General features: G+C 68.2%; 55 protein-coding genes, 1 pseudogene and 1 riboswitch (2 of these 57 running past the window's edge). Of the genes and pseudogenes, 24 read left to right on the forward strand and 32 right to left on the reverse strand.

Going from position 1 to position 55,622, the window contains the following annotated elements; translation table 11 throughout:
- The 3 genes in view from ACIA75_RS22390 to ACIA75_RS22400 are tightly spaced (each overlapping or abutting the next) and all read left to right on the forward strand, a layout consistent with a single transcriptional unit that may run on beyond the window.
- Nucleotides 1-995: the 3' portion of a C-terminal binding protein gene (locus ACIA75_RS22390; protein WP_397106982.1), read on the forward strand. Its footprint begins 25 nt before the window's first position; 995 of the gene's 1,020 nt are visible here — the last part of the coding sequence; its start codon lies off the left edge, out of view; its stop codon occupies nucleotides 993-995.
- Nucleotides 992-1,621 carry a bifunctional 4-hydroxy-2-oxoglutarate aldolase/2-dehydro-3-deoxy-phosphogluconate aldolase gene (locus ACIA75_RS22395; protein WP_397106984.1) on the forward strand — a complete coding sequence of 210 codons (630 nt, stop codon included), beginning with the start codon at nucleotides 992-994 and terminating at the stop codon, nucleotides 1,619-1,621. The genes ACIA75_RS22390 and ACIA75_RS22395 overlap by 4 nt, the downstream gene beginning before the upstream one ends.
- A complete protein-coding gene (locus tag ACIA75_RS22400; RefSeq protein WP_397106986.1) occupies nucleotides 1,618-2,655 on the forward strand; it encodes a sugar kinase in 1,038 nt (345 codons plus the stop codon). Before ACIA75_RS22395 ends, ACIA75_RS22400 begins: the two co-directional genes overlap by 4 nt.
- A 112-nt stretch (nucleotides 2,656-2,767) precedes the next feature.
- On the opposite strand, the gene ACIA75_RS22405 is transcribed toward ACIA75_RS22400, so the two are convergent.
- On the reverse strand, nucleotides 2,768-3,166 hold the full coding sequence (locus ACIA75_RS22405) for a VOC family protein (protein WP_397106988.1): 399 nt from the start codon (nucleotides 3,164-3,166) through the stop codon (nucleotides 2,768-2,770).
- A 108-nt stretch (nucleotides 3,167-3,274) separates the two neighbouring features.
- Here ACIA75_RS22405 and ACIA75_RS22410 point away from each other — a divergent pair, with 108 nt between their 5' ends.
- Together ACIA75_RS22410 and ACIA75_RS22415 are read left to right on the forward strand one after the other, a co-directional pair.
- On the forward strand, nucleotides 3,275-4,267 hold the full coding sequence (locus ACIA75_RS22410; RefSeq protein ID WP_397106990.1) for a helix-turn-helix transcriptional regulator: 993 nt from the start codon (nucleotides 3,275-3,277) through the stop codon (nucleotides 4,265-4,267).
- A 128-nt stretch (nucleotides 4,268-4,395) separates the two neighbouring features.
- Nucleotides 4,396-5,085 carry a YitT family protein gene (locus tag ACIA75_RS22415; protein WP_397106992.1) on the forward strand — a complete coding sequence of 230 codons (690 nt, stop codon included), beginning with the start codon at nucleotides 4,396-4,398 and terminating at the stop codon, nucleotides 5,083-5,085.
- A 25-nt stretch (nucleotides 5,086-5,110) separates the two neighbouring features.
- Here the strand turns inward: ACIA75_RS22415 and ACIA75_RS22420 are convergent, their stop codons facing one another.
- The 3 genes from ACIA75_RS22420 to ACIA75_RS22430 all read right to left on the reverse strand — a co-directional run bounded on the left by ACIA75_RS22420 (nucleotide 5,111) and on the right by ACIA75_RS22430 (nucleotide 7,260).
- Entirely contained in the window at nucleotides 5,111-5,599 is a 489-nt protein-coding gene (locus ACIA75_RS22420; RefSeq protein WP_397106994.1) for an SRPBCC domain-containing protein, read from the reverse strand.
- Nucleotides 5,600-5,710: 111 nt separating this feature from the next.
- Complete coding sequence (locus ACIA75_RS22425) at nucleotides 5,711-6,928, reverse strand: RNA polymerase sigma factor (RefSeq protein WP_397106996.1); 1,218 nt, start codon at nucleotides 6,926-6,928, stop codon at nucleotides 5,711-5,713.
- The gene (locus tag ACIA75_RS22430; RefSeq protein WP_397106998.1) at nucleotides 6,925-7,260 is read right to left on the reverse strand and encodes a YciI family protein; all 336 of its coding nucleotides are present in this window, start codon (nucleotides 7,258-7,260) and stop codon (nucleotides 6,925-6,927) included. The genes ACIA75_RS22425 and ACIA75_RS22430 overlap by 4 nt, the downstream gene beginning before the upstream one ends.
- Before the next feature lie 202 nt (nucleotides 7,261-7,462).
- Here ACIA75_RS22430 and ACIA75_RS22435 point away from each other — a divergent pair, with 202 nt between their 5' ends.
- From ACIA75_RS22435 to ACIA75_RS22455, 5 genes are read left to right on the forward strand one after another with little or no spacing between them, the layout of a single operon-like run.
- Nucleotides 7,463-8,179, forward strand: coding sequence for an MBL fold metallo-hydrolase (locus tag ACIA75_RS22435; protein ID WP_397107000.1), 717 nt, complete (start codon nucleotides 7,463-7,465; stop codon nucleotides 8,177-8,179).
- Between the two features lie 44 nt (nucleotides 8,180-8,223).
- Nucleotides 8,224-9,480 carry a flavin-dependent oxidoreductase gene (locus ACIA75_RS22440; RefSeq protein WP_397107002.1) on the forward strand — a complete coding sequence of 419 codons (1,257 nt, stop codon included), beginning with the start codon at nucleotides 8,224-8,226 and terminating at the stop codon, nucleotides 9,478-9,480.
- Nucleotides 9,477-9,938, forward strand: a complete 462-nt coding sequence (locus ACIA75_RS22445) for a MarR family winged helix-turn-helix transcriptional regulator (RefSeq protein WP_397107004.1) — start codon at nucleotides 9,477-9,479, stop codon at nucleotides 9,936-9,938. The genes ACIA75_RS22440 and ACIA75_RS22445 overlap by 4 nt, the downstream gene beginning before the upstream one ends.
- Nucleotides 9,935-11,620, forward strand: a complete 1,686-nt coding sequence (locus tag ACIA75_RS22450) for a CocE/NonD family hydrolase (RefSeq protein ID WP_397107006.1) — start codon at nucleotides 9,935-9,937, stop codon at nucleotides 11,618-11,620. Before ACIA75_RS22445 ends, ACIA75_RS22450 begins: the two co-directional genes overlap by 4 nt.
- A complete protein-coding gene (locus ACIA75_RS22455) occupies nucleotides 11,617-12,081 on the forward strand; it encodes a DUF3237 domain-containing protein (protein ID WP_397107008.1) in 465 nt (154 codons plus the stop codon). Before ACIA75_RS22450 ends, ACIA75_RS22455 begins: the two co-directional genes overlap by 4 nt.
- Nucleotides 12,082-12,179: 98 nt before the next feature.
- On the opposite strand, the gene ACIA75_RS22460 is transcribed toward ACIA75_RS22455, so the two are convergent.
- From ACIA75_RS22460 to ACIA75_RS22470, 3 genes are all read right to left on the reverse strand, one after another.
- The gene (locus ACIA75_RS22460) at nucleotides 12,180-12,824 is read right to left on the reverse strand and encodes an endonuclease (RefSeq protein WP_397107010.1); all 645 of its coding nucleotides are present in this window, start codon (nucleotides 12,822-12,824) and stop codon (nucleotides 12,180-12,182) included.
- A 138-nt stretch (nucleotides 12,825-12,962) separates the two neighbouring features.
- Entirely contained in the window at nucleotides 12,963-13,925 is a 963-nt protein-coding gene (locus ACIA75_RS22465) for an acyl-ACP desaturase (RefSeq protein WP_397107012.1), read from the reverse strand.
- A gap of 10 nt (nucleotides 13,926-13,935) precedes the next feature.
- Nucleotides 13,936-14,529 (reverse strand): helix-turn-helix domain-containing protein, encoded by a 594-nt coding sequence (locus ACIA75_RS22470; RefSeq protein WP_397107014.1) that lies wholly within the window; start codon nucleotides 14,527-14,529, stop codon nucleotides 13,936-13,938.
- A gap of 222 nt (nucleotides 14,530-14,751) precedes the next feature.
- On the opposite strand from ACIA75_RS22470, the gene ACIA75_RS22475 reads away from it, so the two are divergent.
- The gene (locus tag ACIA75_RS22475; RefSeq protein ID WP_397107016.1) at nucleotides 14,752-14,949 is read left to right on the forward strand and encodes a hypothetical protein; all 198 of its coding nucleotides are present in this window, start codon (nucleotides 14,752-14,754) and stop codon (nucleotides 14,947-14,949) included.
- A 307-nt stretch (nucleotides 14,950-15,256) separates the two neighbouring features.
- Nucleotides 15,257-15,757 (forward strand): SSI family serine proteinase inhibitor, encoded by a 501-nt coding sequence (locus ACIA75_RS22480; RefSeq protein WP_397107018.1) that lies wholly within the window; start codon nucleotides 15,257-15,259, stop codon nucleotides 15,755-15,757.
- 34 nt (nucleotides 15,758-15,791) lie between these two features.
- Here the strand turns inward: ACIA75_RS22480 and ACIA75_RS22485 are convergent, their stop codons facing one another.
- The gene (locus ACIA75_RS22485; RefSeq protein ID WP_397107020.1) at nucleotides 15,792-16,442 is read right to left on the reverse strand and encodes a TetR/AcrR family transcriptional regulator; all 651 of its coding nucleotides are present in this window, start codon (nucleotides 16,440-16,442) and stop codon (nucleotides 15,792-15,794) included.
- 245 nt (nucleotides 16,443-16,687) lie between these two features.
- Here ACIA75_RS22485 and ACIA75_RS22490 point away from each other — a divergent pair, with 245 nt between their 5' ends.
- Entirely contained in the window at nucleotides 16,688-18,019 is a 1,332-nt protein-coding gene (locus tag ACIA75_RS22490; protein WP_397107022.1) for a PucR family transcriptional regulator, read from the forward strand.
- A 33-nt stretch (nucleotides 18,020-18,052) separates the two neighbouring features.
- Nucleotides 18,053-18,838: a PucR family transcriptional regulator gene (locus ACIA75_RS22495; protein ID WP_397107024.1), complete on the forward strand. Its 786-nt coding sequence runs from the start codon at nucleotides 18,053-18,055 to the stop codon at nucleotides 18,836-18,838.
- Nucleotides 18,839-18,872: 34 nt separating this feature from the next.
- Here ACIA75_RS22495 and tatC read toward each other — a convergent pair whose 3' ends face one another.
- The 10 genes from tatC to ACIA75_RS22545 all read right to left on the reverse strand — a co-directional run bounded on the left by tatC (nucleotide 18,873) and on the right by ACIA75_RS22545 (nucleotide 30,994).
- The gene (gene tatC, locus ACIA75_RS22500) at nucleotides 18,873-19,760 is read right to left on the reverse strand and encodes a twin-arginine translocase subunit TatC (protein ID WP_397107026.1); all 888 of its coding nucleotides are present in this window, start codon (nucleotides 19,758-19,760) and stop codon (nucleotides 18,873-18,875) included.
- Between the two features lie 110 nt (nucleotides 19,761-19,870).
- Nucleotides 19,871-20,134, reverse strand: coding sequence for a Sec-independent protein translocase subunit TatA (gene tatA / locus ACIA75_RS22505; RefSeq protein WP_397107028.1), 264 nt, complete (start codon nucleotides 20,132-20,134; stop codon nucleotides 19,871-19,873).
- An 88-nt stretch (nucleotides 20,135-20,222) separates the two neighbouring features.
- Nucleotides 20,223-22,007, reverse strand: coding sequence for an FAD-dependent oxidoreductase (locus ACIA75_RS22510; RefSeq protein WP_397107030.1), 1,785 nt, complete (start codon nucleotides 22,005-22,007; stop codon nucleotides 20,223-20,225).
- Nucleotides 22,008-22,585: 578 nt separating this feature from the next.
- A complete protein-coding gene (locus tag ACIA75_RS22515) occupies nucleotides 22,586-22,834 on the reverse strand; it encodes a hypothetical protein (RefSeq protein WP_397107032.1) in 249 nt (82 codons plus the stop codon).
- 259 nt (nucleotides 22,835-23,093) lie between these two features.
- Nucleotides 23,094-23,963, reverse strand: coding sequence for a lytic transglycosylase domain-containing protein (locus tag ACIA75_RS22520; RefSeq protein WP_397107034.1), 870 nt, complete (start codon nucleotides 23,961-23,963; stop codon nucleotides 23,094-23,096).
- A 137-nt stretch (nucleotides 23,964-24,100) separates the two neighbouring features.
- On the reverse strand, nucleotides 24,101-25,306 hold the full coding sequence (locus tag ACIA75_RS22525) for an oxygenase MpaB family protein (RefSeq protein ID WP_397107036.1): 1,206 nt from the start codon (nucleotides 25,304-25,306) through the stop codon (nucleotides 24,101-24,103).
- A gap of 83 nt (nucleotides 25,307-25,389) precedes the next feature.
- Entirely contained in the window at nucleotides 25,390-26,400 is a 1,011-nt protein-coding gene (locus ACIA75_RS22530) for an alpha/beta hydrolase (RefSeq protein WP_397107992.1), read from the reverse strand.
- A gap of 180 nt (nucleotides 26,401-26,580) precedes the next feature.
- The gene (locus ACIA75_RS22535; protein WP_397107037.1) at nucleotides 26,581-28,149 is read right to left on the reverse strand and encodes a glycosyltransferase family 39 protein; all 1,569 of its coding nucleotides are present in this window, start codon (nucleotides 28,147-28,149) and stop codon (nucleotides 26,581-26,583) included.
- Nucleotides 28,149-29,576: an MFS transporter gene (locus ACIA75_RS22540; RefSeq protein ID WP_397107039.1), complete on the reverse strand. Its 1,428-nt coding sequence runs from the start codon at nucleotides 29,574-29,576 to the stop codon at nucleotides 28,149-28,151. The genes ACIA75_RS22535 and ACIA75_RS22540 overlap by 1 nt, the downstream gene beginning before the upstream one ends.
- Nucleotides 29,573-30,994: a condensation domain-containing protein gene (locus ACIA75_RS22545; RefSeq protein WP_397107041.1), complete on the reverse strand. Its 1,422-nt coding sequence runs from the start codon at nucleotides 30,992-30,994 to the stop codon at nucleotides 29,573-29,575. Before ACIA75_RS22545 ends, ACIA75_RS22540 begins: the two co-directional genes overlap by 4 nt.
- Before the next feature lie 377 nt (nucleotides 30,995-31,371).
- On the opposite strand from ACIA75_RS22545, the gene tatB reads away from it, so the two are divergent.
- From tatB to ACIA75_RS22565, 4 genes are read left to right on the forward strand one after another with little or no spacing between them, the layout of a single operon-like run.
- Complete coding sequence (gene tatB, locus ACIA75_RS22550) at nucleotides 31,372-31,827, forward strand: Sec-independent protein translocase protein TatB (RefSeq protein WP_397107043.1); 456 nt, start codon at nucleotides 31,372-31,374, stop codon at nucleotides 31,825-31,827.
- Nucleotides 31,828-31,883: 56 nt separating this feature from the next.
- The gene (locus ACIA75_RS22555; RefSeq protein ID WP_397107045.1) at nucleotides 31,884-32,786 is read left to right on the forward strand and encodes a PucR family transcriptional regulator; all 903 of its coding nucleotides are present in this window, start codon (nucleotides 31,884-31,886) and stop codon (nucleotides 32,784-32,786) included.
- A gap of 47 nt (nucleotides 32,787-32,833) precedes the next feature.
- Nucleotides 32,834-34,087, forward strand: a complete 1,254-nt coding sequence (locus ACIA75_RS22560; protein ID WP_397107047.1) for a PucR family transcriptional regulator — start codon at nucleotides 32,834-32,836, stop codon at nucleotides 34,085-34,087.
- Nucleotides 34,088-34,118: 31 nt separating this feature from the next.
- Nucleotides 34,119-35,111, forward strand: a complete 993-nt coding sequence (locus ACIA75_RS22565; protein ID WP_397107049.1) for a MaoC family dehydratase N-terminal domain-containing protein — start codon at nucleotides 34,119-34,121, stop codon at nucleotides 35,109-35,111.
- 39 nt (nucleotides 35,112-35,150) lie between these two features.
- On the opposite strand, the gene ACIA75_RS22570 is transcribed toward ACIA75_RS22565, so the two are convergent.
- Nucleotides 35,151-35,795, reverse strand: coding sequence for a TetR/AcrR family transcriptional regulator (locus ACIA75_RS22570; RefSeq protein WP_397107051.1), 645 nt, complete (start codon nucleotides 35,793-35,795; stop codon nucleotides 35,151-35,153).
- A gap of 325 nt (nucleotides 35,796-36,120) precedes the next feature.
- Here ACIA75_RS22570 and ACIA75_RS22575 point away from each other — a divergent pair, with 325 nt between their 5' ends.
- Entirely contained in the window at nucleotides 36,121-37,314 is a 1,194-nt protein-coding gene (locus tag ACIA75_RS22575; RefSeq protein WP_397107053.1) for an oxygenase MpaB family protein, read from the forward strand.
- 254 nt (nucleotides 37,315-37,568) lie between these two features.
- Entirely contained in the window at nucleotides 37,569-38,219 is a 651-nt protein-coding gene (locus tag ACIA75_RS22580; RefSeq protein WP_397107055.1) for a hypothetical protein, read from the forward strand.
- A 241-nt stretch (nucleotides 38,220-38,460) separates the two neighbouring features.
- Here the strand turns inward: ACIA75_RS22580 and ACIA75_RS22585 are convergent, their stop codons facing one another.
- From ACIA75_RS22585 to ACIA75_RS22600, 4 genes are all read right to left on the reverse strand, one after another.
- On the reverse strand, nucleotides 38,461-39,114 hold the full coding sequence (locus ACIA75_RS22585; protein WP_397107057.1) for a TetR/AcrR family transcriptional regulator: 654 nt from the start codon (nucleotides 39,112-39,114) through the stop codon (nucleotides 38,461-38,463).
- Nucleotides 39,101-40,618 carry a flavin-containing monooxygenase gene (locus tag ACIA75_RS22590; protein ID WP_397107059.1) on the reverse strand — a complete coding sequence of 506 codons (1,518 nt, stop codon included), beginning with the start codon at nucleotides 40,616-40,618 and terminating at the stop codon, nucleotides 39,101-39,103. The genes ACIA75_RS22585 and ACIA75_RS22590 overlap by 14 nt, the downstream gene beginning before the upstream one ends.
- Nucleotides 40,619-40,796: 178 nt before the next feature.
- A complete protein-coding gene (locus ACIA75_RS22595; protein ID WP_397107061.1) occupies nucleotides 40,797-41,093 on the reverse strand; it encodes a 2Fe-2S iron-sulfur cluster-binding protein in 297 nt (98 codons plus the stop codon).
- On the reverse strand, nucleotides 41,090-42,475 hold the full coding sequence (locus ACIA75_RS22600) for an oxygenase MpaB family protein (RefSeq protein ID WP_397107063.1): 1,386 nt from the start codon (nucleotides 42,473-42,475) through the stop codon (nucleotides 41,090-41,092). Before ACIA75_RS22600 ends, ACIA75_RS22595 begins: the two co-directional genes overlap by 4 nt.
- Nucleotides 42,476-42,582: 107 nt before the next feature.
- Between ACIA75_RS22600 and ACIA75_RS22605 the strand changes: the two genes are divergently transcribed.
- From ACIA75_RS22605 to ACIA75_RS22620, 4 genes and pseudogenes are all read left to right on the forward strand, one after another.
- Nucleotides 42,583-43,143, forward strand: coding sequence for a TetR/AcrR family transcriptional regulator (locus ACIA75_RS22605; RefSeq protein ID WP_397107065.1), 561 nt, complete (start codon nucleotides 42,583-42,585; stop codon nucleotides 43,141-43,143).
- Nucleotides 43,144-43,547: 404 nt separating this feature from the next.
- Nucleotides 43,548-43,661: riboswitch (SAM riboswitch) on the forward strand.
- A 46-nt stretch (nucleotides 43,662-43,707) separates the two neighbouring features.
- Nucleotides 43,708-44,523 (forward strand): annotated as a pseudogene (locus ACIA75_RS22610) (aminotransferase class V-fold PLP-dependent enzyme); the annotation flags it as partial.
- A gap of 314 nt (nucleotides 44,524-44,837) precedes the next feature.
- Nucleotides 44,838-45,545: an SDR family oxidoreductase gene (locus ACIA75_RS22615; protein ID WP_397107067.1), complete on the forward strand. Its 708-nt coding sequence runs from the start codon at nucleotides 44,838-44,840 to the stop codon at nucleotides 45,543-45,545.
- Between the two features lie 293 nt (nucleotides 45,546-45,838).
- Nucleotides 45,839-46,804, forward strand: coding sequence for an ADP-ribosylglycohydrolase family protein (locus ACIA75_RS22620; RefSeq protein ID WP_397107069.1), 966 nt, complete (start codon nucleotides 45,839-45,841; stop codon nucleotides 46,802-46,804).
- A gap of 90 nt (nucleotides 46,805-46,894) precedes the next feature.
- Here the strand turns inward: ACIA75_RS22620 and ACIA75_RS22625 are convergent, their stop codons facing one another.
- The 9 genes from ACIA75_RS22625 to ACIA75_RS22665 all read right to left on the reverse strand — a co-directional run.
- Nucleotides 46,895-47,515 (reverse strand): DNA-binding response regulator, encoded by a 621-nt coding sequence (locus ACIA75_RS22625; protein WP_397107071.1) that lies wholly within the window; start codon nucleotides 47,513-47,515, stop codon nucleotides 46,895-46,897.
- Nucleotides 47,512-48,711, reverse strand: a complete 1,200-nt coding sequence (locus ACIA75_RS22630; RefSeq protein WP_397107073.1) for a sensor histidine kinase — start codon at nucleotides 48,709-48,711, stop codon at nucleotides 47,512-47,514. The genes ACIA75_RS22625 and ACIA75_RS22630 overlap by 4 nt, the downstream gene beginning before the upstream one ends.
- Complete coding sequence (locus ACIA75_RS22635) at nucleotides 48,651-49,466, reverse strand: ABC transporter permease (RefSeq protein ID WP_397107075.1); 816 nt, start codon at nucleotides 49,464-49,466, stop codon at nucleotides 48,651-48,653. The genes ACIA75_RS22630 and ACIA75_RS22635 overlap by 61 nt, the downstream gene beginning before the upstream one ends.
- Entirely contained in the window at nucleotides 49,463-50,512 is a 1,050-nt protein-coding gene (locus tag ACIA75_RS22640) for an ABC transporter ATP-binding protein (protein WP_397107077.1), read from the reverse strand. Before ACIA75_RS22640 ends, ACIA75_RS22635 begins: the two co-directional genes overlap by 4 nt.
- A 124-nt stretch (nucleotides 50,513-50,636) precedes the next feature.
- Nucleotides 50,637-51,503, reverse strand: coding sequence for a universal stress protein (locus tag ACIA75_RS22645; RefSeq protein WP_397107079.1), 867 nt, complete (start codon nucleotides 51,501-51,503; stop codon nucleotides 50,637-50,639).
- Between the two features lie 261 nt (nucleotides 51,504-51,764).
- Nucleotides 51,765-53,990 carry a catalase/peroxidase HPI gene (gene katG / locus ACIA75_RS22650; protein WP_397107081.1) on the reverse strand — a complete coding sequence of 742 codons (2,226 nt, stop codon included), beginning with the start codon at nucleotides 53,988-53,990 and terminating at the stop codon, nucleotides 51,765-51,767.
- 31 nt (nucleotides 53,991-54,021) lie between these two features.
- Nucleotides 54,022-54,444: a Fur family transcriptional regulator gene (locus tag ACIA75_RS22655; RefSeq protein ID WP_397107994.1), complete on the reverse strand. Its 423-nt coding sequence runs from the start codon at nucleotides 54,442-54,444 to the stop codon at nucleotides 54,022-54,024.
- A 136-nt stretch (nucleotides 54,445-54,580) separates the two neighbouring features.
- On the reverse strand, nucleotides 54,581-55,255 hold the full coding sequence (locus ACIA75_RS22660) for a 3-oxoacid CoA-transferase subunit B (protein ID WP_397107083.1): 675 nt from the start codon (nucleotides 55,253-55,255) through the stop codon (nucleotides 54,581-54,583).
- Nucleotides 55,252-55,622, reverse strand: the 3' end of a protein-coding gene (locus ACIA75_RS22665; protein ID WP_397107085.1) for a CoA transferase subunit A. It continues 397 nt past the right edge of the window; only the last 371 of its 768 coding nucleotides appear in the window; the start codon falls outside the window, past its right edge; it ends in the stop codon at nucleotides 55,252-55,254. Before ACIA75_RS22665 ends, ACIA75_RS22660 begins: the two co-directional genes overlap by 4 nt.

Consider the following 55,622-nt stretch of genomic DNA (forward strand, 5'->3'; position numbering starts at 1 on the left):
CGATCCTGATCGCCGACTACGACTTCGGCGATGTGGACATCGAACGCGCAATCGTCGAAGGCGCCGGACTGCGGCTGCTCGCCGCCCAGTGCAAGAGCGAGGACGAGGTGATCGAGGCGGGACGAGAGGCCGACGGCATCCTCACCCAGTACGCACAGGTCGGATCGCGCGCCATCGCGGCGTTGCCCCGCTGCCGGGTGATCGCCCGCTACGGCACCGGCGTGGACATCGTCGATGTCGACGCCGCGACCCGGCACGGCGTCCAGGTCACGAACGCACCGAACGACTGGTGCGCCGAAGAGGTCGCCGATCATGCCATCGCGCTCTGGCTCGCGGCCGCCCGCAAGATCTGCCGCTACGATCGGGCGACACGGCAGGGCGAATGGCACTGGCAGACCGGGAAGCCCATCCACCGATTGCGGGGCCAGGTGCTGGGTCTGCTGTCGTTCGGCGCGATCGCACGGCTCATCGCCGAACGCGCGCAAGCGTTCGGTGTCGAGGTCTGGGCATTCGACCCGTTCCTCGACCAGTCCGAGATCCGGGAATCCGGGGTCCGGCCGGTGTCTTTCGACGATCTGGTGGAAGGTGCCGACTATGTAGTGATCCAAACGCCGCTCACCCCGCAGACACACCACACCTTCGACCGTGCGACGCTGCGCCGGATGAAGCCGAACGCCATCTTGATCAACACCGCGCGCGGACCCATCGTGGAGGACGCCGCGCTTGCACAGGCACTCACCGAAGGCTGGATCGCCGGCGCGGCATTGGACGACCTCGAGGAGGAGCCGGCGAAACAGCGGGGGTGGCGCCCGGTCAATCCGCTCTTCGAACTGCCCGACGTCATCGTCACACCGCATGCCGCCTACTACTCCGTGGAATCCGTCCGAACGGTACGGACCATCGCCGCCGAAGAGGCCGTGCGGGTGCTGACCGGGCAGCCGCCCCGGTTCCCGGTCAACCAGCTCCCGCCGAACGCCGGTGCCGGCCGGCGATGACTACCGAAATCGGTTCCGTGCTGCGGGGTTCCCGGATCCTGCCGGTGCTGACCGTGCCCGACCCGGACACGACCCACCGCCTGACCGAGGCACTCGCGGCGGGCGGCGCCCGGTGCGCCGAAGTCACCTTCCGCACCCCGGGCGCGGAACGGGTACTCGCGACGATGGTGGCGCACGGCGGTCTCACAGTCGGCGCGGGCACGGTACTCACCCGGGATCAGGCGGAACGGGCTGTGGCCACCGGAGCCCGGTTCGTCGTCTCGCCCGGCTACGACGAGGACGTCGTGGCACGGTGCCGGGAGCTGGGTGTGCCCGTGGTGCCGGGCATAGCCACCGCCACCGAGTTGATGCGCGCCCTGCGGGCCGGTTGCCACACCGTCAAGCTCTTTCCCGCCGAACCACTCGGCGGATTGCGAATGCTGCGGGCACTCGCGGCGCCCTTCCCGCAGGCCCGTTTCATTCCGACCGGCGGGATCGAGAACTCCCACCTGGATTCCTACCTCGCCGACCCCGCGGTCCTTGCTGTCGGCGGCAGCTGGATGGCGACCGCAACGCATCTGGAGCGCGGCGACTACGCCGAAATCCGCCGGTTGACAGCAGAGTCCCTCGATCGGAGCACACCGTGACCGATGTCGTGGCCCTGGGCGAAGTGATGTTGCGCTTCGACCCGGGCGAGGGCCGCATCCACACCGCCCGCACCTTCCAGGTCTGGGAGGGCGGCGGTGAGTACAACGTCGTACGAGGCCTGCGCCGCTGCTTCGGACTGCGAACCGCCATCGTCACCGCCCTCGCCGACAACGCCGTCGGCCGGCTGGTCGAAGACCTGATGCTCCAGGGAGGAGTCGACACCTCGCTGATCCGCTGGGTGCCGGACGACGGCATCGGCCGCACCGCCCGCAACGGCCTGAACTTCGTCGAACGCGGCTACGGCCCCCGCGGCGCGCTCGGCGTCAGCGACCGCGCGCACACAGCTGTCGGTCAGCTGCGCCCGGGCGATGTCGACTGGGACGCCGTCTTCGCCGCGGGCCGGCGCTGGTTCCACACCGGGGGCATCTTCGCAGGCCTGTCCGAAACCACCCTCGATGTCGCCGAGGAGGCCATGGCCGCCGCCCGCCGCCACGGCCTCACCGTCTCCTACGACCCCAACTACCGGCCCAGCATCTGGGCGGACAGGGGCGGCCCGGACCGGGCCCGCGAGGTCGACCTGCGACTGGCCCGTCACGCCGACGTCGTCGTGGGTGCCCTGGGGCTGGCCGGCCCACGCCCAGGTGGCCCGCGTCGCGGCGCCGACGAGATACCGGACGCGCTGCTGGAGGCCGCGGACCGCGTCCCCAACGTGTCGATCGTCGCGACGACGCTGCGCGAGGTCTCCGCGGCCGATGTCAACGACTGGTCCTCGGCCGCCTGGTCCGCCGAGACCGGATTCGTCACCGGCCCCCGGATGCGCGGCCTGCATGTCCTGGACCGCGTCGGCTCCGGCGACGGCTTCGCCGCCGGACTGATCCACGGGCTGCTCACCGGCACCTCCCTCGAACGCGCCCTCGCCTACGGCACAGCCCACGGAGCGCTTGTCATGACAACACCAGGAGATGCGTCCATGGCCTCCCTCGCCGAGGTCGAAGCACTCATCGCGAACGGATCAGTACACGTCACACGCTGACCGCGATACGATCACCGCTTCCCAGAACTCGTGGCAGAACCTCGGACCGTTCGTCGTCGGCTTGCCTTCCGCGGCTCTGCGCGTTACTGCCCGGCTGCCCGATGAGCGGATGTCAGCCGGCGAATTTTGCGACCGCCTGCGCGGTGACCGGGGTGAAGAGGTTGATCAGGTTGCCGTCGGGATCGCGGAACAGCAAGGACCGGTTTCCCCACGGCATCGTGGTGGGCTCGTTGACGAAATCCTCGACCGTGTCGCGCAACCGCTGGTAGTCGGCGTCGACGTCGGAGACGAGGAATTCGATGATCGCGGTGTGGTTGTCGGCCGGGCGCGCGCTGCCTGCCGCGAACAGCGCTACGGTGCGGGTGCTGCCGATGGCGAGCGTGCCGGCCGGTGTCACAATTTCGGCGAAATCCGGTGTAGCCCAGGCGGCGTCGACACCGGTGACGTGCTGATAGAAGTCGGCCATCCGCTGAACGTCATCGGTGATCAGACGGGTCGAGACGAGTTTCATGGTGTGTGCTCCTGCTCCTGTCGATGCGGCGGTGGTTACGCCGGCACCCGCGACCCTAGAGTCGATACCGGACAGTTTCCGCCCGGTATAATTGGGAGAATTTCGGCCATGACGCGCCCCACCGCCCGAGTGCTGGCCCTGCTGGAGCTGTTGCAGACCGGCGGCACCCGTACTGTCGGCGAACTCGCCGGACGGCTCGGCGTCGATGAACGCACTGTCAGGCGCTACGTCGCCCATCTCACCGACCTGGACGTCCCGGTCCGGTCGGTGCGGGGCCGCTACGGCGGGTACCGGCTCGCCCCCGGGTACCGGATGCCGCCGCTGATGCTGACCGACGACGAGGCGGTGGCCGTGGCATTCGGGCTTCTCACCAGCCGCGGCGCCGGCTGGTCGTCGACGGCTGTGCACGCCGCCGATACCGCGGCAGCCAAACTCCGCCGCGTCCTGCCCGCGCGCCTGGCGGCCCGGCTCGACGCACTGATCGGCACCGCCGAATTCACCGCCGACGCGCGCCCCGGTACCCCCGTCGACACCGCCGTCCTCCTCCGGATCGCCGACGCCACCCGCGAGCACCGACCGGTCGCGATCGCCTACACCGACCGCGACGGGCGTCCCAGCGAACGGACTGTGCACCCGTACGGACTCGTCGCCCACTCCGGCCGGTGGTACCTGACGGGGCTGGACAGCCGCAGTGACGAGATACGCCGGTTCCGGCTGGACCGCATCACCGCGGTGACCACACAGCCCGGAACCTTCACTCCGCCTGCCGGATTCGAGCCGGCCGCCGACCTGCTGTCCGCACTTGCCACCGCGTCCTACCGGCACGACGTGTCGGTCCGAGTTCAGGGCACGCCCGCCCAGGTCCGTTCCCTGCTCCCCGCGACGATCGCGACGGTGCACGAGATCGACTCACCGCCCGACTCCGGTTCCTGGGTCCGAGTCCGCATCCAGGCCGAAGAACTCGACTGGATCCCTCCGGTGCTCGCCGGCCTGGATCGCCCGTTCGTCATCGAGCACCCCGACGCCCTCAACGACGCTGTGCGCGCCCTGGCCCACCGGCTCACCGCGGCCGCGGACGGCCGGTACCGAAGCCGCGAGTAGGCCCTCTGCGAGGTAGGGCAGATAGTGCCGATCCGACGAGTGAAGACAGTGCGATGGCATCCGTGACAGGGTCCAGTTATGTTCCGGTGGCCCTGTACCGAAGGTCCACTCCCCGGCATGCTCATCCCATGACCAGACGTCTCATCGCACTGTTCACGGGCCTCTGGCTGTACGGGTTCTCGATGGCCGTGATGATCCGCGCCGCAGTGGGTTTGGGACCGTGGAATGTTTTTCATCAGGGTGTGACGCGGATCGTGCCGATGAGCTTCGGCACGGTCACCATACTGACCGGCGCGGTCGTCATGCTGGCCTGGATTCCGCTGCGGCAACGGCCCGGTTTCGGCACCCTGAGCAATATCCTCCTTGTGGGGGTTTCGGTGGATGTGAGTTTGTGGCTGCTGCCGGAGTGGCAGTCGTTACCCGTGCGGCTCGGCGCCATGGTGCTCGCCGTGGCGCTCAACGCACTGGCCGGGGTGCTGTACATCGGCGCGGGACTCGGGCCGGGCCCACGCGACGGGTTGATGACCGGACTGGTGGAGCGCACCGGATTGTCTGTCCGCCTGATACGGACCACGATCGAGGTCGCCGTGCTGGCGACCGGCTGGCTGCTCGGTGGCAGTGTGGGTCTCGGCACGGTGGTCTACGCCGTCGCCATCGGACCACTGATGCAGCTGATGATCCCGTTCGTCTCGCAATGGCTGCCGGGGTTCGACGCCATGACGAAAAGGGTGGAGGGACCGGCCGCCGACCCACGAGCCGCTGGACCGGCCCCGGCGGACGTCGGCTGTGGCGGCGGGCCGGCCCGGCCCGGTCCCTGAGTTGCCGCGGCACCGGGCGCACCGATCAGTACTTCGGCATCGGCTGTCCGGTGCCGGTCTCGATCAGCTCCCGCAGGCTTGTCTCGATGTAGAACTTCCAGCCGAGGGAACAGGCCTCGAAGCATTCGGATGCTGCGGCGGTCAGACCCTGATGGGTGAAGTGGAGGGTTGCACCTTCCGGAGTGGCGGTGATGTCGAAGACCACCTCGGTATCGGTCCACTCGTGCTGGTCGGCGACGAAGGTGAGGTACGAATCCACGACGTGCCAGACAACCCGCTCTCCCGGCACGACCTCGGTGAGACGGAATCGGCTGAACTGGATGCCCTTCTTCTCCCGGGCCGTCTCACCCGCATATTTGATGTCGTCGGTGAAGATGAACTCGTCGTGCAACGCGGCCGTGGCGCCGATGATATTTTCGCTCCACCAACTGCGCACGTCGGTGACGGCTGCGAAGACTTCGTCGGGTGTGTGGTCGACGCTGAGGGTGGCGGTCAGCTGATCGGTGTGCGACATTTTCTTGCCTCTCTTTTCGGTGGTGTTGCCCCACCGACGAAGCAGGCTGCACGAGATCGACATCGGCCCGTTCTTTTTCTCCGCATATTTTCGACGGATAGGAACGACCGGTCAGAGGCTGCGCAGGCGACCGGTCAGGTAGCGGCGTTCGGCCTCGGTCGGCGCCAGTGTCAGTGCTTGTTCGTACGCTGCCGCGGCTTCGACCGGGCGGCCGGCCCGGCGCAGCAGGTCGGCACGGGTGGCGGGCAGCAGGTAGTACCCCGCGAGCCGGCCGGATTCGGCGAGCTCATCGACACGGGCCAGCCCGGCCGGGATACCGTCGGCCATGGCGATCGCCACCGCGTGATTGAGGTCGACCACCGGTGAGGGCGCCAACCGTGCGAGTTCCGCGTACAGGATCGCGATCTGCGGCCAGTCCGTGGCCGCCGCGTCGGGCGCGGTGGCGTGGCATGCGGCGATCGCGGCCTGCACCTGATAGGGCCCGGCGCGGTGGACGGCCAGCGCGTCGTCGAGCGTCGCCACTCCTTCGGCGATCAGCGCACTGTTCCACCGGGAGCGGTCCTGGTTCTCCAGCGTGACCAGCACGCCGCCTTCGGTCCGAGATGCCCGGCGGGCCTCCAGCAAGAGCATCAGCGCCAGGAGGCCGCGTGGTTCCGGTTCGGCCGGCATCAGTCGGACCAGGACCCGGGAGAGGCGGATTCCCTCAGCGGTCAGCGCCCGCTGACCGTCCGGCTCGTCGTAGCCCTCGTTGAAGATCAGGTAGAGCACGGCGAGCACCGCGGACAATCGTTTCGGCAGATGATCGGCCGGTGGGACCCGGTACGGGATCCCCGCCTCGATGATCTTGCGTTTGGCCCGCACCAGACGTTGCGCCATCGTGGATTCGGCCGTCAGGAACGCTTTCGCAATCTCCGCGGTGCTCAGACCCGTCAACGTACGCAGCGTGAGGGCGACCCGGGCCGGGAACGGCAGCGCGGGATGACAGCACGTGAAGATCAGCCGCAGTCTGTCGTCGGGTATTTCTTCTGCGGCAGGCTCCTCCGCCGCCCGAGCCAGGACGGCGAGTTGACGCATCTTCGCCGCTCCGGCGGTATCGCGACGCAGCCGGTCGGTGGCACGGTGACGGGCTGTCGTCGTGAGCCAGGCCCCCGGCCGGCTCGGGACACCGTCCCGCGGCCAGGTCGCCAGCGCGGCGGCGAACGACTCCTGCGCGCAGTCCTCGGCCAGGTCCCAATCCCCGGTCAGGCCGATGAGGGTGGCGACCACCTGGCCCCACTCGTCCCGGTACGCCGCCTCGACCGCGGCACGAACCGTGTCCGGCGCGGTCATTCCCACACGGGGCGGACCTCGACGCAGCCCCACCGGGCGTAGGGATGGCCCGCGGCGATCTCGATCGCTTCATCCAGATCGGCGCAGTCGATGATGTCGATACCGCCGACGAAGTCCTTGGTCTCCGCGAACGGGCCGTCGGAGACCAGCGTTTCGCCGTCACGGACGCGGACGGTTGTCGCATCCGCCACGGGGCGTAGCCGCGCCCCGCCGAGTGCGGCTCCCCGGCGTTCCACATCCGCCGTCCACGCCTGATGTGCCGGGTCTGCCGCAATTTCCTCGTTGGTCGGCGAAACTGTCTCGTCATCGCAGATCAGCAGGACATATTTCATGGGCCCAATATGCCCGACCCGCCGATACCGATCAACGACGCGCCCGGCCCACCCGGGTTACCGAAGTGCTGCGGAGGTACGCCCGGCCTCGCACCTCGCGGCATTTTCCTGGCGGATCAGCAGTAGTAAACTGACCATTCGGTGTTCGAGACCGCGCGGAGTGCGCCGACAACCGGGGGATCCAAACGACCAGGGGTTTCCCATGGACATTCGAACCGACGAGATCGCCGACGGTATCTACCGTTTCTCCACCTTCGTCCCCGATGTGGGGCCCACCGGCTTCACGTTCAATCAGTTCTTCATCGATGCCGAGGAACCCCTGCTGTTCCATACCGGGATGCGGGCCCTGTTTCCCGCGGTGTCCGCGGCGGTTGCCCGGATCAGGCCCGTCGAGCAGCTGCGGTGGATCACCTTCGGTCATGTGGAAGCCGATGAATGCGGGGCGATGAACCTGTTCCTCGGCGCCGCGCCGGACGCGCAGATCGCGCACGGCGAGATCGGCTGTCTGGTGTCGATCGACGATCTGGCCGACCGGATGCCGCGGCGGCTGGCCGACGGCGAAGTGATGGATCTGGGCAACCGCCGCGTCCAGCATTTCGATACACCGCACGCACCGCACAACTGGGAAGCGCGGGTCCTGTACGAACAGAGCACCGGGGTGCTGTTCTGCGGCGATTTGATGACCCAGCTCGGCGACGGTCCGGCGCTGACCGATACCGATCTCGTCGAGCCCGCGGCCGTCGCCGAGGAGGTGTTCCACGCGACCTCGCTCGGCCCGGCGGTCCCTGCGACGCTGCGGCGGCTGGCGGAACTCGAGCCGGCGACGCTGGCCGTGATGCACGGGTCCGGTTACACCGGCGACTGCGCGCAGGCGCTGCACGATCTCGCGACCGTCTACGACAACCTGCTACCGCAGTGACCCCTTGTTGACGGGGAATAGTTTTGTTGCAAAACTAACCCGCCATGGGAATTGTGATCGTCGGTGCGGGGGTCGGGGGGCTCACCGCGGCGTTGAGTCTGCACGCGGCCGGGTTCCGGGATATCACGGTGTACGAGCGGGTCGGCACGCTGCGGCCGCTGGGCGTCGGCATCAATCTGCTCCCCCACGCCGTCCGTGAGCTGACCGAACTGGGCCTCGGCGAGCGGATGGCCGCCCTGGGGGTGGCGCCGGGCACCCTCGCCTACTACAACCGGCACGGGCAGGAGATCTGGTCCGAGCCACGCGGTCTCGCGGCCGGCTACCAGTGGCCGCAGCTGTCGGTACACCGGGGCGGCCTGCAGATGGAATTGCTCGCCGCCGTCCGGGAGCGGCTCGGCGCGGACGCCGTGCGCACCGGGCACCGGCTCGTCGCCGCCGAACCGTCCGGTGTCGCCCGCTTCCAGACGGCGGCCGGCGAGGTGACGGTGCACGCGGAACTCATCGTCGGCGCCGACGGTATCCATTCGGCACTGCGCCGCCGGCACCGGCCGGACGAGGGCGCGCCCGTGTGGAACGGTTTGACGCTGTGGCGAGGTACCTCCCGGGCGCCCGGATTCCTCGACGGCCGCACGATGATCATGGCCGGTGACGCGCAGCAGAAGTTCGTCGCCTATCCGATCGGCGACGCGATCAACTTCATCGCCGAACGCCGGACCGACGGGCCCGGAGCGGGCGATGCCGATTGGAACCGGGCGATCGACCCGGCACCGATCGTCGAACTGTTCCGGGACTGGCAGTTCCCGTGGCTCGACGTGCCCGGGCTCCTCTCCGCCGCCGACGAAATCCTCGAATACCCCATGGTGGACCGGGATCCGATCGATCAGTGGACCTACGGGCGGACCACCCTGCTCGGCGACGCCGCGCATCCGATGTACCCGAACGGCTCCAACGGCGCCTCCCAGGCCATCCTCGACGCGCGCACCCTCGCCTACCATCTGGCCACCGCGCGCTCCACCGACGAGGCGCTCGCGGCCTACGAGAACGACCGCCGGCCGGCCACCACCGCGCTGGTGCTCAGCAACCGGCGCCAAGGCCCCGAACAGGTCATGGTCCTCGCCCACGAACGGGCGCCGGAGGGGTTCGCGCATATCCACGACGTCGTCTCGCCGACGGAACTCACCGAGATCGCCACGGGGTACAAGAAAGCCGCCGGGTTCCACCCCGATGCGCTGAATACGCGGCCCTCGCTGTCGCCACCGGCCGCCACCCGCTCCTTGGACCCGCTGGAAGCCGCTTCGTGACGGACCTGGACGCGGCGCGGCTGGCCTCGGTGATCTCCCCGTTGCGCCGGACCCTGCTCGCCGCCGCCCGGGCCGCCGAACACCTGCCGGAGATCCCGGACGCGCAGATCGAGATCATCCGGGCACTGCCGGCGGGCACCGTCGCCGGATCCGGCGAACTGGCCCGGCAACTCGGCCTGAGCCGCTCCACCGTCAGCAATCTGCTCACCACCATGGAAGCGGGCGGGCTGATCGAACGCAGCACCCGGTCCGGCGACCGCCGCCGGATCGAAATCCGAACCACCGCGCGGGCCCACGACCTCTTCGACCGTTTCGACCTGGCCAGCAGCGCCCTCGTCACCGACGCCGCCGCCACACTCAGCAGCACGGACCGCGCCGCGCTGGCTGCCGCTCTTCCCGCACTCGAACGCCTGCGGGAGGCCCTCCAGCGACTTCGCACCACCGAGGAAATCGTATGAACATGCTCCGTCAGCGCCTCTCCCGATGGATACAGGCGCGGGTCCTCCAGGGAGTCGTTCCCGGCCCGCACGATATCGCGATCCGCAAGAATCTGCGGGTCTCGATGGACGACGGGATCGAGCTCCTCGCCGACCTGATCACACCGCTCGGCGAGACCGATCCGCGGCTGCCGGCCATCGTCATCCGCGGCCCGTACGGCAGAAGCGGCCCGGTGGCCAATCAGGCGCGCGCGCTGGCCCGGGAAGGGTTCCCGGTGCTGTTCCAGAGCTGTCGCGGAACCTGGGGGTCCGGCGGTGTGTTCACCCCGCAGATCGATGAGCAACGCGACGGGATCGCCACCCACCGCTGGGTCCGGAAACAGCCGTGGTGCACCGGCTCGGTGGTCACCTACGGGCCCAGCTATATGGGTTTCACCCAGTGGGCGGTGGCCGGGAAACTGCAGAAAGAGGATCCGGCGATCGCGCCCGACGCCCTCTGCCTGCTCGTCACCATGCCCGACTTCGGCGCCATCACCTGGGACAATGCCGCATTCTCGCTGCGTAACGCGCTCGGCTGGACCCAAATGATGGACCGGATGATCCACCGGGAGATGCTCGCGCTGGTCCTGGGGCAACTGCGGCCCGACAGCAAGCTGCGGAAGGCCTTCGACGCACTGCCGCTGGCCGACGGTGATCGCACCGCGAACGGCCGCCGGGTGCACTGGTACCAGGATTGGGTCGCGCACGAACAGCTCACCGACGAGTACTGGACCCAGCAGTCACATACCGCGTCCGTCCCCGAGGTCACCGCACCGGTTTTCATGATCACCGGCTGGTACGACATCTTCCTGCCGTGGCAGCTGCGCAACTACGCGCAACTGGTCGAGGCCGGGCGGACCCCGCGGCTCACCCTCGGCCCCTGGGGGCACATTTCCCGGGGTATGGGCGCACCGACGATCAACGAGTCGGTCGAATTCCTGCGGGAGCACTTCACCGGCGCGCCGAGTACGCGAGCGGCCCCGGTCCGCGCGTATCTCACCGGCGCCGAACACTGGCACGACCTGCAATCGTGGCCGCCGCCCGGCACGGTGACCGACGTCCGGTATCTGCAGTCCGCGGGCGGGTTGGCCACCGAACGTCCGGAAGGTGGAACCACGAGCTATGTCTACGACCCCGCCGATCCCACCCCGGCCCTCGGCGGGCCGAGTCTCCAGCCGAATTCGGGTCCGGTCGACAACACCGCACACGAGCGTCGCGGCGATGTCACGGTTTTCCGGGGCGAACCGCTCGGCGCACCGGTGACGGTCGCCGGAGAACCGGTGGCCCGCATCCGATTCCGGTCGTCACAACCCAGCGCGGACCTTTTCGTCCGGATCTGTGATGTGCACCCGGACGGCCGGTCGATGACCGTCTGCGACGGGATCCGCCGCATCGGCAGTATCGGCTCCGCCGCCACCGACCCGGAGCCGGACGCCGACGGCTTCCGGGAGGTCGAGGTGCCGCTGTGGCCCACCTTCCACCGGTTCGGTTCCGGCCACCGGATCAGCGTGCAGATCAGCTCGGGTGCCCACCCCCGGTACGCCCGTAATCCGGGGTCCGGGGAACCGGCCGTCACGGCCGCGACCCTGCACCGCGCCACCCAGGAGATCTCCCACGACTCCGCGGCACCCTCGCGGATCGACCTCCCGGTGTGGTCGTCATGAGCGCCCCGGCCGTACCCGGCTTGGAACCGGCGTTCGACGTGGAGGCCTTGCTCGGGCCGCTGGAAGATCACGGCGTGACCCGCGCCGGGCACCGCCGGGTCGTCCCGATCATCGGCGGCCGGGTGACCGGGCTGTTCGACGCGCACGTGCTGCCCGGCGGCGCCGACTGGCAGGTCGTGCGCCCCGACGGCGCCATCGAGATCGATACCCGCTATTCGGCACGCACCGACGACGGCGCCTATATCTACCTCCGCACGTTCGGCGTCCGCAGTGGCAGCCCCGAGGTCCTGGCCGCACTGTTACGCGGCGATCCGGTCGACCCGTCCGAGTACTATTTCCGTCTCGGCGTACAGCTGGAAACCTCGGACCCCCGGCTCGCCGGCCTGGAACACTCCATCTACGTGGCCTCCGCGATCCGCGACGCCGACCGAGTCCGCTACACCGCCTACCGGGTCACCTGACGAGCTCGGATTCCGCGGGCCCTACCTCCGATGGACCCAGGGCAGGCAGCGCTTGCCGGTCGGCACTCTCCGGTCGACCGGCGCGCCGCGTCCGGCGGTCAGTGCGACGCCGACCGGACCTCTTCGGCCAATTCGTCGTCGATGCCGACCCGGACCAGCGCGGCCGCGAATTCGGCGGCGTGCTCGCCGGGTGCCAGGCGGCCCAGTTTTGCGGGGTCGGCGGGCAGTTCGACGCGTTCGGCACCGCGTACCGCGCGGTCGTCGAAATGCGGGCGCACCCAGGTCCACACATCCTGGACCTCGCGCAGGAAGATATCGCCACCGGTCGGCCCGATACCTTTGAACTCCTGGATGAGCTCGGCGGCGCGGCCGGGGTCGTGATCGGATTCCTCGGCCAGTTTCCGCAGGTCGCCGTCATATTTCTCGAGGGCGGTGCCGGCGATCGCACCGAGTTGGGTAGCGGTGCTCTCGTCGTAGCGGCGGTAGTGCCCGCGGCCGAGTGCGTCGACCAGCTCCTGCCAGTCCGCGTCCGCCACCCGCTGCGCGGTCCGATAGCCGCTGTCCACCAGTTCCGCCGTGGCGGCGATCGCGATATCGGCCGAGATGCGGGCGCTGAGCAGTTCGGTCAGCATCAGTAGCTGGAACAGTGGCGCCGGTTTGTCGTCGAGCCGGATACCCGCTTCGGCGGCGTAGGTGGTGCCCGCCCGGTCGAGCAGTGCGTGGACAGTATCTCGCTGGGTCATAGCGCGCCTCCTTTCCTGTCGGCGCGCATACCCGATGGCCGCGGTTCCACACCCGTGCCGCCGGCGGCGAGACCGGGCACACCGGCGGTCAGATCCCGGCCTACCCGGCCTCTTCCGAGGGTTGTCGTCGCGGTCGGTTCAGTGCGCCGCTGCAGTGGCTTTCTCCGCTTTGGCGGCTTCGCGGGCGACCAGCCGGGCGCGCTGCTCCTCGAACCGCTGGACATCCTTGCCCAGTTTGTCCAAATACTCGGCCAGCTCCTCACGGGCACGTTCACCACGAGCCGTGAAATCGGTGCGCTCGAACACATTCCAGATCCGCAACACCGGCCACAACACCTCATCGAGATGCTGGCGCAGATCATAAATACCGTGCTTGACCATCAGCACGCCGTTACGCCGCCAATTCGGCATCCCGCGACCGGGCATCGCGAAATCCTTGATGATCTTGGTCACCGACTCCATCGCCTGATCGGGAGCCAGATCGAACGCCGCGCCGGCCAGATTGCGATAGAAGATCATGTGCAGGTTCTCGTCGGTGGCGATCCGCTTGAGCATATTGTCGGCGATGGGGTCACCGCACACCTTGCCCGTGCAGCGGTGGCTGATCCGGGTCGCCAGCTCCTGGAACGTCACATACGCGACCTGATCGAGCATCCCGTGGAAATACTCCGGCGCGTGCACGCCACGCGTCATATGCACCATGCGGTCGTTCTCCAGGGCTACCGGATCGACCCCGCGCGTCACGACCAGATAATCGCGCATCGCGATACCGTGCCGGTTCTCCTCCGCGGTCCACCGGCCCACCCAGGTCCCCCACGCACCGTCCCGGGAGAAATGCTCACTGATCGTCCGGTGATAGGACGGCAGATTGTCCTCCGTGAGCAGGTTGGTGATCATCGCGACCTTCGCGACCTCCGACAACCGCGACTGCTCGGGATCCCAATCGACCCCACCCATCGCCGCGAAGTTGCGGCCCTCCTCCCACGGCACATAGTCATGCGGATTCCAGTCCTTGGCGGTAGCCAGATGCCGGTCCAGATTCTCGGCCACCACCGGCTCCAGCTCCACCAGCAATTCGTACTGCGTGACATCGCGTCCCATGCAGATCCTCTCAGCTCGTCCTCGTGATGGTTCGAAACTGGTTGCCGCGTCGCGACCGGCACAACAACCGGATACGGCACCCTCGTGATCGTGAATCGGGGTCGAACACACACCGCACGGATGCGGCCCCCACATCCCGCGCCCGACTGCTACTACAGAGCCACTGCAGACGATACCCGCTCCCGGGCAGCCGGTTCGTCCGCCGAGTCGGACCGCACCGAACACAGAGTTCCGCGGCACGACCCGCAGGCGGAAGTATGCCGTAGTCCGACGGCAGCCACCGACCGGGTGCCGGCGGCTGCACCAGGATCCACAGCACGTCGCGGGTGGTCAGCGGGTTGCCGGTGGCGGTCAGGCGCTCGACGAGTGCAGCCCGGTCGGCGCTGATCGTGGGGAGCCGGTGTTCGAATACCGCGCGCAGCAGGTTCTCCTTGGAGCCGAAGTAGTAGCTGATCACGGAGGCGTTGTGTTGTCCTGCGGCGCTGCGTATCTCGGCAAGGGTGACGGCTTCGTACCCACGCCGGGCGAACAGGCGTTCGGCGGTTTCGATCAGGAGTACGCGGGTGCCCTCGCCGGCACTGTAGCGGCCGCGTCCGGCGGTCATGGAGGCTCACGGCGGGAGCGGGCGGAACGACAGCACCCGGTCCTGGTCCGACCCGGGAATCGTCCGCGCGCCACGGCAGGATTCCGGAACTTCTCGGGCATGCCGTATTCCGGCACGAATCAATACGGTGGGTCGTGGTGTATCGCCACCAATTCCGCCGACACCGAAAAGAGCCGGGATAACCTATCCCCGCAATAAGTTTCCGACCAGAAAGAAACCACAATGCGCGCATTTTCCGGAATTCTCGCTTCCGCCGCGATCGCCGGCACGCTGGCCCTCACCGCGGCGCCCGCCCAGGCCGCACCGACCTTGCCGAGCACCGGATCGGGAATGATCGATGCCGGAACGGATATTCTCCAAACCGGCCTCGATATGGTTACCGACCTGATGTCGAGCCTCTCCGGCAGCATGGGGTCCTGACTCCGTGAACCGGCGCCGGACCTCGTGATCCGGTGCGGTGCCGCACCGGGCCCTGCCGACCATACGGATGCGCCCCGGCAGGGCCCGGCGGCACCGATTCCGCTGGAAGCCACCGATACTGTCATCCGGAATCCCCCCGCGCGGAGATCTCCCCGCGCGATCAAATCTTTCATCGCCGTCGCGGATACTTCTCACCAGCAATACCAGACGCACACCGCGGGCGAATTTTCTGCTGTTTTCACCGCCCCGGCAGGCATAATCATTGTGCGTTGTCACTGCTGCCGGAAATTCGAGGAAGGCTCCGAAAATGTCGACATTCGGTCGTCTCGCCGCGGCGACGGTACTCGTGTGCGGAACACTGTTCGCGCTGGCACCGGCCCAGGCCCAGGAACCCACCACCGAGCCGGCCCCGACCACGGAAGCACCGGACACCTCGACGCCTCCGACCCGACCCGGTACCACGCCGTCGCAGTCCCAGGCACCGGAAGTCGTCGATTCCCCGGTCTCGGTGTTGACGCTGGCCGCCGTAGCCCGCTCCGGGAAACCCGAGTTCCGCACCACGACCCTGCTGTGCGCACCGAAGCAAGCGGGTACGCATCCAGAGCCGGCCGACGCCTGCGCCGAACTGGCGGCGGCCGGTGGCGATTTCGCCGCACTCGGCGCCGAACAGGCGGCCTGCCCGATGATCTACGAGCCGGTATCACTGGTGGCGGTCGGCCTGTGGGACAGCCGGCCCGTGACCTACCAGCACGATTTCTCCAACTGGTGCGTCCTGGCCAACGCCGCCGAACACGTCTACAAGTTCTGAGCGCCCGGACGCGGCGCCGGGCACCGGCGAAACCTCAGTCGCGACGCGGCGGTTTCCTCGGTGCCCGGCGCCGCGTTTCCGGCTGCGCCCCGGACGGCGCCAGGCCGTGCTGCATGAGCGGAAGTATCGCGGCCCGGACGAAGGCGCGCGCCGACTTCTCGTCGCCGAAATCGGCACCGGCGGTGGGTGTCAGCATCAGCGAATGCGCGAAGCGGGCCACCAGTTCGGCGACCGGCCGCGTGTCGTAGCGGGCGATCTCCCCGCGTTCCTGGGCAGCATCCAGAATGCTGACGATGAATTTGATGCCCTGGGACACCAACTCCTCGCCACGGACGGTGTAGAAACTCAGCGCCTCTTCCGGTGCGACCTCGATCAATTGGGTGACCAGTGGATGCGTCCGGGTGAGCCGCAGGATGTAGAGGACGGTCTCCTCGATCTGCGCGTCCACCCCGCGCGTGGTGGTGGCAATCGCCGTGGCCTCGACCAGGACTCGCTGGATCTCCCGGGCCAGGACGGCGTCGACCAGATTGTCCTTGCCGGCGAACCTCCGGTAGATGGTGACCCGGTTGAGCCCGGAGCGGCGCGCTATATCGTCCAGGCTGCTCCGCCGGATCCCCACCTGCAGGATCCGCTGCAGTGCCGCGTCCAGGATCGTTTCCTCGACCTCGTCGAATGCGCGCAACATGCATCAAAAGTACATACCCTGTTTCATTGCGTCAAAGACCTTTGTCCGCTTCCGTGTTGAATTAACAGCGAACCCGTTCTTGATGCATTGTTACATTCGCGCTATCGTATTGGTCGATCCGCCCGCCCACGACCGTTCGCGCCTACTTGACATCCCCCGGCGCTTCCCGGCCCGGCGCATCGAGCCGATACGGCCGGCCCCGGTTCGTTCCCACCGCGCGGATCACCAGCCGAATGGAGCCCGATATGGCCGTCACCGCCGACGTTCACCGACCCAGCGATGCCGATACCCGGCCGGGCGGGCCGGACCACCCGACCGCGCCGGCCGGCGCCGGTCCCGGGATCGAGCCCGCCGGTCGTCCGGCCCACCCTCCCGGCAGCAAATCATCGATTGTCCAGGCCTGCATGCATTTGCTGGTCGAGAGTTCCGCGCAGCCGCAGCCGATACCGGCCGGATCGCCCGAGCTGGCCCGGATCCACGATCTTGCCGTGGACTGGGTGCGTCACGGCGGTTCCGTCGAAGCCTTCCACCGCTCTGTACGGTCGGCGGTCGGCGAATCCTTCGCTCAGGTCCTCGCCGCCGCCGACGCCGGTTCCGCCGAGGAGGTACTGCCCACGGTCCGCCGGTTCGTCCGCACCCATGAGGCGATTGCGCGGACCGTCTCCAACGGCCTCATGCGACTGCTCACGACCGGCGCGGACAGCCCGGTACCGGCCCTGCGGTCCCTCGCCACCGTGGCCGCCGAAGGCCGCGCCGAGGCGCTCCCACCCGGCGCCCGGCTCAGCGAAACCTACGTCGTCCTCGCCCTGGCGCTGCACCGGCACGACCCCGGGCGATGCGGCTGCCCCGACGCCGACGAACCCGAGCACAGTGCACACAGCGCGCTGCACCGGATACGTCTGGCGCTGGCCCGCAATCACGACGCTTCCGTGCTCGCCGCACTGGGCGCACACGGCGGCACCGTCCTGATTCCCGCGGATTCCGGAACCGACCCCGGTGATCTGGTGGCCGATCTCGCCGCCGCGGCCGATATCCCGATCATCGCGATCGTGGCGCCGGCCGCACGCACCCGGATCACCGCCGTGGCGGATACCGCGCACGAACTCCTCGATCTCGCTCAGCGCCTGCAGTACCACCCCGGCCTCTATCGGTTCCGGGACCTGGCACTCGAATACCAGCTGACGCGGCCGAGTCCCGCGCGCACCCGGTTGTCCGACCGCGTGGCGCCTCTCTACGACCATCCGGAACTGCTCGACACCCTGCTGCTCTATATCCGCAACCGCCTGCGCCGGCAGGCCACCGCACAAATCCTCGAGTTGCACCGCAACACAGTCGATTACCGCCTGCGCCGGATCCAGGAACTCACCGGATTCGATCCGGTCCAGCAAACCGGTCTCTGGTATCTGCAGTCGGGTCTCGTCGCGCACAGCTACGAATCCGGTGGACCCGGCCGGGCCGCCGCCCCGGCACAGACGTGCCGGTCAGCCGGGCCGGACCCGGCCGGACCCGAGAGCACAGACACGAGCGTGCCGATCGATTCCGGTCGACCGATCGGGGCCGGCGCCGGCGGCAGGTGACCCTCGATGCCGCTCGACGACAGCCTTTTTCCGATGATCACCACCCCTGCCGAACCCGGCGACGGAAGCCGGACTACTCCGGCACCCCGCACCCTGGCCGCCACGCTGCTGTCGGGGCGCAGCTCCGCCTCGGTCGCCCGCGAGGCGGGCGTGGCCGTCGCGGACTCGTATCATGTTCTGGCAGTGCGGAGTGCGGCAGCGGGGCACGAACCTTCCGCCGGCCACGAACCGGTGTCCGGCGGGCATATCCGGGCCGTGCGCATCGAACTCCCCGCCATGATCTCCCCGCAGGCGCTCGCCCTCGCGACCGAGGACGGCGTGACTGTCCTCGTGCCCGCGGAGGCGCTGGCGGAAAGCAGTGTGGACGAGGTGATCGGCCGTTTCGCCCGGCGCCACGCGGTGCCGATCGTCGCCGTCGTACACGCGCACTCGGCGCCGGAAGACCTTCCGGACACAGCCGAACAGGCGTGGGAAATAGTGGATCTGGTGCGCCGCCTGCGTCTCCCCGCCGGCGTCTATCGTTTCGATGATCTCGCGCTGGAGTATCAGCTCACCCGGCCCGGCCCCGGCCGGGACCAGCTCGCGTCCCTGCTGGATGCGCTCGACGAACATCCGGAGCTGATCCGGACCCTGCGCATCCATATCGCCAACAACCTCAATCGCCAGCGGACCGCCCGCGTGCTGCACATTCATCCGAATACGGTGGACTACCGGCTCAAACGTATCGGCGAGCTGACCGGGCTGGACGCCAACGAGGCGCCGGGCCTGTGGTATCTGCGGTCGGCGCTGGTCGTGCGCGGATACGCGGACACCGAATAGGCCCCGGCGGGCGCCGGGGCCTATTCGTGCCCGGTCAGGCGTCGCCGCCGGAGACCGGTTCCGGCTCGGGTATGTCCGAAACCATGTCGTCGGGTAACGCCTGCTCGGCCCGCCGGGCGCGGCGTTTGTCGTTGACTCGGGTGAATTGCACAGCCAGCTCGAACAAGACGGTGAGCGAGAGCGCCAGCGCCAGCATGGAGAGCGGGTCCTGCGGGGTGACCACGGCCGCGAAGACGAAGAGCCCGAAGATGATTCCGCGCCGCCACGCCGCGAGCCGGGCGTAGTCGAGCACCCCGATCAGGTTCAATCCGATAATGAGCAGCGGGGTCTCGAAACTCACCCCGAAGATCACCAGCAGCTGGATCATGAACGAGAAGTATTCGGCGCCGCTGAGCGCCGTGATCTGTGCGTTGTCGCCGATGGCCAGCAGGAAACCGAGGGCGTGGGACACCACCAGGTAGGCCAGCACCGCACCACACGCGAACAGCACGCTGCCCACGGCGGTGAAGCCCACGGAATACCGGCGTTCGGTGTGGCGCAGGGCCGGCGTGACGAAGGACCACAGGTGGTAGAGCCAGGCCGGTGCGGCCAGCACGATACCGGCGGTGAGGCCCACTTTCAGCCGCAGGACGAACTGTTCGAAGGGCGCGGTGGCCAGCAGCCGGCAGGTACCGTCAGGGGTGATCGACGCGCGGACCTGGGGCGGTAGCGAACAGTACGGTCCGCGCAGCATATCGCCGAGGCCGGGCAGCCCGAGGACCGAATGGCTGTACCAGTAGAACCCCATCATGGTCGTCACCGCGACCACCGCCAGCGATTTCAGCAACCGGCTGCGCAGTTCGCGTAGATGTTCGACCAGCGGCATGGCGCCGTCGGGATTGGACCGCCGCCTACCGCGACGGAGTTCCGTGAGAATGCCCATTACCTCGCCTCGGGTGGGTGACGTCACGCTGGGGATGACGGCGCGGCAGAACGGTGTGGGTGCCGCCGAATCGCTCCGGCGGCACCCACACCGGCCCAGCGCCGGAATTATCAGGCTCGCGCCGAATCCCGCAGGACCGGTTTGGCCTCGGGCACCTGCGCGGACTGCTCCGCCGCGGGCAGGCGCCGTACGGTCGCACCATCCGAATCGGCCGCGTCCGCGTCCGGTTCGGAATGCATAACCTGTACCTCGGACTTGAAGATCCGCATCGAGCGGCCCAGGCTGCGGGCCGCATCCGGCAAACGCTTCGCACCGAAGAACAATGCGAACACCAGGACGACTATCAACCAGTGTGCGGGACTCATCGAACCCATGGTTGCCTCCAATCACTGTCGACGGGGTGGTCCGGCCGGACCGGCGAGGGGACCCGGGCCGGCCGGACCCGAACTGAAATGGAACGGATTACCGCTTGAAATCCAGCAGGTTGGGCAGACCGGCCGCGTACCGCTTGGCGTCGAGCCTCCGGGCCCCTTCGAACTCCTTCAGAGTCGGGTGCGGCAGAATTACTGCCTTCTCCGCATCCGAGCCGGCCGCGTCGAGGATGGCGTTCGCCGCGTGCCGTCCGCCCTCGCAGGCACCTTCCATCGTCGCGAGGTCGACCTCGGTCTTCAGATAATCGCCGGCCAGGAACAGGTTCGGAACCTTGGTGGGCCCGGTGGGACGATTTTCCCAGGAGCTCTTGGTGTTGATCATCAAGTAGTCCTCGTTGGTACCCTTGCCCGCGGCCGGATCGTACCGGTATCCCGGATCGAGGAACCACGAGTGCAGCTGCCGGTCCGTCAGATCGGGGACCAACGGCTCGCCCTGCGCCGCCTTCGTGACCTGATGCCAGACCTCCTTGGCGATTTCCTCCGGGCTGCACTCCATGGCGGGCTTGCGCACGACCTGGCCCGGCACCTCCCAGTCCGAGATGCACAGCGACAGGCAGTCTTTGGCATTGCCGTCGCCGTAGGTGTCGGCGAAGTTGGTGGTCCAGAATTGGCCCTGCTGGATACCGGTGAGGCGCCAGGGCGAGTCGATCCAGCCGACGTGGCCCCGGAAGAACCGGTGATCCGTATTCAGGTAGAACTGGATACCGTTCATCCAGTCCACCTCGAGCTTCTTGATCCGCTCCAGATCCGGATCCAACGCCAGAATCTCCGGGCTCAGGTACTGCGGTACCTGCTCCGGGGCGAAGGCGAGCACGAACCAGTCGGCCTCGATATCGGTGTCACCGGATTCGGTGGTCGCCTTCGCCGCCCTGATCTTCCCGTCGGCGACTTCCAGCGATTTGATTTCCGTACCCATCTGGAACTTGACACCCTGGCTCTCCAGATAGGCCAGCCACGGGTTGAACCACCGCTCGTTCGTCGGGCCGTTCAGGACCTGGTCCGGGAACCGGCCGTCGGTGCGGTGCAGGATGGCGGCCAGGAATCCCTCGGCCTGGTTGCAGATCGTCCGGGCGCTGGCCTTCTCCTCCTTGGCCGCCACCAGGGCGCGGGTGACGGTGGAGATGAGCAGGTTGTAGGTGGGGTTCGAGCCGTCCATCAGGACGAAGTCCTTGAAGGAGGTGTGCTCCCACTGGCCGAGCCGGCGCTCGTCACTACTGGTGAAGAAGACGAGCAGTGACCGGAGCAGCACGACGAGATCGGGGATCGGCAGCTTCGGCAGCCAGATCATTCCGCCGAGCAGTGTCCGGATGATCTTCTCCGGGTTCGCCGCCAGCCCGATCGCGTCGAAATCCAGCGCGAACGGAATGGTGATGTCGGGAGCTGCCTGCGCACCGGTCGCGGTGAGCGCCTCGACGAGATTGTCCTGTACCCCGCGTGCGTTGCCCTCGAAGGGGATTCGGCTCATCGTATCGGGGATGGCCTGGTAGTAGCCGGGGAAGAATCGGAAGCCGTGCTCGCCCGGCAGTGGTTTGCGGCCGCCGGCCACCGGCAGCGGTGTGTCGATACTGCGGGCTTTACCGCCCCAGGCACGACGTTCGTACACGGTGACTTCGAACCCGCGCTCGACCAATTCGTGCGCGGTGGTCAGACCGGCGATACCGCCACCCAGCACGGCTACTTTTTTCTTGTCGGGGGCGGCGTAAGCATTGGTGAGGCCTACCAAACCGCTGCTTGTCGCTGTCGCTGCGGCGACGGCGATCGAGCCGGCCGCAGCGCCTTTCACGAAACTACGGCGGGAGACTTCGGATTCGGCCATTGGATCACGTCCTTTTTGGCATCAGGCTTCCGATCAGGTGGGCAACAACGTATCTAGATTCGATACATATGGTCAACGGAAGTTTCGCTATTGATGTGATGTCACAGACAGCGGCACCGATTTCCGCAACCGCCTACCAAGCGGCTACCCAAATCAACACGGAGAGCAGAGAACAGAACAATTCCGACCGCCACCTTCCGGTGACGGAACGGAGTCCGATCAGGTCGGATATACGGCGAACGCAACGATCCGAGGAGTCGGATTCTTCGGAGTGGCCGCGGATATCTCGCTCGGCGGCCCCGATCGGTGCCTGTTCCATTATTTCGACACCGCCGAGCGAGAAAAGGCACCCGCCGCGCGTTACGGTGCCCGGCGCAGACGGTACCGCACAACTCTGCACCACAGGCGCTTTCGGGATGCGACCGGAAAATCGCCTACCGGGCGCCCGAACCGCTGTGGCAAGTTCACAAAAACGAAAGCGGCGGCGGCCCGGGAATTACTCCCGAACCGCCGCCGCGTCCTGAAAGCGGTTGCTACCGGCGCGAATTACTGCGTCCGAATCGACACCCGCGCGAATCTCATCCCGGCAGACACCACGGACCGGCCGAAATGGTCGACGCGATACAGGACAGCACCGACGACCCGGCGCTGACCGGACCGGATCCCGAGGAACTCAGCGAAGACAGCGGATCGGCGACCACCGCCGGCTCTGCGACGGGTGCCGCGGGCTCGACTGCAATACCCGGAGCCGCCTGCGCCGGAACCCCACCCAATACCAGGCCACCGAATATCACTCCGGCCGCACCCACTTTTGCCATAGCACGCATAAAACACTCAACCTTTCGCGCGGCTATACGATAAGACGTCCAGATCGTATCGTGGATAATTTCGTCGTCGAGATAGTTTGTGACGGTATATAAGCCGATCGATCACTTCCCTGTATTCACTGTTCGCCACCCCGGAATCCACACCGATCGACGGCGGCGACACCGTCGATTCCTTGCGCGCCGAATGGCGCCGCATATTACCGAACCCCTGACGTGCATGTATTACGGGATACCTGAATTCAGGACGACCGGAGGGCGCTCAGCTCACCTGGGTGGGATCGATTCCCTCCCGATAGGCCTGTTCCCAGGCCATTACCGAGACCACATAGGCCATGGAATTGTTGTAGCGCAGGATCGCTCGCTCACGCTGCTCGTGATGATCGAGCTCGGAGCCGCCGTCACACAGGTACCGGCCCGCGGCCAGGGCGGCATCGAAGATATTCTGCGGATCCGCGACACCGTCACCGTTCCCGTCCGCGGCGTAGTACTGCCAGGTTTCCGGGATGAATTGCATCGGGCCCACCGCGCGATCATGGGTCGTCGTACCGTCGAGGAGACCGTCGTCGGTATCGGTGATGATTTCGTTGCCGTCCAGGCTCCCGTCCAGAACGGGGCCGTAGATCGGCTGCACCGGATTTCCCGCCCCGTCGGCCGGCGCGCCGAACGCATGCCCCGACTCGATCCGGCCGATGCCGGCGAGCAGGGTCCACGGCAGGCCACAGGCCGGATTCTCCGCGCCGAGTACCTCCGCACTGCTGCGATACGCGGAAACAGCGACCGCCGGTATGTCCAGTACGCCGGTTGCCGCGACCGGCACGACGGCAGGTGGCGGCGGTGCCTGCTTTGCTTCCTTCAGGGGCACGAAAGGCGGTGCGGGCGGCGGAGTACGGGGTCGCTCGGGCTGCGTGTCGGCCGCCTCGTCGACGCCCGAGACGGCCGGGTCGTCCGCCGCCGCCCCGACCGTCTCGTCCGCCGCTCCGAACATCTCGTCCGCTGACCCGAACGTCTCGACCGCTGACCCGACCCCGCCCGCCTGCGCCTCGACCGCATCCTCCGGTGCGTCGACCACCCCGTCCGGGGGGTGCGCCACAGCGAAAACCCCGGTCGGCAGCACACTGGTGAGTGTCACCACCGAGATCCGGGGCAGGGCCCGCCGACGCCGGCGGCGATGCCTACCCATCGGCGGGTACCGGCCGGACGCGGCGGTCGCCTGCCGCGGAAACGCTGCGTTGAACTATTTTTCGCCTCGCCATTGAGCACGCTCCTTCATCTGAGTCCCCTGACGGAGTCGCCGATCACCACCGTGTCCGAGCCGGTGAGGGTCCGGAGGAAGGCGTTCTGGGCCCGGCGGCCGCGCTCGGCCGCCCGGTCCGCCCCACCCGGCAGCCGGATCAGCGCGGAACGAACCAGGTTCACCGGTAATCGCAGCAGCGGGTACCACGGCGGCATGTATGCCGGCAGGCCGAGCCTGCGCATCGCCTTCGGCCCCAGCAGGGCACTGGCGATCGACAGGTGCTGAGCCCGGGCGATCCGCCCGCGCAGTACCGGGAAATTGGGGTAATGCCAGTTCAGCGGGTCATCGGCCATGGGTACCGCCAATTGCGGCGTCGTCTCGTCCGGGTCGGTGATGGCGGCCAGGGTGTGCGAGAGCACCCGGACAGCGCCGGGGAAATCGGCGGGCAGGAAGCTGTCCTGGACACCGATGAGCCAGCCGACATAGCGCGAGAGGTGGGCGGCGGCATCCAGATCGCGCCGCGGCGGGACTATGCCCATCGGCACGGACCCGACCAGCGGTGCGATCAACGCCCCCACCAGGGTTGCGGCCATATCGGTCTGATTGATCGGCAGCCCCCAGTCGGATTCGCGCCAGTCGGGCATGGCCGCGACCTGACGCCGTACCAGCGCGTGGATCAGCCGGACCTGGATCGTGGACCGATACCCGATACCGCCGGGCTGAAGTCCGTTCTCCGCGGTGACGTTCAAGGCCCACTGCGCCGTTTCGGCGAATCGTTTGGCGGGACCTTTCTCCAGCGCCCCGGTGCGCAGCAAGGTCTTGTTGAACCCGGACGCCAGATAGCCGCCGAGGAACGACACATCGCGGGCGATATAGACGCCGTCGACCCCGCCCAGCCGGTACACCCGCGCACCCCGCCGCAACTGTTCCGGATCCAGCCAGCGGGGCGGGGATTCCACCTGGACGAAGAAATCCCGGAGCGGCCGCGGCGCACCGCGCATTTCGCCGATTCCCTCCCGGAGCGCCTGGTCGAACAGCGGCCAGGTGACCTCCAGCCCGTCGCGGTACATCCAGTCGACCACGGCGTCCATCGGCGGATCGCCGACCGTCAGGGCCGAGCCGAGTTCCTTCCACTGCTCAGGGGTCGGGCCGCGTACGCCGAGCAGCGCGGCGAGTGCACGCATCGCCGGCAGCCTGCGGGGCCGTTCGGGATGCCGGACAGGAACGATCAGAGCCATATTCGGTCCTTCGAATAGTCGACGGGCACAGGGGATCCGCGGCACAGGTGAACGCGGCGGAGGTAATCGGAACGGGCGCGGTGTCATCGCCCGCGGGCCAAGGCATCCCGGAACAGCGGCCACGACCGGTGCAGGTCCTGCTCCCAGTAGCCCCACGAATGTGTGCCGTTCGGCCGCAGATCGAAGACAGCGGGGATGCCCAGTTCGTTCAGCCGGCCGCGCAGCACATGCGCGCAATGGTCGGTGACGGCCTCGAGCAGGCCGCCCACGACCGTCTGATCGACGAGTTTGCCCAGATCACCCCGGATTCCCGGTCCGTGTACCGTCTCCAGCGGTCCGGGCAGACCGGTGCCGGTGGAGACATAGATGGTGGTGCCGCGCAACTCCTCGGCATGCAGATACGGATCGTTCGCCGTCCACGCCGGACTCGGCCACGGCCCCCACATATTGGTCGCGTCCCCGCCCCACCGGCCGACCACCGCGCGGACCATCGCCCGGCCCATCGGGTCGGAGGTGCGAATGCAGCCGCTGTACGAACCGATCGCCACATAGCGTTCCGGGGCGGCCAGCGCGAGCTGGAACACCGAGGTCGCCGCCATGGATATGCCCACAGCCGCGTTCGAGCCCGTCCCGTTGAACGCTTCGTCCATCAGCGGCGGAAGCTCCCGGGTCAGGAAGGTTGTCCACTGCTGGCGGCCGAGAACCGGATCGTCGGTCAGCCAATCCGTGAAATAGCTGCCCGAACCACCGAGCGGTATCACGACATTCACGTGTTCGCCGGCGAAGAATTGCTTGATATCGGTCCGTTGATGCCAACTGCTCGCGTCACTCCCCCCGGCGGCGCCGTTGAGCAGATACAGGGTCGGCGCAGGGGTGGCGGTATCGCGCGCGCGAATCACCTTGGCCGCGAGGACGGTGTCCATTGCCGCCGAATACACCTCGACATCGAGGTAGCCGTCGGGACCCGGCACGATGCCGACGATATGCGAAGCCCCCGGGGCGGCGCCGGGATCGGCCGGCGCCGGCGTCCCCGGGCCCGCACCGGCGACCAGCCCGACGGCCATCAGCAGGAGCGCGGCGAGCCACCGCGTCATCCTGCGCGGCCGGCCGGCGGCCACCCGCACGGCACCGGCGGTGGGGATGCGGCCCGGAAGGCGGGCGCTCATGGCGCGTTTCCTGTGCTCGGACTCCGCGGTGCGCGGCGCGAACTCCGTCATATCCGGTGCGTGCCGGGTCATTATCACTCCTTCGGGACGAATACGCCGGGCGCGTATTCATACGACGCCCATATCGAGCGCCAGGGTTCTCGAACGTTCCCAGATTTCGGACCAGGGCCGGACCGGTCCGGTGCAGTGCGCCACGGTGACGAACCGGCTGATACCGGGAAAACCGAGCGGATCGTCGGCCGCGGCCACGGTCACGGCCGTCCGGAAGTGCCCGCACAGCGCGACCCGGCCCCGCACCGGCCCGACGTACAGCACGCTGCGCGTCGCGTCGGCGGGCCGGCCGAAATAGGCGTATCCACGATTCGGGCTGTAGACGGGCGGCAGTTCCGCGCCCGCGAAATAGTCGAGTGCGGAGGCCTGCCAATACGAATCGGTGACGATCACGGTCCGGTCGCGGATACCTGGCGGGAGCTCTCGGTATGCCCGCGTCACCGCCGCTGTCAGGTCGGGCCAGCCGGTCGTCCCGTACATCCGCATCCGCGTATAGACCTGCGCGGCCGAATCGCTGGGTCGTCGCAACGAGGCCGCCGGTTGCGGCAGCGCGGCCACGACGACCACGGCGAGCACCGCGGAGACGGCACCGAGCCCCACAGAAATCCGGCGCCCCCACCTCCCGGCCCCTATCGCGACGACGACCGCGCCGGCCCCGAACACCGCCGGCAGCAGCCCGGCCGTGTAATAGGGCCGCGAGGCGGTGACCACCGCGAACGCGAGCACCACCACACCCGCTATCGGCACGAACCGATACCGCCGCAGCCCTTCGTGTCGTAGGAAACCGAGGACGGCGGCGGCACCGAGCACCGTTCCGAGTACACCCGCCTGCAGGACCTGGTGCCCGAGCAGCGCGACGCGACCTCCGGTCGCGAGACCTTGTTCGGCCCGGATCGCCTCGCCCATCGCCCACTGCGGCCATCCGTGCCGGGCCTGCCAGAAAAGACCGGGCAGCAGGGTCGGCGCCGCCACCGATACCGGAACCCAGAACATCGCCTTGCGCAGCAGCTCACGGGGACCGCTCAGCACGATTCCGGCGGCGAGCCCGAGCAACACCACGACCGCGAGCCATTTGATCTGCAGATCCAGCGCCGCCACACACACCGCCGCGGGGAGCAGCCGGTCGTCCCGGATCCGCGTCCACCGCACCAGTAGCCAGATCACCAGCGCCGAACAGGTGCTGTCGAGCGCGAACGTCGACAGCGAAGCCCCCTGGGACAGCGCGTACGGACAGGTCGCGTAGGCGAGGGCCGCGAGCAGCTGCGCACGGGTGCCGCCGCCGAACTCACGTGCCACCGCGGCGGTGAGCACGATCGCCGCCACCACCGCGAGAACCGCCGGTGTGCGCAGTACCAGCAGCGATCCCGGGGCGAGGAGGTCGCCCGCACGGGCGATCAGCGCGACGATCGGCCCCTGATCGACGTATCCCGCGGCGAGATGCCGGCCTGCCGCCAGAAAATACAGTTCGTCACCGAAGTAGCCGTATCGGTCCACCCGGAGCAGGAACACCAGACCCGCTGCCACCGTCAGGACGGACACCGGCACCACAGCGAACGGCGGCACCGCGGACGTGGGGCGGATTCCGGCCTCCGCGACGACCGGGACAGCGGTCCGCACGAGAGCCATCACCGCCCCCTCGGCAACGCGAGAACGATCACGGCCAGAACAGCGGCAAGGCCGACCACGATCCACAGGGCAGTACCGAAAGCGATCAGGTGGTCGCGTGCCGGCGCCCCGGAGGTTCCGTGGTCGAGCCGGGTCAGCAGGACCACGGGGCCCAGCGCACCACCCAGCTGCTGCAGGGTGGGCACCAGGCCCGACGCGGGACCTGTCTCCGCCGGATCGATTCCGCCCATCAACAGCGCGGGCAGCGGCGCCGCGAACCAGCCGAGCCCGATTCCCGCCACGGCCAGCGGCACCATCAGGGTGGGGATATCGAACCGTCCGGCGCCGGGGTCGATCAGCAGGGCAACTGCCGCCGTGGCCAGCCCGAACAGAAGTATTCCGGCGGTGAGTGTCGCGTTCCGGCTCCGGTTCACCAGGATCGGCGCGGTCAGCGCACCCACGACCGCCCCGGTGGCGCTGGGCAGCAGGAGCAAACCGGTCTCCCGGGCAGTGAAGCCGAGTCCGAGCTGGACCGTATTCGACATGGTGACCGGCACCCCGGCGAAGATCGCCGAGAACCCCAGCACCGCCACGGCACCGAGAGCGAATTCGCGCCGCGCGAACAGACCCGACGGAAAGGCCGGGGCACGTGCCCCGCCCCGGCCGCGGTACACCACGACCGGCAGCAGTACCGCCACGACCACGCCCACGAGTGACCATTCGAGGACAGATCGCGACCCGCCCACCGGGATGGCCGGATACAGCAGCACCGCGATGAGTGCGATACCCAGAACCGCGCCGCTGGTATCGAATCGCCGCACGACGGCGGACCGCTCCCGGGGCAGGAGCCGCAGTCCCGCCGCCACCGCGACCAGCCCGATCGACAGCTCGGCCAGGAACACCGAGCGCCAGCCGAGGCCCAGGGGATCCGTGTCGACGAGGATCCCACCCAGCACCGGACCGGCCAGGGCGGCGAACGCACCGGTCGCACTGTGTGCGGCGAACGCTACCGTCCGGCGGCGCGGCCCGAACGATGTGGTGATGATCGCCAGGGTCTGTGCCGCGACCAGCGCCCCGCACATACCCTGCACACAGCGGGCGGCGACCAGTTCCGTGCCGCCGCCGGCCATGGCACACCAGGCCGCGCAGACGGCGAATCCGGCCATCCCGGCCGTGTACACCCGCCGCCGGCCGAACCGGTCACCGAGATGCGCACCGACGATGAGCGTGCAGCCGAAGGCCAGACTGTAGCCCGACACCACGAGAACCTGTGGCAGCGCCGGTAACCGGAGGTCCCGGGCGATCGCCGGCAGGGCCGTCGCCAGCATCGTCATGTCCAGTACCTGGACCAGCACCGCGAGCAAGCACGCGAGCAGCGGGCCCCGGATCAGGCGCGGACGATATCCGGGGGACCGCGAAGTGGCGCCGGCAACCGTCGAAACGATCACGGCACGGTTTCCACCGCGAGGGCGTAATCGCCGGTCGCGCAGACGGTGTCCACCACCCGCTGGAACGCGGTGAGATACCGGGCGACCGATTCCCGGGCCGTCGCGGTATCGGGGAACAGGACGGTGATCCGGGTGCCGTCCGCGAAGCGGTTGACCCAGATATAGACCTCACGCGGGCTGAGCGGATTGGCATAGATCCCCCCGTTCACGGCCGTGAACATGGCCGCGCCCGAAATCCGCCGGATATCCAGGTAGGACAGCATCGGCGTCGAACAGCCCGGAGCAGCAACGATATTCGTATCGTCGGCGGCGAGCTCCAGCACCCGGTGCAGCGAGATATCGGAGAGTTCCCGGGCCTGGTCCATCGCCCGTTGGGCCGCGCTCACCAGCGAAGCGAAATCGTCGGCCGCGCCCACCGGGAAAGCCACCGGGATCAGATTCGTGTACCACCCGACCGACGCCGCTTCGCCTTCGGTGTGGCGGGTGTTCACCGGAGTCAGTCCGAGGTAGCGCGCGCGGCCGGCGAGTTCCTTGTCCACACACGCGGCCGCGGCGAAGATCCCCGCGAGAAACCGCCCGCCCTGCCGCGCGCATATCTCGTCGAATTCGACGGCGCGGGGTTCCGGGAACAGTGTCGCGGTCACCTGTGCGCCCTGCGTGTAGCCGCCCGGCCCGACCCCTGTCGCCAGCGGGAACGAGGGGATTTCCCCACCGTGCCGGTACAGAATATTGCGCCATTCGCGCACCCCGGGCGAATACGCCCCAAGGGCCTGGTTCACCCGCCGGTCCCGCGCGCAATAGGCAATATGCCCGGAGACCTCGGGTAGCGCGGGCGAATGCTCGGCGCATTCCGCGGAATAGATGGTCAGGAGGTCGACGAAGGTGAGCGCCTGGGCGACACCGTCGGTATGGAGATGATCGATCGCCGCGTAGACCGTGAAATCGTCCGGGCGTTCGATGATCCCGAAGGTGAAACAGTCCCACCGGGCCGGACCCGGGGTCTCTCGCTGCACATGGGACCGCACCGCCGCGCTGCCGGCGATCTCGCCGTGCGCCACCGGCCGGAACTCGATGGTCCCCGGATCGGTCACATGGCGGGTGAACGATCCGTCGGCCCCGCGCACGAAGTGACTGGCGAACGTATCGTGGCGGCGCAGGAAGGTGTTCACGGTTCTGGTCATGGCGCGATGGTCGGGTGCGCCGGGGAGATCGAAGGCGATCATGCACAGCCGCGAGGCGCGGAACTCCGCGTTCTCGTCACGGTGCGCGGCCCGGAGGTAGACCTGCTGCTGGTAGGAGGGGCCGGTGGGATGGGCCGGCGCTCGCCGCGCCGCCGCGCGCGACTCACGCGTGGCGGTCCACGTGGTGAGTGCGCCTCCCGCGGGATCCCATTCTTCGAAGAAGCCGTAATTGACCACCGAGTGCCTCGATTCGTACCGACTGGGGCCGGTAGTCGCCCGCAGTTGTGCGCACACCGGCCCGGGAACCGACGGCCGAGACCGGCCGTCGCATCAGCGTTCCGGACGCCGGAGCCGCCGAAAGCTTGTGTTCCCCGGCGAACTCACGGACGAGTCAACGCCACCGATCGCCGTGGTGACCACAGCTGTTGCCGATTCTGTGAGCAACTCCAGACGATCACGATCAGGTAACTGGTCCATAATCCAAATTCCGCCCCGAACAGGGAATTCGCCGAATACCCATCGGGGCACGATGATTACGGGCACCGGTTCTGTGACAGTGAACAAAGTTGCGTTGCTTTGTAATTCAGGCGAATTCCGGGCGATACGCTCACCCGGTGTTCAGCAGCATCGGATGGGGCGAGATAGTGGTTCTCCTCGTCGCCGCGCTCGTAATCCTCGGCCCGGAACGACTTCCCGGGGCCGCGCGATGGACGGCCAGGGCGCTGCGGCAGGCCCGTGACTACGCCACCGGCGCGGCAGCGGAACTGAAACAGGACCTCGGCCCGGAGATCGACGAGCTCCGGGCCCCACTGGCCGAACTCCGGCGGTTGCGCACGATGAACCCGCGCACGCTGGTCACCAAGCATCTGCTCGGCGACGAACCGCTGGTGCCGGAGGACTTCCGGTCACTGGTGGCCGATCTCAACGCCGAGCGGATCGATGCCGGCAATTTCGGCCTGATGAACCCACCTCCGGCCACACTCCCGGTGGACCTGACGAAACCGGTTCGTGAACCGGCCGCGGACATCACCGAAACAGGCAGCGCCCATTCCGGCGGCCCGGCCACCTAGCTGCACGGCTCAACGGTCCCGGTCGCCGCCACGACCACAAGAGCGGAGTATTCCGGATGAGCGGACCGACACGATATGCCGGGAGCGGCACCGAAACCCGGCGCCATCACCGGCACCAGGACGCCAGCGAAGAACTCGCCCGATCCCTGCTGTCACCGCCGCGGGCCGCGGCCGCCGCGCGGGTCGCCGGGTACGCCTATATGGACAGGTACGGTGTTATCGCGGTGACGCCGTGCCCCGCGGATCCGCCTCGCCGGCACCGCGATACACCCGATCACGCCGCCGTCATCGAACGGATACGCGCCGAGCTCCTCCTCGACGGCCCCGATCCGCTGCCCGCGCAACTCGGCCCCGAGCGCAACACCATCCTGATCCCCGGAATGGGCCGGCACGCGCGGTGCGCGGAGGAACTGCTGATCCAGCTGTCCGATGCCGCCGACGCCACACTTCTGGCGGCCGTTGTGCACGCCGAGACCGCGCAGGTCCCGGCCGCCGCGGAGCTCGCCCACGAACTGCTGGAGGTCGCGGTGCGCCTGGGCCACCGGCCCGGGTTGTACCGGTGGGAGGACCTGGCGCTGGAGTACCACATCACCCGGCCCGGCCCCGCCTTCGATCATCTCGGCGCGCTACTGGAACCGCTCGCGTCCCATCCACATCTCCTGGACACGCTGGGCCACCATCTCGACACGGGATTCCAGCCGCGGCGTACGGCGGGCCGGCTGGGGCTGCACGTCAACACCGTGCGCCACCGCCTCGAGCGCACGCACCAGCTCATCGGACTCGATCCGCTACGGCCACAGGACGGCTGGCTACTCCGATCCGCGCTGATTGCCCGCCGATTCCTGCTCGGCGGCAACACAATTCCGGTCGGCGAGAAATTCGGAAACGGCACAGATTTCACAGATTCATTTAACTATGAACCCAACTCTGATACATTGTTACATCAACGCTACCGCTGATTTACTCGCAGGCCGCTCGGCCTCAGCACACCGGAGCAGATGTGATCATGACTATCGCGACCCCTCACCTGGTGAATGCACCGCTCGCGCGACCCCTGCGCAGCACCCCACCGCCGCGGCCGGGCGCTCCCGGCCCGGTCGCACGGCCGGCGTCCCGGCCGGATCGTCACCCGCCGGTATCCACCGGCGGGGTCGATGATCATCCCGTGAACGGGGCGGTGATCGCGTTACTGCTGCACTTGCTCGAGCCGGCGCTCAGTACGCGGGAGAAATCCGATGCCCTCGTCGCCGAACTCCACCGGGCGGTCGAAACAGCCGTCGCACGGCAGGAAACGACCGAGGCCGTCACTGCCGCGGTTCGCGGAGCCATCGCGGTGACCGTCGAGGAGCTACGCACCGCCGGACTACCCGCGGGACATATCGCGGCATACAGCCGGCGCCTGGGCCGGGTCCGCGAGTTCATCCTCGCCACCGCGACCGCCGCATATCACAGTGCCGTCCGGCGTACCGGAAGCGACGGCGCCGCGGTGCGCGGCCACACCGCGGACCTGGGACGTACCGGGCCCTCCCGCGAGATCGTCGCCGTGGTGGCGCTGGAGTTCGCCGCGACCGGCGGCAGCGGGACCGAGGCACCACCGGTCCGGCGCGTACCCGCCGACCGCATCGAGGCATGTTTCGACGAAGAGCCCGGGTTCACGGCGTTATCACTGGTCACCGAGCACGGCGGCACCGTGGCGGTCCCCGCGGGCGCGGATACCGATACCCGGATCGCCCGGGTCGTCGCCCGGCTGCGCCGCATCCTGCGCATCGACGTCACCGCCGCTGTCCTGCACTGCCCGCGCGACCGCGCCGAGAGTTCCGTCGACGAAGCGCACGAAATGCTGGATGTGGTCCGGCGACTGGGCTACCCGCACGGTATCTACCGATTCGACCGGATTGCGCTCGAATACCAGGTGACCCGTCCGGGGCCCGCCCGGGAAAGCCTCTCCCGGATCGCTGCCTCGCTGGACGGTCATCCCGATCTGATCGACGCCCTGCTCCTGTACATCCGCTGTCACGGCAGTCGCAAGAGCACGGCCCGGCTGTTGCATGTCCACCCGAATACCGTGGACTACCGATTCCGGCGCATTCACCAGGTCACGGGCTTCGACCCGGCAACGGTTGCCGGATTGTCGAAACTGCAGGCGGCCATCGTGGTCGGCGCCTACGAAGGCGGCGGATACCCAGGACCGTCGGTTCCGGTACCGCTCACCCAGGCGGGAACCCGGCCGGTCGCGGCCCCGGACCGCAAGGTGGTCTGAGTACGCCACCACCGGCCATCGAGGAGACATGATGCAGATCGTCAACGGCCCACCGAGATCCACTCGAACCGCCGCGCGTACCAGTGCGGCTCCGCCCCGTGATTCGGCGACGCTGCCCGCGGACCGGTGCCAGGTCCGCGGGCGGAACCCGTATATCGTCACCCGGGAGCGTATCCGGGCGTTCGCCGACCTCACACATAACGACCATCCGATTCATCACAGTGACGTGGCAGCCCGCGACTACGGCTACCCGGCGCTGGTGGCGCCGCCCACTTTCGCCGCACTCGCCATGCTGCGGGCCCAGGACGATGCGGTCCGTATCCTGGCACCCGGTATCCGGCACAGCCCGCTGCTGCACACCCGGCAGACACTCGAGATCCGGCGCCTGCTGGTGGCCGGCGATATCGTCACCACCGACGTCCATATCCGCTCGGTGCGGGTGACCTCCGAATATGCCACGGTAGAAGCGCATCTGGTGCTCACCGACCACGACGGCGAGGTCGCGCAGTCCGGTTCCAGCTTCTTGCATGTATGTATCCCGGCTGCCGGCGCAACCCTGGCGGCGGCACGACTGTCCGGTGCCCGCGATACCTCCCCGGATCCGGAATCCGCAATGCCGGTTCCCTTCCGGCCGGCCACGACTCATCCCGGACTAGCACTGCCGCGCCGGACTTTTCCGCTGAGCCGGACGGAGATGGACGGCTTCGCCGCCCTCGGTGATCCGCGCGGTGCCGCGACGGCCCCGCACTCCGGCACCGGACCGCCCACCGGCATGATGCGGCTCGCGTTGGCCGCCGGATACCTCTCCTCCTGCCTCGGCGATCCCGCCGCGGTCTCCCGGTACGAGGCCGAGTTCACCCATTTCGGTGGACGGCTCGCCCGCACCGTGCAGCCGGTGGAGGTTTCCGGACGCGTGATATCGGTCGACCGGACCTGTGCCGCCGTGATCGCACTGGACGGCCGCTGCCTCGATCGCAGGCTGTTCATCCACGCGCAGGCCGTACTCCGGCCACCCACGCACTGAGCCCGCGGCGGTCCATCCGGCCGTCGCCGCACCGGGCGATCAGCGCGTATACGACTGCTCGTTCGCGGGCGCCTCCCGCACCGCACTCCGCCCGGCAGTCGCGCCGTGCCGGACCAGCGGCACCACCGCCGTCCGCACGAACGACGAGGCCTGACCCTCGTCCCGGAAGTCGACACCGCCCAGCGGCGTGAGCAGGAGCGAATGCGCCAGGCGAGCCAGCAATTCCGCCACCGGCCGCGCATCGTAGGCATCGAGCACGCCGACCGCCTGTCCCCGCTCCAGAATCGTCACGATATAGCCGATCGCCGAACTCACCATTTCCTCACCGCGCACGGTGTAGAACTCCATCGCTTCCTCGGGTGAGACCTCGATGAGCTGTGTCAGCAGCGGGTGGGATCGCGCCTGTCGTAGTACGTATAGCGCGGTCCGCTCGATCTGATCGTCGACATCGGTACCCTCGGCGGCGATCCGGCCCACCTCGGCGAGCATCCGCTCGATCTCCCGCATGATCACGGCTTCGATGAGATTGTCCTTACCGGCGAAACGACGATAGATCGTCACCCGGTTGAGCCCGGACCGGCGGGCGATATCGTCGAGGCTGGCCCGCCGGATGCCGACCTGCAGCAACCGCACCAGCGCAGCATCCATGATCTTCTCGTCGACCGCGTCGCCCTGCCTCACCATGATTTCAATCTACCAACGGTGGTAGACCAATAGGCGATACAATCCACCGCCCTCCGATACACCGTTGCACAGTCGATACGAATTGTTCGGACGATCGCGCGGCATACGACCCGCGTTTTGTGCTGTGCCACAAACGGTGCGTGCGCACGATCCGCAGGCCCGGAGGCACACATCGCGACTGTCGGCCCGGATGGCGAGTGACACACAATCGCCGCTCGGCCCGACTTACTCGCAGGCCAGTGTTACTTTACAAACACATTGACTCCATGTAACGGCATTCGTATGTTCGTTACACATAATGCCGGGAACTCCAAGGACGGGGTCCATGAACCAGATCGTTCCCACCCGCCATCCCGCCACACCTCGCGGGGTGCCCGGTCTGCGGCCGTTCGCCCTCCTCCTGGGCATCCGGAAGCCCGATGCCGGCCGGTGGCAGGAGCTGGGCGAATCGCTGCTCGTCGCCGACCCCGCGATGGACGAGCTCGCCGCCTGGATGTGCGAGACCGGCACCGGTACGACCCGCCCACTCTTCGAAAAGGCCCTCGCCTCGGGTATCGCGTCGATTCCGGACGCGCCCGAGCCGTTGGCCGCCTTCTTCGCCCGCGTCGAAACCCCGCCCGCATGGGTCGACGAGATTGCGCTCCGGCGTGGCGCCCAGGTGTACCGGATGGGCGGCGCGGACGGGCTCTACCTCGCCCGCGACGTCTCCTTCCTCGGCGGCTATCTCGCCTCGGGCTTCAACAAGACCCTGTTGCGCACGGGCGCCCTGGAGAAAGGCCCGGCCACCCGGTTCGCCGAAACCATGCAGTGGGCGATGGATGTCTCCGGCGAGGACGGGATGTCGCGCTTCGGGCCCGGATACCGTTCGACCCTGCGGGTGCGGCTGATCCACGCGATGGTGCGCCGGCATCTCCTCGCCACGCCCGACTGGCGCACCGCGGACTGGGGCCTGCCCATCAACCAGACCGATATGGCCGCGACGCTGGTCGGCGCGCTGCTGGCTCCGTTCGTCGGCGGTATGGCCATGGGCATGCTGACGAGTCGCGCCGATCTCGATGCCGCCGCACACCTGACCCGCTACGTCGGGTGGCTCATCGGGGTCGAGGAGCACTGGCTGCCCACCGGATTCCGCGACGGGGTCCGGGTGCTGTACCACAGCCTGACCGCGATCATGAACCCCGACGAGACGAGCCGGCGGCTCGCGGTGCCGATGGACCGCGACCCGCTCAGCTGGTCGTACCCGAATATGGCGGGCGTGCGGGGCCGGTTCGCCCGGGCCCAGCACCTGTCGATTGCCACAACCTTCCTCGGCCCCCGCTCGGTGCGCCGCCTGGGCCTGTGGCCGTATATGCCGCCCTGGTATCCGCTGGCCCGTATCCCGGTCAACCTCGTCCGCAGTGCGGACGCCCGCTTCGGCCGCGACGGGCGCGCCCGCGCCGCCGCCCGGGGACGCCGGCAGCAGCAGCGGTTCTTCGAACTTCTCACCGGCTCCCCGGGGCACACACGAATTCAATTGTGAAATTCTCGAAATACAAGACCTGATATTTCTCGGAATACACCTTCCGGCGCCACTACCATATGAACCGGAAGGATTTCCCGAATTACCGTTCCACTCGACACTTTCGCCCGATTGTGCAGCGGCCCAGGGGCATCGGAGGGTTTTGTGTCGATCGACCGGGAATCGACATATCGAATTATTCCGGGCATACACTGCGGAGACCGATCGGTAATCGAGATCTCGAAATTCTGGTAAGCCAACAGCAAGGATTTGTGATGCCGTCAACCTCCCGCAGGCTAGCGACGTTCGCCATCGCGGTGGCCGCCGCCGGACTGGTCGCGCCCATAGCGTCCGCGCAGCCACCGGAAGTGACCACCCCGGTACCCACTCCGACCACCGAGGCGCCGGCCGTCCCCGCGCCGCCCACCGGAAGCGAGGAAACGACAGCGCCGGCCGAACCCGCGCCGACCACGGAGGAGCAGGCGCCGAGCACCGAGCCCCTACCGCCGACGGAAAGCGAGGAGACCACGCCTCCGGTCGAGGGCGAGACCCCACCACCCGCGGAAGGTGAGACCACTCCCCCGGCCACCGAGCCGGCGCCGCCCGCCGAGGGCGAGATCCCGCCGGCCCCGCCGCTCCAGCCCAACCCCCTCGAGGGCCTGCTCGGCAAGATCGCCTGCATGTTCGAGGACGCCTCGGTCGCGGTACTGCCCGGCACGGCCGAGGCCGAAACGGTCTCGCGGGAAAAGGGTTTGGCGATCCTCGCCTGCGCCGAACACCCGACAGACGATCCGCCGACCGAGCAGCCGCCGGCCGAGGAGCCTCCTGCCGAGGAACCGCCGGTCACCGAACCGCCCGCCGAGGAGCAGCCGACCGAAGAATTGCCGACCGAACAGGCGCCGGCCGAGGAGCAGCCGGTCGGGTAGCTCCGGCACCGACCGGGCACCCGCGGCGAAACCACCGCATGGGCTCGCCGCAGATCATCGATCAGCCGGGCCCGGGCCTCGCACCAGGGCTCCGTGACGCCGGGTTCTCCTCCCGCCCCTACTGCCGAGCACACCACTCGGCAGTAGGGGCTTCGTCGTTGGACAGTAGGTATTCACCATCGGGCGACCGCTGCCGAAACCGATGGCACAGCACTCGGTGCCACCGGCCGGCGGCCCGGTATCAGATTCCGGTAGCAACAGCAGTGACTGCCTTGCTCAACGCCGTTGCTATTCGCCTCAGGTCGATCGGTGACTCGAGAGTGGAGTAGAGGTCGGCGGTGCGCTCGACCATGGCGGCCACGATCACCCCGACAGCCGGATCCACGACCGGCGGCGGGCCGTCACCGGCCGCGTGGACCTGTTGCAGACTCGCCACGATCAGCTCCGTCATCCGCGCCGTGCGTCCCGCGTGGTACCGCGCCACCAAGGTGTCGTAGGCGGCCACCTCCGCCAGCGCAGCGAGGAGATGCCCGCGGCGGCGGCGGAATTCGATCGCCGCCGCCAGCCCGGCCGTCAGCCCGGTGTCGTCACCGGGTCTCCAGTGTTCCCACCAGCGCTCGGCGGGCGCGAACCGGTCCCCGGTATCCGCGTCCACCAGCCGGATGAGCAGACAGTTCTTCCGCGGAAAGTACCGGTACGCCGTCGAACGGGCGATACCGGCTGCTACGGCGATATTCCGCATGGACAGTGCGGTATAGGGAATACCGGCCGCCAGCAGGTGATCCGCGGCCGCCAGAATACGCTGCTCGACCGCGTTCACCGTTCCCGGATCCGGACTCCGATCCGATGCCGGGAGGACCACCTGCCCCGGGCCCGGGGCGTCAGACCGTTCCATCGCGGGTAGTGGCGGCCGGACGCGGCACGGTCCGATAGTTCTCGACGTCGAATCGCCGGGTTCTGCGGCGGTATTCCCGCATCGATCCCGGCCAATTGTTGGTGTTCAGCGGCCCTTTGGCGGTGTCGGCCAGATACCAGCTGTGACAGCCACCGGTATTCCACACCGTGCGGGCAAGACGTTCCCGGGTCGCGCTGCCGAATCCGTCCAGCACCTCCGGCCGGAGATCCAGATAGCGCACCCGGCTGATTTCGTCCACGGCGCCGACGATGTAGGTCATCTGGCTCTCCAGCATATGCACGATCGAGCCGGATCCGACATTGGTATTGGGGCCGTACATCAGGAAGAAATTCGGGAATCCGGGCACCGTGAGCCCCAGATACGCACACGGCTCGGACTGCCACGCACTGTCGAGGTCGCGTCCGGCGAGCCCGGAGACGCGCATCGGTGCCACGAAATCGTGCGACCGGAAACCGGTCGCGTAGATGATGGTGTCCGCCTCGAAATGCCGGCCGTCCTCCGTCTCGATCGCGGTGGGCTGTACCGATCGGATCGGACTCGTCACGACCCGCGCACCGTCCCGGTTGAGCGCGTCGTAGTACTCGTTCGAAGTCAGAATTCGATTGCAGCCGAGTTCGTAACCGGGCCGCAGCGCGCGGCGCAGTTCGGGGTCGGCGATCCGCCGCAGATTCCAGCGACACCAGAGACGGATGGGCGCGGACATAAACCGGCGGCCCCACCGCGAGACCAGCATGGGGTTCAGTACCCCCTCGAACCAGAGGAATATGCCCAATCGGGGCAGTTTCTGCACCAGGGGCAGCACTCTGTTCACGCGGCGCCGGAACGCGGAGTATTCAACATCCGGTTTCGGACTGATCCAATGCACTTGCCGCTGGAAAATGGTGACGCTACGCGCTTTCCCCACCAGATGCGGCACGAATTGAATGGCGCTGGCGCCGTTACCGATCACCGCGATATCTCGACCGGCCGGATCGTGATCGTGGTCCCAGCACGCGGAGTGGAATGTGGTGCCGGCGAATTCGGTCAGTCCGGGCAGCCGCGGATACGACGGCCGGCTCAACTGCCCGCACGCCGAGACCAGCACGTCGGCGTACTCGGTGGCACCGGTGGCCAGCTCGATCTCCCAGCGGTACCGGTTCTCGTCGAACACCGCCGCCACGACCTCGGTGGATGTGCGGACGTAGTCGCGTATTCCGTACTCCGCGGCGCAGCGCCGCAGGTAATCCAGTATTTCCGGCTGTGGCGCGAAACGACGCGACCAGTCGGGATTCGGCGCGAAGGAATACGAGTAGAGATGGGACGGCGCATCGCAGGCCGCACCGGGATAGGTATTGTCACGCCATACCCCACCGATATCGCCGGCCCGTTCGTACACGGTCAGATTCGTGAATCCGGCTTGGACGAGGCGTATTGCCAAACCTATTCCACTGAACCCGCTACCGATGACGGCGACGGCCGGCTGGTTCGAATATTCGGTGCTCACTACCGCTCCTGTCGGGGCTGAAAAACGGCGACGGGGACCGCGCCCCAACGTAACTCAGTCGAAGTGCCGCAAGGATATTCCGGCGGCAGATTGGTGATTTTCTCCAAACGCACAGACGCCGATTCGGCGAATGCGCGTTATCTCTCCGGCTCGGCCGGATCCGGTACCGGCAGACTCGCTACAGGTCGAGGACGAGACGGGTGATCGTGCCCACGGTGGTCACACACAGGCGTATCGGATCCGTTGCGGGCGGGTTGTCGCGGCCGTCCGGCGCCCGTTCGATCGCGAGCGGCTGGTGTTCGCAGGCACCGCACAGTCCCGCCCGGCACATCGACGGTACCGCGAGACCGCGGCGCTCCAGGGCTTCGAGCACGGTCAGTGCCGGCGGGACGACGAATTCGACACCGGACCGGCGCAATTCGACGACCAGCACCCGCGCCGGTTCGGGGCGCCGCCGGTTGCGCCTGTACCTCACCGCCGGCGACGGGACAGCTGCCCGCCGGCCGACCCGTCGTGGTGGTCGTAGGGCGTATCGCGGATTCCGGCGCGCCGGGCAGCCGCTTTCGCGATGCGTGACTGCCATCGCCACATCGGATCGTCCCGGCGGGCCTTGCGATCCAGCCGGGCCCGGGCGCCCGGCAGCCGATCACCCAGTGCTCGCGCCCGGACCTCCGCGACGGACACCAGCGCCGTGGCCGATTTCCACGGCTGCAACGGCACATCGCGCAGCGGGGTGGCCGCCAGGAGTTCCCGGACAAGAAGGTCGCTGCTGTAGTAGGCCATCATGCCCGCCACCGGTCCTGTCGCGGCGATCTTGGCCCGTGCCACCGGCCCGTTCCCGGCAAAACCGGAGGTCGCCGCGCCCGCCATCTTCGCCGTCCACTCCGGTGCCGTACCGGCGTTGGCGACCATATAGTCGACCATTTTCATCCCGTCGAGGGCCGTCGCCGGGATCAGTTCCCCGGCCACGCCGAACACATGCGCGATCCCGGCCCAGTAGTGCATGACATCGTCCAGCCGCTCGGTGTCGATGCGGCGCCCGTGGACATGGTCGAAGCACAGCGGTGTCAGCCCGAAGGTCACCGCGGCACCCATCATGGTGGCATTGGAGATCGGATTGCCGTGCCGAGCGAAATGCTCCGGGCCCCAGGCCTTCTTCAGTCCCGACCGCACCTGCGCGTGCATGAGCCGCACGCGCACCGTGTCCTGGAAGGTCGGCGACCATCGGTCCAGTGCCCCCGCCACCGTCATACTGCGGAACCAGTTCGCGGTCTCCAGGTTCCGCCGGTAGGGATCGTGGACATACCGCCCCGTCGCCCCGGTGGCCGAGGCGACTTCCGCACCCACGAAGGTGCCCATGAAGTCCTGGATCAGCATGGCCGTCTTTCCGGACATCGAGGCATTGAGCCACAGCCGCCGGCCCCGCTCCCAGCGCCGCGGGTCGAACCACTCCGGCGGATTGTCGAGGTGCTCGAACAGCGCGACGAGTTCCGCCGGCGGATCGTCCACCGTCTCGATTCCGCGCGCGAGTGCCCGGTCGAGCATCCCTCGCCCAGCCGCTGTACCTTCGCGGGCTAAGGCGGCGACCACACCGTCCATCAGTTCGTCGCCCTGCCAGAGATGGTCGGCCATGATCCGGGCCTGCGGGGTGTCGGCCGGTACCCGCTGGACGTCGATCCAGGGCGCGAGCATTCGTTTCCGGGTTTCGAACCACAGCCCGGACGGCGCCACCCGGGGCGGCGGGGGCCGCAGCGGCATACCGGTGCGGAAGTAGTAGTCGAACCGGTGCTTTTTCCCTTCGTCGACGGTTTCGGGTTCCCGGTTCGGCGGGCCTGTCATCGGCTCCTGTGGCAGCATGGGCGAATGCTGACACGAATAATTGCTCGCGTTCAATTCGCATTCTGATGCCCGCCACGCCCCGCGCCACACTCCGCCGGACACCGCGTCAGCAACGCTCGCGAGAGATGGTCCGGCGCATCATCGACGCCGGTCAGGCGGTCCTCATCGCGCACGGATACGAGGGCGCCTCGACGAACCGGATAGCTCGCGCCGCCGGCATCAGCCCGGGTTCGCTCTACCAGTACTTCCCCAACAAGGACGCCGTGATCGGGGCGGCCATCGACCGCTACAACGAAGAGGTCTCCGAGCGGGTCCGCGCGCAGGTCCTGGCGAATATGACGGAGCCACCGGAAGTCGCTCTGCAGCGATCGATCTCCGCTCTGCTGGATGCCCTGGGCAACCAGCCGGAACTGCTGCGTGCGGTGGTCGAGCAGACTCCCCGGCTCAGCGTCGGGCATACGGTCGTCCACTTCGAGGATCAGATCGCCGATCTCACCCGCGCCGCGCTCACCCTGCGCGGATACCGGCCCCACGACGATTCGGATATCCCGACGGCCGCCTGGATGCTCGTGCGGACGGTGGAACATCTGACCGTTCGCTACATCCTGGACCAGCCCGATATTCCCCGCGACGCCTTCCTCGCCAATATCACCCGCATGATCCACAACTACTTCCGCCGGCCGTAAAAGCACAGACCGGGACGGCGGAAGCCGAGCAGTACGCGAGCACCGGGGCCCGCCGCCGGACCGGCAACAACCGCAGCGGCCACGGACCGCTCGGCGACATGAAACATCGGAGGATCTGAATCCGAATTATCGCTCGCAATCTTCGCCCGGACGGCGACACATCGAACCACGGCATCCCAGCCCGGAACGGGCGCTCGCGTCCGTCGCCGCCGCAGTGCTCGGCCCCGACTGCGCGACGGCCGAGCACATGAACAAGCGCGCCACAGAAGCGGTCCCGGTTGCTGCCCGCGACAGCATCCTCGGCACGTGAGCCGAACGGTCATCGCGCGGCAGGCCGCCCCTGGGTTCGGCCGGCATATCGGTGTGGGTTGACAAACTCGCGGACGTCTGAAACTCTCGGTTCAGGTCATGAGTGCCAGCATCGAGCCCCGGCTTGCTGGCCGGCAACCCTCCTCCGCGGTGGGGTGCCCCGGGTGACGACCTGGCCGCCGCTCGATCGAGCGTGGCAAGCGCGGACTCCGTTCCCTCGATCCACCGGAGTCCCCGAATCGATGGGATTGCGTGATGACCGCTGTACTCGACCGGACCGGTGCCCTCGCCTGTGTCTCCGGAGCCGATCTGCGAGTTCCCCTGGTACAGGGCGGAACCCGGACCTACGCCAATTTCGACTACGCCGCCAGCGCGCCCGCGCTGGCACAGGTCACCGACCGGATCGCCGAACTTCTGCCCTATTACGCCAGCGTCCATCGGGGCGCCGGGTACGCCTCGCGGGTGTCCACGCAGTGCTACGAGGCCGCGCGGGAGACGGTGGGCCGGTTCCTGCACTGTGCCGACGATCAGGTAGTGGTCTTCACCCGCAACACCACCGATGCCATCAACCTGCTCGCCGGCTGCGTTCCCGGCGATACGGTGGTGCTCGATATCGAACACCACGCGAACCTGCTGCCCTGGGAGCGCCGTGGTCGCCGGGTGGTGCGCGCCGCCGATACCGTCGCGGAAACCTTGCGCCGGCTGGCGGCCGAACTGTGCGCGAAACCTGCCGCCCTGCTGGCGGTGACCGGCGCCTCCAACGTGACCGGTGAACTGCTGCCACTGGACCGTCTGGCCGCGCTCGCGCACCAGTGCGGTGCCCGGATCCTGGTGGACGCGGCGCAGCTCGCCCCGCACCGGCGAATCGACCTGTGCGCCACCGGTATCGACTACCTGGTGCTGTCCGGGCACAAGCTGTATGCCCCGTTCGGCGCCGGGGTGCTGGCCGGCCGCCGGGACTGGCTCGATACCAGCATCGGCCTGGGCGCTACCCAGGAGGACATCGATCGGCTCCTCGAAGCCGTTGCCGCACTGGTCGACCGGGGGCCGCGCTGGGAGTATGCCGGCACCGCCGGGCGCTGGGATCCGGTACCGGAGACCCGGCCGGGCCTGGCGCCCGGTCACGCCGCGGGTAACGCACCGTGCACGGTGTGAGTGCATCCACCGGCGTTGCGCAGGGTTGAGGTCCAGCCACATCCGTCGTGATCTCATCCGTCCCGATCGCGCCGACGGGCCCGCAGGGCAGTGAGCGCAATCCCCGCCGGCACAGATTTCCGCGGCACGAGGAGCGCGGATCCCTCGCCGGCCAACGAGAAGAATTGCATTCTGCCTTTTGCGAAGCATATTCTCATCAGGCGATGGGCAGTCGGGTCGAGGAGCAGATGATGACGGAAACCGCAGTGATCACCGGAGCCGCGGGTGGGATCGGGGAGCATACGGCCCGCCGATTGGCGGCACAGGGCGTGCGTTGTGTGCTGGTGGACCGCAACCCGCTGGTCGAACAGGTCGCCGCGGAATTGGGTGGCGACGCGGTCGTCGGGGATCTGGCCGATCCGGCCCTGTCCCGGGTCGCCGTCGCCGCGGCCGGCGAGCGGGTAGACCTGCTCGTCCTCAACGCCGGAATCAACTCCGTGGACAAGGATCCCGCGGATCTCGATCTCGATCGCTACCACGCGGTCGTCGGTGTCAACCAGCATGCCGTCGTCTGGGGTCTGCGGGCCGCCCTTCCCGTCATGCGGCGGCAGGGCGGCGGTTCCATCGTGATCACCGCGTCGCACGCGGGAATCGCGGGGGTACCGCAAGACCCGATCTACACGATGACCAAACACGCCGTCATCGGGCTGGTCCGTGCCCTGCACGGCCGGCTCGCAGAAGAAGGTATCCGCTTGAGCGCGGTATGCCCCGGCCTGGTGGACACGCCGCTCACCGCAGGTGGGCGCGAGCGGTTCCGCGCAGCGGGCATCCCGATGCTGCAAGCCGATGAGGTGGCGGGCGCCGTCGAACAGTTGCTGCGCAACGGTGAACCGGGCACCGAACTCGTGGTCCGCCCCGGACAACCGGCCACCCGATACCTCGCCGCACCGATTCCGTGAAGATCCGGCCCGGGCCACCGAACCTGCGCTTCGGTGGCCGAGGTCGGCGCGGGTGGTCATTTCGGTGACCGCGGCTGTCAGGACCGTGTCCAGACCCCGTCCCCGCGCACAGCGGGCCACGTACCGGGCACCGGCAACCGGCCGCATGTGACACAGCGCGGACAGTAGGGGAACTGCCGCTGCGACTGGCGAAACGCGTCTCGCGACAACCTGAGTCAGCCCCGGTCCGTCCGGAAAGGTCAGGCACCGACTCGGCGGAGAGCAGCTCCCCGGCACAGGTACAATCAAGCGCGATGCATATCGAACTGATGCTCGATTCACTCGATGGGCTGTCTGTGGGGGATGCGCTGGGGGCCGAATTTCCCGTGATGCGCCGCTCGATACCGGATCTCCGGGCCGGAAAACTCACTGTCGGACCGTGGGGCTGGACCGACGATACCGAAATGGCCTGCACCGTCGTCGCCGAACTCGGCGGCCGCGGTGCGATCGATCAGGATCGGCTGGCCGCGGCGTTCGCGCGCCGGTTCGATCCGCGCCGTGACTACGGCTTCATCTCGGTCGGCACCCTCCGCCGGATCCAGGAGGGTGTGCACTGGCGGGACGCCGCCGGATCCGCCTACGACCACCAGGGCTCCTGCGGTAACGGGGCCGCCATGCGGGTCGCCCCGCTGGGCGCCTACTTCGCCGGCGACCCGGACCGGATCGCCGCGCAGGCGGCCTTGTCGGCGGAGGTCACCCATCTGCATCCCAAGGGGGTCAGCGGCGCGGTCGCGGTGGCGCTCGCGGCCGGGCAGGCCGCACAGGCCCGCCTGACCGGAACACGGCCCACGCCGGAGGAATTCGTCACCGCCGTCGCCCGCCGCCTCGAGGACGGCGAAACGACCCGGCTGATCCACCACGCCCGCACCCTGCTCGGCGCTCCCGTCGAGCAGGCCGCGGCCGAGCTGGGCAACGGATCCCGGGTGACCGCGCAGAACACGGTGCCCTTCACAATATGGGCAGCGGCAACACATCTGACCGACTACCCGGCCGCGATCACCACCTGTATCGCGGCCGACGGCGATATCGACACCACCAGCGCTATCGTCGGCGGAATCGTCGCGGCGTGCACCGGTAAGGGCGGTTCCACCGGGGTGCCACAGGCCTGGCTCGCCGCGCGCGAGCCGTTGCCCGGCTGGTTCGATTCCGCCCTCCGATCGGCACCGCACAAGAAGTCCGGCTTCGCTCGTCTCCGGCAGTGGATGTCCAGTACCTCGTAACGACCGCCGACTGGTTCTGCCGTGCATCGCGGTCGGCGATCAGTAGCCTCGAGCATCTGCCCGGCCGCTCCGCCTCGTCCGGCGAACCGGTCAGATCCAGCCCTTCTCACGGGCTTTCAGTGCGGCTTCGTAGCGGTTGGACACCCCGAGCTTGGCCATGGCCGCGGACAGGTAGTTGCGCGTGGTGCCCGGCGACAGGTGTGCGCGCCGGGCGATCTCCTCGACCGACGCGCCGTCGATCGCGTACTCGAGCACATCGGCCTCGCGGGCCGTGAGGACGGTGTCACCGGCGCTGATGGCTTCCGCGGCCAGTTCCGGGTCGACGTATCGGCCACCGGCGTGCACGGTCCGGATGACCTCGGCCAGGGTCGCCGCGGAGCTCGTCTTCGGCAGGAATCCCCGCACACCCGTGGCAAGCGCTCGTTTGAGATAGCCCGGCCGGCCGTGGCTCGTGACGATCACCGTGGCCGCGCCCGGTGTGATCTGCTGTATTTCCGCGGCGGTGGCGATACCGTCGATTCCGGGCATCTGCAGGTCGATCACCGCTACCGCGACGGGCGCCCCGCTCTCGCTGCGGCGCCGCCACGCGGCGACGAGATCCGCACCGGACCCGACGTGGCCGACCACCTCGATATCGGCCTCCAGGTCGAGCATTGTCGCCAGAGCGGCCCGGATCAGTGTTTCGTCGTCGGCCAGGAAAATCGGGATCATCTTTTCTCCCACTGGATTTCGAGTCCGAACTCGTCGGGTGAGGCATCGATGCCGAGGCTCGCCCCGACCGCCTCGAGCCGCTCGGCCACACCCCGCAATCCCGATCGTTCACCGACCGTGCCGTGCGGCAGGTTGTTGCGCAGCGACATTCCCGCGGTGCCGAGCGTGAGCGTCGCCGCGGTCGCCGCGGAGTGTTCGACGATATTCGTGGTGCCCTCCCGGACCACCCACGCGGCGACCTCGTGGAATCGGGCGGGCACCGTGGCCGGATCGCCCTCGACGACGAGGCGGCAGCCCACCGCCGCCAGCAGCGACCGTGCCCCGGCCACCTCGCCCAGCAGATCGATATCCCGATAGCCGCGGACCAAGGTGCGCATCTGCCCCATCGATTCGACGGCCAATGTCCTGACTTCGTCCATTTCGACTGCGGCGCGGCCGGTGTCCCCGGCCCGCGACAGCGCCACCGCCAGTTCACTTTTCACCGCGATCGCGGAAAATCCACGGCCGACCACATCGTGCAGATCGCGCGCGAACCGCAGGCGTTCCTGGGCGACCTGCAGTTCGGCCTCGACCGCCTTCGTTCGCTCCAGCTCGTCGATGATCCGCAGGCCCCACACGGTGACCAGTGTCGTGACAATGGCGAAACTCCCGACGAAGCAAGTCACCGCGGCCAGTATCAGCACGTTTTCCGGTGCCGAGCCGTAGGCCAGACCTGTCGCGAGGCCGAGACCCAGCAGAATCCACCATTTGCGCCGGCTGAACGAGACGACGGCGAATACGGCCAGCAGCACCACGATGATGCCGACCGCACGGGCACTGTCGACGGTCTTTTCCGCGCCCGCCAGCCGTGCGACGACGGCATAGGCCAGCCACAGTGCCGCCAGAGTGGCAGTAGCGGCGGTGCGCACCCACCGGCTCGTCGCCCACCCCGTGGAGGTGGCGAATTCGGGGCGCGATTCGATCGCGAGGATCGCCGCGATACCGGCCACCGCAAGACCTGCCACCGGCCACAGCGCGCCGAAGGTGATCGCCGCGGCGACGACCATCGCGGCCAGCGACCCCTCCAGGGTCAACCGCGTGTAGAGCCGGAATTTGACCGGGCCCGGCAGCTCGTGCCACCAGGCGGTCCAGCGGGTCACCCCCGGTCGTCCCAGCGGAAGCTCCTGCGGGTGAGCACGAGCGCCAGGACGGTCCATATCGCCAGTGTCGCAAACGGGCGGCCGAGTTCGGCGAAGGTCCCCGCGAAGTCCAGCGCCGGGGCGGTGGCGGTGCCCGTGACCGGTGTCCCGGAGGCTCCTAGGAAAACGAGATCGGAAACAGCCGCGAACGGTGTCCAATCGACGACGCCGGCCAGCCGGTCGGGCAGGATGTCCCGGATCGATACCAGACCGAGCATCGCGATCGTCATCACCGGTAGCGAGGTGATCTGTGCGGCCTCGGCGTTCTTCGTCACCGCACTGGTCGCCAGGGCGAGCAGCGAGAACAGGACGGTCCCGCCGACGAGGGCGAGCACGATCGCCAGGGGGTTGACCGGTGCGGGGGCGCCCGCACCGTAGACCACGGCGGCAACGACGACGCTGCAGAAGAGCGTCACCACCGCGCCGGGCACTGCCGGTGCGGTCTGGATCTGCCAGTCGGCGGCCTCCCCCGTCCGCAGCCGTTTCAGCACGCCCTCGCCGCGGCGGGTCGTGACCATCGACAGCACCGAGTAGTACTGCACGAACAGCAGGGCCAGCAGAGCGAGCATCTCGACCGCCGTCGCCGCCATCGCCGCCGTGGGTGTCTCGCCCTTGCCGGCGATGAAGAACAGGGCCAGCGGTAGCCCGATCGGGAAGACCGTCGCCATGTAGACGAGTGTCTTGTTGCGCCGGAACTGCAGGTACTCGGCCTTCGACAGCGCGGCGAGCGGGCGCCGGCGAAAGCTCGTGGGCGGTGTGACGAGGGTGGTCATCGAGATGCTCCGATCAATTCCGGTGTGGCCGCCGGTGTCTCGGCGGATTCACCTGCGATACCGAGGAAAACGGATTCGAGGGAGGCCGCGCGGGCATCGAGCCCGTTCAAGCGCAGTCCGTGATCCCGTGCCCAGCCCAGCAGTTCGGACAGATGCCCCTGGAGGTCGTGGGTGCTGACGGTGACCCGCGCCTGCGCATCGACCCGCGCCGCCCGCAACTGCGGCAGCGGCAGTCCGGGGTGATCGAAGACGATCCGCGCGGGATGTCCGTCGACGATCTCGCGCAAGGTACCGGCGCGCGCGACCTCGCCCCGGTGCATGATCGCGATCCGGTCGGCCAGCGCTTCGGCCTCGTCCAGGTAGTGCGTGGTGAGGACCATCGTCACCCCGGACGCTTTGAGATCGGCGAGCAACCGCCAGGTCCCCCGGCGGCTCTCGGGGTCGAGCCCGGTGGTCGGCTCGTCGAGAAACAGCAGCCTGGGCTGCCCCAGCAGGGCGCAGGCCATATCGACACGGCGCTGCTCACCACCCGACAGGGAACCGACCCGGACATCGGCGCGATCGGCCAAGCCGACCTGGCCGAGGACGGTATCGGCGGTGGTGGGGGCGGTGCACGTCCCGCGCCACATCTCGAGCGTTTCGCGGACGGTCAGTTCGGCCGGCAGACCGCCGGACTGCAGCATGATGCCCATCTGCGCGCGGACCTGGTCCCGGTCCCGGCGCGGGTCGAGCCCGAAAACCTCGACGGTCCCGGCCGAGGGGGCGGCGAGGCCCTCCAGCAAGTCGAGGGTGGAGGTCTTACCGGCGCCGTTGGTGCCCAGCAGGGCGAAGACCTCCCCCTCCGCGACCTCGAGGTCCACACCTCTGACCGCCTCGAACGCATTCTTGCCGTGACCGTATGTCCGGCGCAGGCCGCGGGCGGTGATCACCTCGTTCAGCGGCCGTCTCGCGAGCGGCGAACCAGCGGCCCGATCGCCGGTGGTCGCGGGGTCTGTCTGCGGCCGCGGACCCTGCGGGTCCGGCCGGCCACGTTTCGTCCTGTCCATGGCTTATACCCTCGCCGGATCAGCGAGTGGCCGGTAGTACGCCCAGTCATCGATTCTCGATGAGTTGCGCACGGGTGGGTCATGACAATTGTCATCATCGGACGCCCCGCGGCAGGCGTGAACGTCAGTCGCGGGCGCGGGCGATGATCAGTGGGACTCGGGTGCTGTGCAGGACCGCCTGGCCGACCGAGCCGAGGGTCATCCCCGCGAACCCGCCCCGGCCGTGGCTGCCGAGGACGATCAGCTGAGCGTTCTCGGCCTCGGCCAGTAGCCGGCGCGCGGGCCGGTCCTCGGCAACGGTATGGGTGACCGATACCTCGGGGTAGCGCTCGGCCCGGCCGGCCAGGCTCTCGGCCTGGAGCGCGCGGGCCTGTTCCTGCATCTCTTCGCGGGAGGTGTAGCGGAAGAACTCCGACCAGGTGGTCACCGCGATCAAGCCCACGTTGCCACGGGCGGCTTCCTCGAAGGCGATATCGACGGCTTCCTGGCTGCGCGGTGACCCGTCCACGCCGACGACCACGGGTAGCCGCGACAGGTCGCGGGACGGGTCCTCGGCGTCGGGGATCACCGCGACCGGGCAGCGGGCGTGGCGGGCCAGTGAGGTGCTCACCGAGCCGAGCAGGAGGCGGCCGAGGGTGCCGAGTCCGCGGGTGCCCACCACGATCATCCGCGCCTCGGGCGAGCGGTCCAGGAGCACGGTGGCGGGCCCGAGATCGGCGACGGTGGTGACGATCTCGATATCGGCCGCGGTCTCCCGGGCGGTGTGCTCGGCAGAAGTGAGCATTGCCTCGCCGTCGGCGCGCAACGCCTGATTGTCCAAGCCGATCACGCTGACCTCGGGCCCGAAGGTGACCGGGGCGCCGATAGCGTGCACCAGTTCCAACGGGCAGCGATGCAGGGCGGCGCGGCGGGCCGCCCAGCGCAGCGCGTCCAGGGATGTCGGCGAACCGTCGATACCCACAACGATCGGCGCTTCGGAATGTACGGCCATATCGGGTGCCTCTCACCTCACCGAGCTCGGTGCCGCGGAATTCGCCGGCTTATGACCCTCTGGTCCCCTATCGAGAATATGGCGGAAGCGGTGCCCCGGCAGGCAGGCGCCCGCCCCGTGTCTCACAGCCGCACCGCCGGAGTTCGACCGGCAGACAGCGCACACCAGTGGCCGCAGCGGCCGGTCCGCAGGTCTCCTGGACAGTAAGGCGACTACCGGACCGGCCCGCCCAAGGACCAGCCCGGTAGTCGTAAATCAGGATCAGGTGAGGTCGAACCGATCGTTATTCGCTACCTTGACCCACGCGGCGACGAAGTCCTTCACGAACTTGGTCCCGGCGTCCCGCTGCGCGTACACCTCGGCCACCGCACGCAGCGCCGAATGCGATCCGAAGATCAGATCATTGGCGGTGGCGGTCCATCTGGGTGCACCGGAGCGGCGGTCGACACCCTCGTACATGTTCTCCGCCGATTCCGAGGCCTTCCACTCGGTGCCCTGGTCGAGCAGGTTGACGAAGAAATCGTTGGTCAGCACACCCGGCCGGTCGGTGAAGACACCGTGCGCGGAGCCGCCGTAGTTGGCGCCGAGTACGCGCAGGCCGCCGAGTAGGACGGTCAGTTCCGGTGCCGTCAGATCGAGCATGTAGGCGCGGTCGACCAGCAGGCGCTCGAGCGGAGCTTTCTCCCCGGTCCGCACGTAGTTGCGGAATCCGTCGGCCCGCGGTTCGAGCACCGCGAACGACTCCACATCGGTGGTCTCCTGCGTCGCATCGGTCCGCCCGGGTGAAAACGGCACGGTGATGTCGTGGCCGGCCTCCTTCGCCGCCTTCTCGACCGCCGCCGACCCGGCCAGGACGATCACGTCGGCCAGCGAGACCTTCTTGCCGCCGGCGGCCGAGCCGTTGAAGTCCTGCTGGATCTGTTCGAGCACGGACAGCACCGTCGCAAGCTCGGCCGGTTCGTTGACCTCCCAGCTCCGCTGGGGCTCGAGCCGGATCCGGGCCCCGTTGGCGCCGCCGCGCTTATCGGTGCTGCGGAAGCTCGCCGCCGAAGCCCAGGCCGTCTTCACCAGTTGCGGAATCGACAGCCCGGATTCGAGGATCTTGCTCTTCAGGGCCGCGATATCCCCCGCGTCGATGAGCGGGTGATCGACGGCGGGCACCGGGTCCTGCCACAGCTGCGGCTCGGGAACCCAGGGCCCGAGATAGCGGCTGACCGGACCCATATCGCGGTGCAGCAGCTTGTACCAGGCCTTGGCGAACTCCTCGGCGAGCTCCTCGGGATGCTCCAGCCAGCGGCTGGTGATCTCGCGGTAGATCGGGTCCTCCCGCAGGGCCAGGTCGGTGGTCAGCATGCTGGGCGCACGCGCCGGACCGTCGAACGGGTCCGGGATGGTGCCCTCACCCGCACCGTCTTTCGCCTTCCACTGCCAGGCACCCGCCGGGCTCTTGGTGAGCTCCCATTCGTAGCCGTACAGGTTCTGCAGGAAACCGTTGCTCCACTGCGTGGGGGTGGAAGTCCAGACAACCTCCGGACCGCCGGTGATGGCGTCCTTGCCCACCCCTGTTCCGTGCGAGCTCTTCCAGCCCAGCCCCTGCTGCTCGATCGGGGCGGCCTCCGGTTCGGGGCCGACCAGTCCGGGATCACCGGCACCGTGGGTCTTGCCGAAACTGTGCCCGCCGACGATCAGCGCCGCGGTCTCCACATCGTTCATCGCCATCCGGGCGAACGTCTCGCGGATATCGCGGGCTGCCGCCACCGGATCGGGCTGCCCGTTGGGCCCCTCCGGATTCACATAGATCAGGCCCATCTGGACGTTGGCGAGCGGGTTCGCCAACTCCCGGTCACCGCTGTAGCGTTCGTCGCCCAGCCAGGTGTCCTCCGGCCCCCAGAAGATCTCCTCCGGCTCCCAGATATCGGGACGGCCGAACCCGAAACCGAAGGTCTGGAAACCCATCGAGTCCAGGGCCACGTTCCCCGCGAACACCAGCAGGTCGGCCCACGAGATCGAGTTGCCGTACTTCTGTTTGACCGGCCACAGCAGTCGGCGGGCCTTGTCCAGGCTGGCATTGTCCGGCCAGCTGTTGAGTGGCGCGAAACGCTGTGCGCCCTGACCACCGCCGCCGCGGCCGTCGGCGATGCGGTAGGTGCCCGCCGCATGCCAGCTCATCCGGATGAACAGGCCGCCGTAGTTCCCGTAGTCGGCGGGCCACCAGTCCTGCGAATCGGTCAGGACCGCCGCGACATCGGCTTTCAGAGCCTCGACGTCGAGTTTCGCGAATTCCTTCGCGTAGTCGAAGTCCGCACCCAGCGGGTTGGCCTTGGACGAGTGGGCGTGCAGGACCGATACATCGATCTGGTCCGGCCACCAATCCCTGTTGGTGTGCGGACGCCGATCGGTCTGGGGTGTCGGGGACGGGATCGCCGGGTTCTCGCTTTCGCTCACGCTCGAAGTCCCGGTCTCAGGTGGACGGCTATCGGAGGTCACGATATTCCTTCCTGACGAGTGGTGCGGGCTGCTACCGAAAATGCTGCGATATCGCGCAGTCGGGGCACAGGCCCCAATAGATGACCTCGGCTTCGTCGATGGTGAAGCCGTGATCGTGCGAGGCGGTCAGGCACGGGGATTCACCGGCCGCGCAATCGACATCGGCGATCGACCCACACGCCCGGCACACGACGTGGTGGTGGTTGTCGCCAACGCGCGTCTCGTAACGCGCCACCGAACCGGACGGCTGGATACAGCGGAGCAGTCCGGCGCCGGTGAGGGTGCGCAACGAGTCGTACACCGCCTGGTGGGACACTGCCGCCAGGCGGGACCGCACGACGCGGATGATCGTATCCGTGTCGGCGTGCGGGTTGTCGTGCACCGCGCTCAGCACCGCGACCCGCGGAGCGGTCACGCGCAGCGAAACTCCCCGCAGCAGCTGCTGGAATTCCATGGCCGTATGCACACTCGGAAGTCTCGTCCGTTTTCTGGAATGGGTCAAGGATATGACCGGCGACACCCGCTCGAATTCCCCGGCCCACCCGCCCGGCGGCAGGGAAAACCCCGAGGTTGTAGCCTCGGGGCCGGGCTCAGTGGGTGATCAGGTCGCCGCCCACCGTCAACTCCGCACCGGTAGCGGCCCGCACCTCGTCGACGTTCACTTTCGGTGCCGTCTCGCGCAACACCAGGGTTCCGTCACCGACGATATCGATCACCGCGAGATCGGTGATCACGCGGTGGACGACCGCCTGCCCGGTCAGCGGCAGCGTACAATCCTCGACGATCTTGGGGCCGCCCTGGCGGTCGGTGTGCTCCATGACCACGATGACCCGTTCCGCGCCGTGCACCAGGTCCATCGCGCCGCCCATCCCCTTGACCATCTTGCCGGGCACCATCCAGTTCGCGAGGTCGCCGGTGCGCGAGACCTGCATACCCCCGAGCACCGCGGTCCCGATATGCCCACCTCGGATCATGCCGAACGACAACGCCGAATCGAAGAACGCGGCGCCCGGCTCGACGGTGACGGTCTCTTTGCCCGCGTTGATCAGATTCGCGTCCACGGCGTCCTCGGCCGGGTACGGTCCGGTGCCCAGGATCCCGTTCTCCGAATGCAGGGTCACCCGCACCGACGGATCCAGATATCCGGGAATCAGGGTGGGCAGGCCGATTCCGAGGTTCACATAGTCACCGTCGCGGAGTTCGGCGGCGGCGCGGCGGGCCATATCGTGACGGGTCCAGCCGATCCGGGCGTCGATACCGGTCATGCGCTCGCTCCTGCCGTCTCGCGCGTGGTGCGCTTCTCGATCCGTGTCTGCTGCGGTCCGGTCTCGACGATCCGCTGGACGAAGATTCCCGGCAGATGTACCTGTGCCGGGTCGATCACGCCCGGTTCGACCAGTCGCTCGACCTGCGCGATCGTCACCCGGCCGGCCATCGCCGCCAGCGGGTTGAAATTCATCGCCGCTTTCTCGAAGACCAGGTTGCCGTCGGTATCGCCCAGCGCCGCGTGCACCAGTGCGAAATCCGCGGTGATACCGGTCTCCAGGACGTAGCGCTTACCGCCGAAGTCCCGAGTCTCCTTGGGTGGCGACGCGATCGCCACCGAACCGTCCGGGTGGTACCGCCACGGCA

Origin of the sequence: Nocardia sp. NPDC051750 (assembly GCF_044453135.1) — a bacterium.
Classification (GTDB): domain Bacteria; phylum Actinomycetota; class Actinomycetes; order Mycobacteriales; family Mycobacteriaceae; genus Nocardia.

Excerpts from the sequence above, each read along its gene's own strand:
- ACIA75_RS22395 (WP_397106984.1), top strand. The coding sequence starts at position 992 with ATGACTACCGAAATCGGTTCCGTGCTGCGGGGTTCCCGGATCCTGCCG.
- ACIA75_RS22405 (WP_397106988.1), bottom strand. The coding sequence starts at position 3,166 with ATGAAACTCGTCTCGACCCGTCTGATCACCGATGACGTTCAGCGGATG.
- ACIA75_RS22410 (WP_397106990.1), top strand. The coding sequence starts at position 3,275 with ATGACGCGCCCCACCGCCCGAGTGCTGGCCCTGCTGGAGCTGTTGCAG.
- ACIA75_RS22415 (WP_397106992.1), top strand. The coding sequence starts at position 4,396 with ATGACCAGACGTCTCATCGCACTGTTCACGGGCCTCTGGCTGTACGGG.
- ACIA75_RS22420 (WP_397106994.1), bottom strand. The coding sequence starts at position 5,599 with ATGTCGCACACCGATCAGCTGACCGCCACCCTCAGCGTCGACCACACA.
- ACIA75_RS22425 (WP_397106996.1), bottom strand. The coding sequence starts at position 6,928 with ATGACCGCGCCGGACACGGTTCGTGCCGCGGTCGAGGCGGCGTACCGG.
- ACIA75_RS22430 (WP_397106998.1), bottom strand. The coding sequence starts at position 7,260 with ATGAAATATGTCCTGCTGATCTGCGATGACGAGACAGTTTCGCCGACC.
- ACIA75_RS22435 (WP_397107000.1), top strand. The coding sequence starts at position 7,463 with ATGGACATTCGAACCGACGAGATCGCCGACGGTATCTACCGTTTCTCC.
- ACIA75_RS22440 (WP_397107002.1), top strand. The coding sequence starts at position 8,224 with ATGGGAATTGTGATCGTCGGTGCGGGGGTCGGGGGGCTCACCGCGGCG.
- ACIA75_RS22450 (WP_397107006.1), top strand. The coding sequence starts at position 9,935 with ATGAACATGCTCCGTCAGCGCCTCTCCCGATGGATACAGGCGCGGGTC.
- ACIA75_RS22455 (WP_397107008.1), top strand. The coding sequence starts at position 11,617 with ATGAGCGCCCCGGCCGTACCCGGCTTGGAACCGGCGTTCGACGTGGAG.
- ACIA75_RS22460 (WP_397107010.1), bottom strand. The coding sequence starts at position 12,824 with ATGACCCAGCGAGATACTGTCCACGCACTGCTCGACCGGGCGGGCACC.
- ACIA75_RS22465 (WP_397107012.1), bottom strand. The coding sequence starts at position 13,925 with ATGGGACGCGATGTCACGCAGTACGAATTGCTGGTGGAGCTGGAGCCG.
- ACIA75_RS22470 (WP_397107014.1), bottom strand. The coding sequence starts at position 14,529 with ATGACCGCCGGACGCGGCCGCTACAGTGCCGGCGAGGGCACCCGCGTA.
- ACIA75_RS22475 (WP_397107016.1), top strand. The coding sequence starts at position 14,752 with ATGCGCGCATTTTCCGGAATTCTCGCTTCCGCCGCGATCGCCGGCACG.
- ACIA75_RS22480 (WP_397107018.1), top strand. The coding sequence starts at position 15,257 with ATGTCGACATTCGGTCGTCTCGCCGCGGCGACGGTACTCGTGTGCGGA.
- ACIA75_RS22485 (WP_397107020.1), bottom strand. The coding sequence starts at position 16,442 with ATGTTGCGCGCATTCGACGAGGTCGAGGAAACGATCCTGGACGCGGCA.
- ACIA75_RS22490 (WP_397107022.1), top strand. The coding sequence starts at position 16,688 with ATGGCCGTCACCGCCGACGTTCACCGACCCAGCGATGCCGATACCCGG.
- ACIA75_RS22495 (WP_397107024.1), top strand. The coding sequence starts at position 18,053 with ATGATCACCACCCCTGCCGAACCCGGCGACGGAAGCCGGACTACTCCG.
- tatC (WP_397107026.1), bottom strand. The coding sequence starts at position 19,760 with ATGGGCATTCTCACGGAACTCCGTCGCGGTAGGCGGCGGTCCAATCCC.
- tatA (WP_397107028.1), bottom strand. The coding sequence starts at position 20,134 with ATGGGTTCGATGAGTCCCGCACACTGGTTGATAGTCGTCCTGGTGTTC.
- ACIA75_RS22510 (WP_397107030.1), bottom strand. The coding sequence starts at position 22,007 with ATGGCCGAATCCGAAGTCTCCCGCCGTAGTTTCGTGAAAGGCGCTGCG.
- ACIA75_RS22515 (WP_397107032.1), bottom strand. The coding sequence starts at position 22,834 with ATGCGTGCTATGGCAAAAGTGGGTGCGGCCGGAGTGATATTCGGTGGC.
- ACIA75_RS22525 (WP_397107036.1), bottom strand. The coding sequence starts at position 25,306 with ATGGCTCTGATCGTTCCTGTCCGGCATCCCGAACGGCCCCGCAGGCTG.
- ACIA75_RS22530 (WP_397107992.1), bottom strand. The coding sequence starts at position 26,400 with ATGACGCGGTGGCTCGCCGCGCTCCTGCTGATGGCCGTCGGGCTGGTC.
- ACIA75_RS22535 (WP_397107037.1), bottom strand. The coding sequence starts at position 28,149 with ATGGCTCTCGTGCGGACCGCTGTCCCGGTCGTCGCGGAGGCCGGAATC.
- ACIA75_RS22555 (WP_397107045.1), top strand. The coding sequence starts at position 31,884 with ATGAGCGGACCGACACGATATGCCGGGAGCGGCACCGAAACCCGGCGC.
- ACIA75_RS22560 (WP_397107047.1), top strand. The coding sequence starts at position 32,834 with ATGACTATCGCGACCCCTCACCTGGTGAATGCACCGCTCGCGCGACCC.
- ACIA75_RS22565 (WP_397107049.1), top strand. The coding sequence starts at position 34,119 with ATGCAGATCGTCAACGGCCCACCGAGATCCACTCGAACCGCCGCGCGT.
- ACIA75_RS22570 (WP_397107051.1), bottom strand. The coding sequence starts at position 35,795 with ATGGTGAGGCAGGGCGACGCGGTCGACGAGAAGATCATGGATGCTGCG.
- ACIA75_RS22575 (WP_397107053.1), top strand. The coding sequence starts at position 36,121 with ATGAACCAGATCGTTCCCACCCGCCATCCCGCCACACCTCGCGGGGTG.
- ACIA75_RS22580 (WP_397107055.1), top strand. The coding sequence starts at position 37,569 with ATGCCGTCAACCTCCCGCAGGCTAGCGACGTTCGCCATCGCGGTGGCC.
- ACIA75_RS22585 (WP_397107057.1), bottom strand. The coding sequence starts at position 39,114 with ATGGAACGGTCTGACGCCCCGGGCCCGGGGCAGGTGGTCCTCCCGGCA.
- ACIA75_RS22600 (WP_397107063.1), bottom strand. The coding sequence starts at position 42,475 with ATGCTGCCACAGGAGCCGATGACAGGCCCGCCGAACCGGGAACCCGAA.
- ACIA75_RS22605 (WP_397107065.1), top strand. The coding sequence starts at position 42,583 with ATGGTCCGGCGCATCATCGACGCCGGTCAGGCGGTCCTCATCGCGCAC.
- ACIA75_RS22615 (WP_397107067.1), top strand. The coding sequence starts at position 44,838 with ATGACGGAAACCGCAGTGATCACCGGAGCCGCGGGTGGGATCGGGGAG.
- ACIA75_RS22620 (WP_397107069.1), top strand. The coding sequence starts at position 45,839 with ATGCATATCGAACTGATGCTCGATTCACTCGATGGGCTGTCTGTGGGG.
- ACIA75_RS22625 (WP_397107071.1), bottom strand. The coding sequence starts at position 47,515 with ATGATCCCGATTTTCCTGGCCGACGACGAAACACTGATCCGGGCCGCT.
- ACIA75_RS22630 (WP_397107073.1), bottom strand. The coding sequence starts at position 48,711 with ATGGACCGTCCTGGCGCTCGTGCTCACCCGCAGGAGCTTCCGCTGGGA.
- ACIA75_RS22635 (WP_397107075.1), bottom strand. The coding sequence starts at position 49,466 with ATGACCACCCTCGTCACACCGCCCACGAGCTTTCGCCGGCGCCCGCTC.
- ACIA75_RS22640 (WP_397107077.1), bottom strand. The coding sequence starts at position 50,512 with ATGGACAGGACGAAACGTGGCCGGCCGGACCCGCAGGGTCCGCGGCCG.
- ACIA75_RS22645 (WP_397107079.1), bottom strand. The coding sequence starts at position 51,503 with ATGGCCGTACATTCCGAAGCGCCGATCGTTGTGGGTATCGACGGTTCG.
- ACIA75_RS22655 (WP_397107994.1), bottom strand. The coding sequence starts at position 54,444 with ATGGAATTCCAGCAGCTGCTGCGGGGAGTTTCGCTGCGCGTGACCGCT.
- ACIA75_RS22660 (WP_397107083.1), bottom strand. The coding sequence starts at position 55,255 with ATGACCGGTATCGACGCCCGGATCGGCTGGACCCGTCACGATATGGCC.